Raw genomic sequence first — 57,671 nt, forward strand, 5'->3', positions numbered from 1 at the left:
CGCATAGAACGCCGTACTCGTGGCCACTCCAACCGCAGCCCGAGTGCCAATCTGCCCCGCAACCGCCTGCGCCGTAGCATCGGCGGAATCGATCAGCCGCAGCGGATAGTCCAGCCTCCGCAGCGTCTCTTCGATCAGCGGCTTCAGCAGCGGATAGTGCGTACACCCAAGCAGCAGGGAAGTCGCCTGCGGAGCCTCCGCCATTGCCTCCGCAAGATAAATCCGCAGCACCTCCGCCGTAACCGCGATCGTCTCTGGAGTAGCCTCGAGCCACCCCTCCTCTACCAGCGGCACAAGCAGGGGACAAGCCTTCTCTGTCGCTGCCAAGCCCCGCGCCTCAAGCGCCCGTGTATAAGCTCCAGACTGCACCGTTGCCGTCGTCGCCAGCACAAGCACATGCCCTGCTGCGCCCACAGCCTGAGCCGCAGCGGCCCCAGGAGCAATCACGCCCGTCACTGGAATAGGTAGATCAGCTTTCAGATCCTCAAGCGCCAGCGCCGTCGCCGTATTGCAGGCGACGACCAGGTGTTCCGCCCCTTGTTCCAGCAGAAATCGCCCACTCGAGAGCGCATACCGCGCAATCGTCTCCCGCGACTTCGACCCGTACGGCAACCGCGCCGTGTCCCCCAGGTACAGGTACCGCGCACCCGGAATCAGCGGAAGCAGCGCCCGCAGCACCGTCAGCCCGCCAAAGCCCGAATCGAACACGCCAATGGTGAGAGGTGAGTTCAAGCGTCTACTTCTCGTCGCCCGTCGGAGGACGGTTCGCGGTATCGACCGCCGGATACGCTCGCAGCAGGCTCGCATGCCCCGCAAGCGTCTCCCGAGGCTTCCCATCCACCAGAAACCGTATCTGTTCGATCTCCGGAAGCGTCGCATGCAGCGTCCCAATCATCGACTGCACCGTAAGCGTCTCCACAACGACCCCCGACGGATGATGATCGGCAAACGAACCCTTCAGGTTGATCACCGCAGTCAGCCCCCCCCGTGTTTGTGAGAGCGAATCCTGCCTGCTCCCCTGCGCGCCAGACGCGGCAGCCGGAGTAAACAGATACACATCATCGACTGCCCCTCCGCTCTGCAGAGGATGAGCCGACCCAGGCTGCGCGTACAGCGAAATAAGATTCTCAAGCAAAGCTCGCGCCTTCAGACCGGGATCCTCCGGAAGAGCGATCTGCCGCGATGTCGGCGTAAGAGAGACATCCGCATCGTTCGCCATCGACAAAGTCACATTTGCCAGCTCGGAAGGCGTAGGAGCGGCCAGCGGAGTCAGATCTCCATGATTGGCAAACTTCTCCCGGGCCTGTTCGCATCCGCGCAGGAGGAACAGGAACATGAACAGGATGCACCCAAGCAGGCACCAGAACAGCACGCGCTGATAGCGAGGGATCATCGCGCCCCTCCCGGCTTAATCGGCGCGATCGAAGGCACGGACCTCAAGGGCGCGCCCGGCGGAGTCGGCGGAGCAGGCGCCGCAACCGGCGGCTTGATCTTAGGCCGGGGAGCGGCCTTCGGCGCGGACGGATCAGCCGACGGATCCACAACCGGCTTCGGCGGATCGAACGTCGTCCGCCACGCCACCAGCGCCCCCGTAATCGCATCCGCAAGCTGTTGCTGATACCCCTCGTCATTCACCGGCGTACCCGACTTCGGCCCAAACTCGATGAGCACCGCCGGACACGTCAGCGAATCGATCGGAGGCACCGAAGACTGCAACGTCACCGGCTTGAACGACGCCGAAGCCAGCGCACTCGTCAGCCCTTCCAGCAAACTCAAACTCTGCGATACGTAGGTAGCCTGTGCCGTCTCCCATTGCAGAACAGAGTGCGGCTCCGGATCCGCCTGCAACGATGAAGTTGCCAGGTAAGCTCCCGACCCGGACGAGGTCGCATGAATCAGAAGGCATGCAATCGGCCTCGAGTGATTCGCAATGTCCGCCCTTTGGTCCGAGGTCATAGAGGCATCGCCATCCCGAGCCGAAACCACCGTCAGCCCCTTCGCCTGCAAGAGCGACCGCAGCCTCTGTTCGAACGCCAGCGTCACATCCTTCTCTTGAAGCTTGCCGCTCAGGCGAGCCCCGTTGTCCGTCCCACCATGTGCCGGGTCGAGAAACACCACATTCCGGTTGTACATCGGCAGGCTTGCGATCCCCTGAGCACCAAGCGGGATCGCTGAGAGTGCGGAAAAAGCAAGGGCAGCAGGAAAGAGCCGTCGAGTAGGAGGGGCTTGGCAGGTCACAGGATCAGTTCGATGCGGTTCGTCGTCCATTGTAGAGGACCGGCCAGCCATCCGCGTAAGTTGCTCTCGGGGTTTGCCTTCCAGCTAGTGCGAACTCCAGGTCTTCTCAATAGAATTGCAAAGCGTCTCCAGCGTGCAATCCGCGCACCGTGGCTTCCGCGCAATACAAATCTGCCGCCCATGATGGATCAGTTCATGCGAGAAAGCGATCCACCGGTCCTTCGGCAGGATCTTCTCCAGATCCTTCTCGATCTTCTCCGGCGTGCTCTCTTTTGTCAGCTCCAGCCGCCGCGAGAGCCGCAGCACATGCGTATCAACCACCACCCCCGAAGCGATCCCGAACCACGACCCCAGCACCACATTCGCCGTCTTCCGCGCGACGCCGGGGATGCGCAGCATCTCCTCCATCGTCTGCGGAATCTCCCCGCCATACTCGCCCGAGACAAGCTTCGCCGCACCCAGGATCGACTTCGCCTTGTTCCGATAGAACCCCGTCGTTCGGATCAGCTCCTCTAACTCCGGCAGCGTCGCCTTCGCCATCGCCGCTGGGGTCGGAAATGCCCGAAACAGATCGGGCGTCACAATGTTCACCCGCACATCCGTACACTGCGCCGAAAGAATCGTGGCAACCGTAAGCTCCCACGCATTGTGGTGATTCAGCGCACACACCACTCCCGGATACGTCTTCCGCAGCGCATCGAGAATCGCCGCCACCCGCTCCGGCGAGGTCGGCCTAGCGGTCCGCCCAGGCCGCTTCTTTGGAGCCACCGGCTCCGTCGCCGCAATCGCCCGCGCAGCCGCCCCCTCCGGTGACTTCGGAACCGGCCGAAGCGGAGTGATTACTTTCTTCGCGCTTTTAGCAGCCTTCTTCCCCGGAGCCACGGTTAGCCCAGCCGGTCCAGCATCTCCGCCGGCTGCAGCCTCACGCACGAGAAGATCGGCGTATCCTGCAGCGTGTACAGGCTGATCTCCGTCTCCCGAAGCTGCTGCACGAGATCAAGAAAGTCCTCGGGAAAGTTCGTCTCGAACGCCACCACGAACTCCTGGTCGTCGATCCCGAACGAGTAAGTGGTATTCAGCTTCACCCGCGGATACAGCAGCCCAATCCGGATGTGCTCATCCATCAACCTCTTCCGCTCCGCCGCCGACAGCAGGTACCACGGCCGCGTCTTCCAGAACGGATAGATGAAGATGTACTTCTGCCCGCCCGGCCGGATCGCGCCACGCCCCTCGCCTTCACTCTCATCCGGCCGATCGATCTGGTACTGCGATCTCTTGGTCATCGCCAGGAAGTTATGCGGCGAGGACAGATATCCGCCGAGCGGCGTGCCCATCAGCTCAGAACGCATCTTGTTCAGCTCATCGACCGCATATCCGATCGACCACACGCAGAAATCCACGTCGCCCCGCGTCCCGATCGTCGAATACGTCAGCGAAAGAAACTCGCCGGGCTTATTCCAGCGCTTCAACACCTCGACGAAAGCAGCTTTGTGCGCTGCCTTCTCCTCCGCCGGCAGACGACGCCACTCCGGCATCACCTTATAGAAGCTGAAGCACACGATCTGCCGCTTCACTGCCGGCTTTGAAGGATCATGCGGGGCCGCGCCGTAGCTGCTCGCCGGGCGACCGGGGGCGGGAGGGGTAGCGACGGCGGAGGCGGTTGCGACGGGGTTAATTTCTGCCATGATGCTGAATCTCCTGAGTCAGTATCATGCTAGCAAAGGCGCGACCCGATATACTGGGCTCACATGTCTGAAAAACTTGTTGCGGTCCTCATAGGCCTGATCTCCGCCGGCGGCTACTTCAGCGTCATGCTCCTCATGGCGCTCCAGTCCGCCTGCATCCCCATCCCGTCCGAGGTCATCATGCCCCTCGCGGGCTACGCCCTCGCCCACAGCCAGGCCGATCTCATTCTTCTCGCGACGCTCGCCTCCCTGGCAAGCAACATCGGCTCCATCCCCGCTTACTGGATCGGCGCGAAGGGTGGCCGTCCCATGGTCGAGCGCTTCGGTGGCTACGTCCTCCTCAGCCGCCGCGACCTCGATCTCTGCGAGCACTTCTTCTCCAAGTACGGCTCCATCACCGTCCTCATCGGGCGCATGCTTCCCATCGTCCGCACCTTCATCGCCCTGCCCGCCGGCATCGCGAAGATGAACCAGTTCCGCTTCCACCTCTACACCTTCATCGGTTCCTGGCCCTGGTGCTACGCCCTCGCCTACGTCGGCATGCGGCTCGGCGCGCAGTGGGACACGAACCCGAAGTTCAAGGCCGTCTTCCAGAAGTTCCACCTCGGCGTCGAAGTCCTGTTGGTCATCGGCATCATCTGGTTCATCTCCTCCCACTGGAAGAACCGCATCCGCGCCGGCGAACCCGCCTAGCTCTGGCCTTTGCCGTTCTGGTTGTCATTCCCGAAGGGAATCTGCGTTTGCCTTGTCTCTCGCTAGACCCGTCAAAACCCAGCGGGTGCCCCACCTTCGGCACAGTTCCATCGTGCCTAAGGTGGGAGCCGATACCGCCCAGCGCGTCAAACCAGACCTAATACCCCCGAACCCACTCCACCAGCGATCTCACCGCCACCCCGCTAGGCCCCTTGGCGATCCACGGCTTAGCGTCATCCAGCCACGCACACCCCGCAATATCCAGGTGGATCCAGGGTGTATCCCCGACAAACTCCTTCAGGAACATAGCCGCGGTAATCGCCCCGCCATACCGCGACCCCCCGGTATTCATAATGTCGGCGATAGCGCTCTTGATCTGGTCCCGGTAATCATCGGTGCAGGGAAGCCGCCAGAACTTCTCCCCGGTCGTCCCAACCCCACTCATAAACGCTTGCCAAGCAGCTTCGTCGTTCGAGAACACCCCGACATTGATCTTGCCCAGCGCAATCGCCACCGCCCCCGTCAAAGTAGCCGCGTTGATCAAATGCGTACACCCAAGCGTCTTGGCGTAGTGCAGTCCATCCGCCAACACAAGCCGCCCCTCGGCATCGGTATTGATGATCTCGATCGTCTTGCCTGACATCGCGGTGAGGACATCTCCCGGCTTATACGCCTTCCCATCCGGCATGTTTTCCGCCGAGCAGATCACGCTGATCACCTTCACCTTCGGCTTAAGCGCCGCGATCGCTTTCATCGCCCCGATCATGGCTCCCGCCCCCGCCATGTCGTACTTCATCTTCTCCATGCCGTCGCCTGGCTTGATCGAGATCCCGCCCGTATCGAACGTAATGCCTTTCCCGACAAGCCCGAGCACCGGCGATCCTTCGCCCGGTGCCTCGGAAGGCTCATACGTCATCACGATCAGCGCCGGAGGCTCCGCCGACCCCTGTGACACCGCCCAGAAAGCCCCCATCTTCAACTCGTGCAGCTTCTCTGTCGAGTAAACCTCACACGTCAGCCCAGCCTCGGCACACATCGCTGTAGCGCGCTTTCCGAACTCCGTCGGAGTCAGCACGTTGCCCGGCTCGTTCACCAGCCACCGGGTAAAGTTCTGCCCCGAGGCAATCGCCAACCCCTCGCTGAAGCCCGTCGTCAGAGCAGCATCCTCCGCCGCAGCCAGCACGGTGACCGAGCTTACGCTCTGATCCTTTCGGTCACTCTTATAGGTGTCATAGTCCGGATCCGCCAGCTCCGCCCCTTCGGCCAGCACCCGTGCCACCAGCCCGCCCGCAAGCGAGGTCTCCGCCGGAAACGCAACCGCCACATCCCGCAGCCCACGAGGCTTGCAGAAACGAACCGCCGTCCCGCCACCCTTGCGAACCTCATCGAGCGTGAGCTTCGCAGCCTTACCCAGCCCGATCACCAGGAGCCGCTCAGCCTTCACTCCGGCCGGCGCATGCAGCAAAACCGTCTCGCACACTCCAGCCTTGAACTCACCGGAAGCGAGCACCTTAGCAGCCGCGCCCTTGATCGCCTCTGAACCCGTTAGCAGCGTGACTGACGCAGCAGCATCCTTGCCCGTAGCCGAATCGACGGCAAAAACTGCAAGCAGCGGCGTCTCAAACGCGGCTGCATCCTCAAAGAGAAGCTTCGTGATCATCCCTCTATCGTAACCCGCCACCCGCGGAACGACCGAGCTAACGCCTCTGGCTGCGAGCGACAGCGGCCTTGGCTTCCGAGTCCGCCTCACGCTTCCTCTCGGTCGCGCGCTTGTCCCATTCCTGCTTGCCTTTAGCCAGCGCAAGTTCGCATTTCACCCGCCCGTTCCGGAAATAAAGTCGCACCGGGATGAGCGTAAATCCCTTCTGCTTCGTCATACCTTCGAGCTTCCGGACCTCTTGTTTATGCAGCAAAAGCTTCCGGGTGCGAAGCGCTTCATGATTCATCGCATTGCCATGAGAGAACGGTCCGATGTGCGCATTCAGTAGAAAGCACTCCCCGTCTTTCAACAGCCCATACGCGTCCTTCAGGTTGGCCTTGCCCTCCCGGATGGACTTCACCTCGGTCCCGCGGAGCGAAATCCCCGCCTCGAACTTGTCGGTCAAAAAGTAGTTGAAGCTGGCCGACCGGTTGAACGCCGCATCCCGTTTGCCCGCCGCCACGGGGTCGCGATCCTTCTCCTTCACCACGGGTTTAGGCTGGTTCGCAACGGTCGGATTGGAAAGGGAGCGCGGCATCAGGATCCTTCAACGGCACGGGAAGCAGTCACCGGGCCAACCCTTATGTTAACACGCGAGACAACCGGGCCTATGCAGCGTAAGACCACGAGAACGCCCCAGTTAGACCCACGAGACGCCACCACCGAGCGTCCGCCGAACACGAAGAAGACCATGATGAAGCAAGCCAGGCCAGAAGACGCACGAATGGTATACTCAGCCGAATCGAAGACCACACGAGACGCTGTCCCCGGAGGCAAAGTGAACCTCCCAGCCGACCTTGCCGATGTGGTCTCTGGATCGGTCAGGCAGTTCTCGCATCACGAGCAGAATCGCAAGTACAGCAATGACAAGATGCTTCGGGCAGGATATCTTCTTCTGCGGCTACGCTTCACTCCGCACGGTGTAAAGGACGCAAACAGAACAAGCATGGGTCGCGGAGTTATCTCGTCTTTCCTCTCTGAAGTACTGCCCTCCAAGCGGCGCGTCGCGCTGCTCGCCCTCGTGTCGGCGGGCGTCATCGCCGTCCCGAGTCCCAAGGCCGAAGCCCAGTCAGCTCGCACCTGGAACAAGCGCGCCCAGAACGCCGAGCTCCACGAGGACTACGACACCGCCTACGAGGACTACCGCCAGGCCGCCCTCAAAGCCCCCGCCGACCTTCGTTACAAGACCCGCTACGAGCGTATGCGCTTCCTCGCCGGAGTCTCCCACGTCGACCGTGGCCGCGTCCTCAAGCAGAGCGGAGATATCCCCGCCGCGCTCAACGAGTTCGCCCGCGCCCTCGCCGTCGACCCCTCGAACCAGACCGCGACGCAGGAAATCAACCTCATCCAGCATCCGGACAACATGCCGCCTCCGCCCGGCGCACCCCCCACCCCAGAGTCCGCCGCGCTCGAGCAGACGCCCTACCAGGCGGAGACCCTCCGAACCATCAACTCCGTCGCCGGCCCCGTCCAGCTCCAGCCCGTATCGAACGACCCCATCACCCTCCACGCTGTCGAAGACACCAAGGTCATCTACCAGACCATCGGCAAGCTCGCCGGCCTGAACGTCCTCTTCGACCCCGACTACCAGTCCAAGCGCATCCCCGTCGATCTCCAGTCCGTCACCCTCTTCGACGCCTTCCGCATCGTCGGAACCCTCGCCGGAACCTTCTTCAAGCCCGTCACCGCGAACACCATCTTCGTCGCCCAGAACAACCGCACCAAGCGCACCGATCTCGACGAGCTCTCCGTCCAGACCTTCTATCTCACCAACATCGGCCAGGCCCAGGACCTCAACGAGATCCTCACCACCGTCCGCAACATGCTCGACCCGACCGTCAAGATCTACTCGGTCGCCTCGCAGAACGCCATCATCCTCCGCGCCACGCCCGACCAGCTCCTGCTCGCCCAGAAGATCATCAACGATCTCGACCGCGCCCGCTCCGAGGTCGTCGTCGACGTCGCCGTCCTCCAGGTCAACCGCGACCGCGTCCGCAACCTTGGCATCACCCTCCCCCAGTCCTTTACCCTGACCCCGCAAGCCGCAACGTCCTCCACCAGCTCCACGAGCAGCAGCACCTCCACCAGCACCACGAGCACCACCTCCACCTTCACCCTCAACAGTCTCGCGAACCTCAACGCCACGAACTTCGCCGTCGGCCTCACCGGTGGAACCCTCAACGCGCTGCTTACCGACTCCGACACCCGCATCCTGCAGAACCCTCGCATCCGCGCCACCGACGGCCAACGCGCCACTCTCAAGATCGGCTCCCGTATCCCCATCGCCACGGGCTCGTACAGCTCGGGCGTCAGCACCGGAACCGTCTCCCTCGGCGTACAGACCCAGTTCACCTACCTCGACGTCGGCGTCAACATCGATCTCACTCCCACCGTCCACTACGACCACGAGATCACTCTCAAGCTCAAGATCGAAGTCTCCTCGCAGAGCGGAACCGTCACCATCTCGAGCGTCAGCGAGCCAATCATCGCCCAGAACGTCATCGAGCAGACTATCCAGCTCAAGGAAGGCGAGCCCAGCATCATCGCCGGCATCCTCACCAAGCAGGACAACCGCACCAACAGCGGAACCCCCGGCCTCGCCGAAATCCCCTTCCTCAAGTATTTCTTCGGAACCCAGGGCACGGAAAAGCAACAGAACGAAGTCGTCTTCCTTCTCATCCCCCATCTCGTCCGCGAGTCGGTCCTCACCAGGGTAAACACCAGCCCCATCGACACCGGCACAAGCACAAGCTACGAGCTTCGCCGCAGCCCGGCAACCTTCGAGTCCGCCGGAGCCGCCGGAGCCGAGGCCACCGCCAACCTCCTCGCCGGCAGGCCCGTCGCCCGCGCCACCGGGCCTACGACCACCGCCGCCAACGCCGCCGCCGCCATGGCCCAGCAGCTCGCCCAGCAGGCCGAAAAGCCACTCCCGCCGACAGCCGCCGCGGCCGCAGCCCAGAATGGCGTTCCGCTCAACCCCGGAGCCGCCTCCGGCCCAGTCAGCCTCGGCGTCGTCCCGGCCAGCCCCAACCAGGCGGTCGGCGCTACCTTCCAGGTCGCCGTCTCGGCCACCAACGCCCACGACCTCTACGCCGTTCCGCTCCAGATGCAGTTCGATCCCAAGGTCCTCCAGCTCGTCAACGTCGACGCCGGAGACTTCCTCGGGCGCGACGGGCAGGCAGTCGCGATCGTCCACCGTGACGAGGGCAACGGTCTCGTCACCATCTCCACCTCCCGTCCGCCAAGCGCCAAGGGCGTCGACGGCCAGGGCAACATCTGCACCCTCACCTTCAAGGCCATCGCCGCCGGGGACTCGCAGCTTACGCTCACCAAGGTCGGCGCCAAGAACAGCGCGCAGGCAAGCCTGCCCGCCGTAGGATCGCAGGCCACGGTACACGTAAAATGATCTCGCTTCGGCTCCAATCCGCGCCGGCTCCCCTCGCCATCGCGGGGCGTAGCCGGAACGTCAGCCTCGCCAACTCCCAAGCCGGCCTCACCCTGGTCGAACTGATCATCGTCGTCGCCATCGTTGGAATCCTCGCCGGTGCCGCTATCCCCATCGCCCGCTTCCAGGTCAAACGCACCAAGGAAAAAGAACTCCGCCGCGACCTCTGGGAGATGCGTGACGCCATCGACCACTACAAGGACGCCGCCGACAAGAGCGCTTTCCAGACCAAGCTCGACTCCTTCAACTACCCCCCCGACCTCGATACCCTCGTCAACGGCGTCGATGCCGGAACCAAGAAGGTCCGCTTCCTCCGCCGCATCCCCAAGGACCCCATGACCGGTCAGGCCGAATGGGCCACCCGCTCCATGCAGGACGATCCCGACTCCGACGGCGGCGGCCAGAACGTCTTCGACGTCCACTCCAAGAGCGACGGAACCGCACTCGACGGGACAAAATACAACACATGGTGAAGCTCCCTTCAACCCGTCCCGCACCCCAGTCCCGCACCGACGAAAGCGGCTTCACCCTCATCGAGCTGATGATCGTGATGGTCATCATCGGCATCCTCGCCGCCTTCGCCATCCCCGCCTACGTCTCGAACGTCCGCGCCGCCCGCGAAGCCGTCCTCCGCGAGGACCTCCACGCCATGCGCACGGCCATCGACTCCTACACCGTCGACAAGCAGAAGGCCCCGCAATCCCTCGACGACCTCGTCACCGGCGGCTACCTCAAGGTCATGCCCAAGGACCCCATCACCCAGCGCAGCGACACCTGGGTCCCCGCCCAGGACGACAACCTCTCCAGCATCGACCAGACCGAAGCCGGCATCAGCGACGTCTACAGCGGAGCCCAGCAAACCGCCAGCGACGGAACCAGCTACAACACCTGGTAGATGCCGCACGGCACCACTCCGCCACAAACCGATCCAACAGGAGCGCCGTTGTACATCCGTTGTCACGTCGATGCCATCTTTTCGTCGGTCTCCTATGGCGGAAGCGCGCCGACCAGATAGTCGCCCTCGAAGGCATGGATCTCGTGGCGAAACCCGGCAGTACCAGACCTTCGAAGCCTTCCCATTGACGATGCCCGCATAAAAGCATTCCGAGACGCTCAGTGTCGCCCTAGGCTCGGAATCGGTTGCGGAAGGAGGCTTTGCTATCGTGTCACCCTGGGCTCCCGCTCCTGCCGGATAAGAAAGGGATACACCGCGCGAAGATCTGCTGACTCAAGGCATCGTTCATGTTGCTTGACTGCTAGTGGCGTGAAATGTATGTCTTTCAGTTCGGAACGGGTCGCCAGAGCCTTGCCAAGTTCTACTGCGCGTTTTTGAGCAAGGTCCGGATTATTTCCTTCTCCACCTTTGCGAAACGGAGTGCAGTCAGTTGATCCGAGCAGTAGAACGATATCGTGCGGCGTCAGATGCATCTTTGCCAAGCTATCTCCTAAGATGCGAGGCTGGTCTTTGTCGCTATCCCTCAGCAGTTCGTGCCCCTTTACATACTGTCTGACTGGTGACAATTCCTCAGGTCGCAGGGCCGTCGTCTCCACTCCCGGGGCTGATCCCCTACTCGGTGCCGGGTAAGCGGTTATTGCAAATGCCCACAGCAACACGAGAACGGAATATCCAAGTGAAGAGGAAGAGCTGAGAAAGCCCTTCTCCCGTTCCTTATCAGACTTCTTTCCTTTGCCGTCCTTCGCTCCATCCTCATCTTCCTTGTCTTGATTCTCTTCCTCCCGCGGCTCCTTCTCCGCCTTACCCATCATCAACTCGGCCACACGGGTCTTTTCCCCAGCAATTTTCAAGCTCCTCCAGATCGCAAGGCAAAACAAAACCGTCAGGGCAAAAGAGATCCCAAGGTATCCGCCTAGCACCCACCAATACATCTTGTCGCTCAGCTTCGCATACTGGTCTGCGTGCTTCACCACCTCAGCAGCCAGCCCTGCTGCGCCTGCGATTGGAACGGCCTCTGAATGCTTCTTGCCGACGAATGCCAGCGCTGCGAACCCAGCCAGAAATACGAGGACCAGGCTCCAGGGCACGCCCCGGTCATGTTGCTGCACCAAGTTCGCGAGCGCCTCAACATCCTTCGTGAGCGCCTCAACATCGGGACTTGCGGGCTTGCCCGCTCCTGTCCCATTGCCCTCGCCGGTATCAGGCCCCTTCATCCTCAGGCAAAGGAGGCAGTCTTTCAGTTCCTGCTCAGCCTGGCTTTTCCCTAAGCTGTCCGGAGGCTGCGCTGCTGTTGAACCTCCGCGCCCTGCTAATGCAACCACCCGCAAATCCTTCTGCAGTTCCTCGACTGAGGAGCGTAATCCATCCTCAGCTTTCTTGGCTTCCGAAACCTCAGCCCTCGTCACACTGAGCGCTGCCCGGTCGAGCTGTGCGGCCCTCCAGGACCCAGTCCCTACAAAGAGAACCGCCATACCCAAAATGAAGGCCGATTCGGTCGTCGCCAGCCTTCGCCCCCTAATTCTCTGTTCTTGCTTGTCTTGCTCAGCTCCCAGTCCCCAGTTGGATTCCAGCAGGACGAAGAGTCCGATCACGAGGATGACGTAAGCCCACCACCAGTGAGCGGACACTCCAAACTCAGGCGCACGCAATGCTGTAGCGCATGCCGCCGTTAGGAAAGCACACCCGGCAACACGCGAAAGCCGCGTGCCCTCCTCCAAAAACCGCTGAGATAGGCTGGCAATACTCTCCCAGATACTCTGAAATAGGTCCATTCGCACACCTCCAAGTTAGTCGCACGCACGCAGCCTCACCGAGGTCAGTGGGAATACGCTCATCTTCTCTGTGGGGGACCCAGGATAGTGATCAAACGGAGCACGCACGACGGCGTGTCTCGCAAGGTAAGGAGTTACGAGGAAACCAGCCTAGCATGTCTCTTGAGATACGTCTCCAAACCACCTCCCCTCCATCTTCTCCCGCCGCCCCCCCGAGACATTTTCCAAAAAAAAGCGTCTTATAAAGCGTGGAGCTGTGTCCGTTCTCGCGGTGCTGCCTCCAGGAGACCGCCATGCGCACCGTCACTCACCTCGGCCTTGCAGCCCTGCTTACCCTCTCTGTAAGTGCGTACGCGCAGACGAACCCGAACAATACGCCCAGCTCCAAGTCCCCCAACAGCTCCCCCGTCCCGACGGACAACAAGGCCCCCACCGCCGACGAGCTCAAGGCCGCCAAGGATAAAGTCGCCGCCAAGACCGACTCCCTCCCGTCCCCCGGCGAAGACCTCAAGACCAACATCAAGCCCGGCAGCGAGGACGACGTCAGCGCCATCGGCACCCGCAACATCGGAGGCCGCGGCTTTGGCAACTGGTACTCGACCGATTGGGAGGTCCGCACCGGCAAGCAGTATTCAATGGAAGTCGAAAAGTCCGCCCATCTCGTCACCGACCCCGTCATCGTCGAGTACATCAACCGCGTCGGCCAGAACATCGTCAAGAACTCCGACGCCAAGGTCCCCTTCACCATCAAGGTCATCGACTCCGACGAGATCAACGCCTTCGCCCTCCCCGGCGGCTTCTTCTACGTCAACTCCGGCCTGATCCTCGCCGCGGATGAAGAGTCCGAACTCGCCGGCGTCATGGCCCACGAGATCTCCCACGTCGTCGCCCACCACGCCGCCCGCCAGATGACCAAGATGAACATGGCCCAGATCGCCTCGGTGCCCCTCATCATCTTTACCCAGGGCTCCTGGACCGGCTACGGCATCTACGAAGCCACCCAGCTCGCAATCCCCGTCGCCTTTCTGAAGTTCTCCCGCATGGACGAAGCCGAAGCCGACTACCTCGGCCTCCAGTACATGTATCGCGCCGGCTACGACCCCCAGTCCTTCATCACCTTCTTCGAAAAGATCGACGCTCTCGAGAAGCACAAGCCCGGCGCCGTTGCCAAGCTCTTCTCCGATCACCCGCAGACCCCCGACCGCATCCAGCGCTCTGAGGAAGAGATCGCGACTATCATGCCGCCGAAGCCTGACTACATGGTCACCACAAGTGAGTTCGACGATGTGAAGTCCCGCCTCCTGCGTCTCGAGAACAAGCGCAAGCTCAACAACCCCAAGGACGCCAACAAGCCCACCCTCCGCCGCGCAGGCGCCAGCGACCCCAACACCAACTCAGGCAGCAGCACCTCGAGTACCGACGACAACCGCCCCACCCTCGGCCGTCGGAACTAACCTCAGACTTCGCTTCTTGGTTGTCATTCCCGAAGGGAATCTGCGTCTGCCGTTGCCGTTGTCCTTCGCCGAACAGCCCCGACGCACGGTGCCCCGACTTCGCCGACAGCCTCACCGTCGGCTAAGGTGGGAGCTCGTACCGCTGGGGATGGCCCATAACCCGGTTCGGGACCCCATACAATCACGAAATGCAAATCCCCATGCGGCCTGCCCGCGAACAAGATCTCCCTGCCATCGTTACCCTCATGAACGCCGCCTTCCGGGGCGGCGGCGAACATCGTGGCTGGAGCACCGAAGCCGACTATATCTCCGGAACCCGCACCAGCGAATCCCTGCTCAGGGAAGAGATTGCCAGCCAAGCCCAGTTCTTCGTCGTCGACGCGGACGCCCCTTCCAGGATCCGGGGATGCGTCAGCCTCAAGCAGCTCTCACCCGAAAAATGGTACCTCGGCTCCCTCACCGTCGACCCCGCGCAACAGAACTCAGGCTTCGGCCGTGAACTCCTGGCTGCGGCAGAGGACTACCTCGTTTCGCAGGGTGCCTCAGTAATCGAGATGACAGTGGTCCAACTCCGCCACGCCCTTATCTCCTGGTACGAGCGCCGAGGCTACCACCTCACGGGCGCAACTCGCCCGTTTCCCTACGGCGACTCCCGTATCGGAACTCCCCTCCGGGATGACCTCTCCTTCGTCGTCCTTGAGAAGCTCTTGGAAACCGTTCGTTAACCACCTTTACCGCACAACGGCCCACATCCTACCGCCACTTTCCAACGAAGAGACCCGGCTCCAAACCCAAAGCCAACCCCATAAACCCGCGCGCCGCCCAACGAAACACCCAGAACTCACCACAGACCCCAAAAATTGCAGATGAACCCAGAAGCATCATTGGGAACCCGCCGAATTGGTCCGGCCAAAAAGCAGTGCCCCAGCCCGAAGGCTGGGGCATCACTGGAACCGGACACGCTAAACAGTCGTCAGCGCCAAACCAATTCCTTTCTCTTCCCCCTCACCCGCAATCGGACGATAAAAGAGCTGGTTGTTGTCCATGTAGACCTCAAGGAACGCCGGCCGCTGCACTAACCCACCTGAAATCAACGCTTCAGATAACGGATCCTCGATATACCGCTGTAGTGCCCGACGCAGAGGACGCGCACCATACGTCCGGTCCGCCACCGTCTTCGCCAGGATCCAGCTCTTCGCATCGTCCGTCACCGAGATCGTGATGGCTTTGTGGACCAGGTTCACGTTCAGCGACTGCACCAGCAACTCGAGAATCTGCATCAGGTCCGAATCCGACAGCGACGTAAAGACGATCACCTCGTCGAGACGATTCAGGAACTCGGGATTGAAGGTCCGTTTGACCTCGCTCATCACCATCTCCTGCATCTTCTCGAGCACGATCTCGTCCTTGCTCGACTGGAACCCAAGCCCCTCACGCTTCATCAGGTGCTTCGCCCCGATGTTCGAGGTCATCACGATGATCGTGTTCTTGAAGTCGACCGTGTTTCCGAGCCCATCCGTAAGCTGTCCGTCTTCAAACACTTGCAGCAATAAGTTAAAGACGTCTGGATGAGCTTTCTCGACTTCATCGAGAAGCACGACAGAGTAAGGATTCCGCTTCACGCGTTCCGTAAGCTGACCGCCCTCCTCGTAACCGACGTAGCCCGGAGGCGAGCCGATCAGCTTCGAGACCGAATGCTTTTCCATGAACTCCGACATGTCGAACCGGATCATCGACTTCTCGGACCCGAACAGGAACTGCGCCAGCGTGCGCGCCATCTCTGTCTTTCCAACGCCAGTCGGCCCAAGGAACAGGAAGCTTCCGATCGGACGAGCTGGATTCTTGAGGCCAGCTCGAGACCGCCGAATCGCCCGCGAGAGGGCGGAAATCGCCTTATCCTGGGAAATAACCCGCTTATGCAGCTCTTCCTCGACCCGAAGAAGCTTCTGCGTCTCTTCTTCCTTGATCGAGTTGATCGGAACCCCAGTCCAGCGGCTTACCACATCCTCGATATCTTCCTTGGTTACAATCCCCGCGGAAGAGTCGTCGAGGTGGTATTTATCCCGCAACGACCGCAAATTCTCCCGTTCTTTGCGCTCTTCGTCCGAATAAAACCGCGCCTTCTCGAACTCATGATTCGCAATCGCGTTCTCCATCCGGTGGACGATGAACTTGATCCGCTTCTGGACCTCGGTAAGCTCTTCGGGAAGGGAAGTCTGCCGCAGCTTCACTCGCGCTCCCGCCTCATCGATCAGATCGATGGCCTTGTCCGGCAGGAACCGGTCCGGAATGTACCGCGAAGAATGCGACACGGAGTAGTTGATCGCCTCATCCGTATAGCTCACCGCGTGGAACTTCTCGTACTTGTCCTTGATCCCCATGATGATCTTGATCGCATCCTCCTCGTTCGGAGGTGGAACCTTGACCGCCTGGAAACGCCGTTCGAGCGACCTATCTTTCTCAATCGACTTGCGATACTCCGCCGGAGTCGTAGCCCCAATGCACTGGATCTCGCCGCGCGAAAGCGCCGGCTTCAGGATATTGGCAGCATCGAGCGAACCCTCAGCCGAACCAGCCCCGACCAGCGTATGCAGCTCGTCGATGAATACGATGGAGTTCTGGTTCTCCATCAGCTCCTTCATGATCGTCTTCAGCCGCTCTTCGAACTGCCCGCGATACTTCGTTCCAGCCACGATCAGCGAGAGATCGAGCGCAAGCACCCGCTTATCCGCAAGGAAGGAAGGAACTTCGCCGTCGGCGATCTTCTGTGCCAGCCCCTCGACGATAGCGGTCTTACCAACGCCCGGCTCGCCAATGAGCACAGGATTATTCTTCGTCCGCCGGCAAAGAATCTGGATGACACGGTCGACTTCCTGGTCGCGTCCAACCAGCGGATCCAACTGCTGATCCATGGCCGACTGCGTCAGGTCGCGCGAAAACTCCGCCAGCATGCTCTGCTCGCCGCGCTGTCCCTTGCCTGTAGTCGCCGAGGCGGGAGCCTTCTCCTGCGTCGTGCGCTGCAGCTCTTCCCGGATCGCCGGAAGTCTCAGCCCACGCTCCTGCAGGATCTCCGCCGCAAAGCACTTCTCCTCGCGCAGAAGCCCTAGCAAAAGGTGTTCGGTACCAATATGTTTGTGCGAAAGCCGCTCTGCCTCTTCCGCCGCGTAGGCGAGCACACGCTTGCACTCATTCGAGAGTGGAAGATCGACTGAGGTCGATACCTTCTCACGAATAGTGGTATGACCTTCAATCTGCTTCCGTATGGATTCAACCGACTGATGCGACCGCAAAAAACGGTTCGTAAGAGCCTTGTCCTCCCGCAGCAATCCGAGCAGGAGATGCTCGGTCTCGATGTAAGGCGACCCAAATTGACTCGCTTCATACCGCGCAAAGAAGATTACGCGGCGCGCCTTTTCCGTATAGCGTTCGAACATGTTCCCCCTTCAGCCTTTTCGCCCTTTCAGGCTCTAAGCCCGGCCACTGTACAGGCCGTGAGGTCCATACAGCGCCGTTGGTCCCCAAACCATCCCCGTGCCAACCGCTCACGGAAACCATCAGGCTGCCACCGGCAAACGGAGCATCCAATCACTGCAGTTAGTGTAGACGCCAAGTCAATTCTCAAGGCGAAGACGATGCAAAAGTTATGCCTAAACTAACCCATAAGTGTTAGACGCTTCTGTTGAAAATCGGTCGCAAACCCAAAACTCCTCAGCCTTCGAGCTTCCCGTCCTTCAACCGGAGCATACGATCGCATCGTTCCGCAAACTCCTGGTTGTGCGTGACCAGAACGCTAGTCAGCCCATGATCCCGGTGAAGCCTCTGAATCAACCCGAAAACACTCTCTGCCGTCTTCCCGTCCAGATCCCCGGTAGGCTCATCCGCCAGCAGGATCTGCGGCTCCCCAACAAGAGCCCGCGCCAGGCTCACCCTCTGCTGCTCCCCACCGCTCAGCTCGCCTGAACGGTTCTCCAGCCGATCCCCGAGTCCCACCTCGCCAAGCCAAAGCCGCGCCCTGTCGAGAGCCGCCGCGCGCCCCATCCCCCGCGCCAGCAGAGGCATCGCCACGTTTTCCAGCGCCGAAAACTCCGGAAGCAGATAGTGGAACTGCCACACATACCCCACATCGTTATTCCGGAACTTCGCCGCCTCCGCCGCCGAGAACCGGCTCACCCGCCGATCTCCGCACCACACCTCGCCCTCCGTCGGCCGATCGAGTGCCGCCAGCAGGTGCAGCAGGGTGCTCTTGCCCGTGCCGCTCTCCCCCACGATCGCGACCATCTCGCCCGACCGGATCACCAACTCCAGATCCCGAAACAGCACGATCTCGCTCCCCGTCGCTCCAACCTTGGGATAGATCTTCGTCAGCCCCTCCGCTCGCATCACGACGCGCGCAGCCGCCACTCCATACAAAGGCTCCAGGTTCCCGAATCGCTCGCTCCCCTCCACAAGTTCACTCATTCCTCGACCGAGACCTTCCCGCCGTCGTCCTCGATCGCGTCCTCCGGCTTCGCCGCCGCTTTATGCTCCGCACGAAACGCAATCGCCATCCTGTTCCAAAGATTGATGCTCCCAATAGCCATCGTCAGATTCGTCAGATCAACCTCGGAGAAGTGCTCCCGCGCCGTCGCATATGCCTCGTCCGAAGCATGTCCATCCTGAATGTTCGTCACCACCTCGGTCCACGCAAACGCCGCCCGCTCCCGCTGGGTATAGGCATCCGACTCCCGCCACCTCGCAACGTCCGCGATCCGCCCTTCCGTCTCGTTATGCTTCTTCGCCTCATGCTGATGCATCCCGATGCAGTACTCGCACCCATTCATCAGCGAAGCCCGTAGTCGCACCAGCGCAAGTATCTCCGGCTCAAGCCCCGTCCCGGTATTCAGATGGTGCTCGACGGCCCGCATCGCCGCGATTCCCTCCGGCGCAAGCTCCGTGTACTTCAACCTCTGTGCCATAAGCCCTCAAAAACTACTCGTACCGCAAAGCCTCAGCTGGAAGCACCTTAGCCGCCGAGCGCGACGGATAAAGTGTAGCCAACAAACTCACCCCCAGGCTCACAGCCGCCACGATCACCGCGTCCAAAACCTTCGGCGCAAACGGCAGGTAGTCGATCGAGTACACCGAAGCATCCAGCCGGATAAACCGGTAGTGCCCCCCCGCCCAACTCGCCCCGTACCCCACTACCAGCCCAATCACCGTCCCCACCACGCTGATCAGCAGTCCCTGAAACAGGAAGATCCGCCTCACCTGCCGCTCCGTCACCCCAAAGCTCATCAGCACCGCGATATCTCGTGTCTTCTCCATCACCATCATGGTCAGCGCGATCAAGATATTCAACGCCGCCACGCACACAATCAGCGCCAGCACGATAAACGTGACCACCTGCTCCAGCTTGAGCGCCCGAAAGAGTTCTCGATTCTGCTCCATCCAGTTCGTTGTCTGAAAACCCGCCCCCGCCGCCGCCTCGATCGTCTTTCCAATCTCCGCCGCCTGGTAAAGATCCTTCACCTTGAAGCTGATGATCGAAATCAGATCCGGCTCGGAAAACAATCTCTGCGCATCCTTCAACCGCATGTAGCAGTAACTCGAGTCGTACTGGTAGAACCCCGAAGCGAAGATCCCCACCACCCGAAACCGTTCATACCTCGGCACGATCCCCAGCGGCGTCAGCTCTCCCTGCGGACTCGTTACCAGCACCGTATCCCCAACCCCCGCCCCGATCGACTCCCCAAGATCCTTCCCGATCACGATCGGCGCAATCGCCCGCGCATTCGGATCGGTGCTATCGGCCACCGCATCCGGCTCCAGTTCCCGCGCGCTTCCATCCCTCACGGCCCCCAGCAGATCGCTCACGGTCCTCTCGTCCGCCGGCAGAATGCCCTTGATCAAAGCCCCGCCACTTCTAGCTCCACGCGAAATCAACACCTGCCCATACAGCCCAGGAGCCGCCGCCACCACACCCTTCACCCCACGCAGCCGCGCCAGCAGAGGCTGCCAGTCCCGCATGCCATCTCCCGCCACCTTCATCAGGTCCACATGCGCCGTCGACCCCACCAGCCGGTCCTGCAGATCCCGCCGCATGCCATTCGTGATCGCCAGCGCAATGATCAGCGACGCCACCCCCGCCGCCACTCCAAGCACCGAGATCCCCGTCACCACCCCGACGACGGCCTGCCGCCGCTTCGCCCGCAGGTACCGCGCCGCTATAAAGAGTTCGAATCGCACCGTGTCCCCAGCCTACAATGTTCGACTTGCCACTTAGTGAAGCGCAACGTGCGGCAGGTTCCAGCCTCGCGTCACCGCCACCATCCGAAGCGCGAAGCACAGCACGCCGCCCAGGATCATCGCCCACGACTTCGACCGTCCGAACTTCAGCCCCAGCACCACCACCGTCGCCCCGGCCAGCGCGGCTACCGCATAGATATCCGCTCGCAGCACGTTCGGAACCCGCGCCAGCATCAGGTCCCGCAGCGTCCCACCCCCCACCCCGGTCAGCACCCCCATCAGCGTCGCGAGCAGGCCCGGGATCCTGTACTCGAGCGCCTTGGTCGCTCCAGCCACGGCACACAGCGCAAGACCAGCCGCGTCCAGCCCGATCATCAGGTGGATGGGTGCCTCAACGAACAGCGGGCTGAAGCAGATCACCGCGCCGCCGCCCGCGAGCGCCGTAGCCCCGTAGCGCCAGTCGCAAATCGCCTTTGGAGGAACCGCCCCGATCAGCAGATCGCGGATCAGGCCGCCGCCAAGCGCGGTCGCGAACGCCAGCACCAGCACCCCGAACACATCCAGTTGTGCCCGCACCGCGGCCAGCGCACCCTCGACCGCGAACACGAACACCCCCGTCAAATCGAAGACCAGCAGCGCCCGGTCTGTCACGTCCGCCGGCCACCAGTCCCTCATCTTCAATGCACAACCACCTTTTCCGACGCCACATTCTCAAACCGGTCATACACCCGAATCGCAAGCACATGCTCCGCCGGATCCGTAACACCCGCCGAAGAACCCCCAGCCAGTAGGTCCACCGGAACCGTGAACCGGTAGCTCTCCTTCAGACCATCCGACAACTTACCCACCGGCTCGACATACTGCCACGGACCCGCATCGAGCGAATACTCCGCATGTCCGATAGGCGACGTCGCATCCACCGCTTCGAACGAAGCCTCGATCGTCACCCTGCCCCCAATCGGCCGCGCACCCGCCGCCGACACCGCAGCCTTCAGCACCGACACCACCGGAGCAGTCGTATCCACGACAAACACCCCGCTCACCCGCTCGCCCGTCATCGTCTCCTGGTCCGTGTGCGATGGCCCATCGCTCGCTACCACCTTCAGCACATACGGCCCATCGGGAAGAGTCACGGCGTCAAAGCTATAGAAGCGATCCGAGATCTTGTCCTTGATCAGCCTGAAATTCTTCTCTCCCACACCCCGGCACCACACCGCGAACATCATGTCGTCTCCGTTGTCGTCGTGGGCGCTCCACCGCACCGTCAGTGCAGTCCGGTCCTTCTGACCCGTCAGTGGACCCGTTCCTGCATCTCCCGTCGGAAGCGTGAATCCGGTTGCCATCCCGGTCGGCACGGGGGCAGGGAAGGCCACCTGCACGGTCGTGGACGCCGTCGCACCCGTCCCCGGAGCGATCCGCGCTCCCATCTGCACCGCAACATCGTCCACCACCGGCGCGACATTCCTTGGCAGATAGTTCAACCCGACCGCCTCGACTCCACTCTGCCTATTTCCCAAGTCGACCTTCCACTGCGCGTAGCGACCGTCCGGAACCTTACCCGCTCCTCCATCGAGCTTTATCCAGTCACTCCAACCCTCCACCGGGCTCGGAACATTGCCGACGCGGACAAACATCCCATAACCCGTCCCCTCAGCCCGAACCTCGGCACGCCCCCAATGCGTAAATCCACCCGCGTCGAAGACTTCGCTCGTGTACGTTGCCGTCTTTGCCACCCCACCCAGCCGGTAAAGCTTCCCACTGTTGCTCGTCCCGATCAGTAACCCGCCTCCAGCGACTGTCGCCAGCGCCGTTCCCTGCGAAGCCTCGAGATGGGCAATGTCCGCGTATCGTCCTGCCATCGCAAGATCCACCCGGTAGACGCGTCCGCGATTCCCCGTCGTCGCAATCAAGGCTCCGTCCCGAACCGCCAACCCATACACAACATCCTCCTTCAGGCTCAGCAGACGGGAAGGCGTGCCGTCGGCAGCAATCCGGTACAGCTCGCTCCCATCCGGAACGAGCGCACTTCCACTCACCGCGCCCGTAGAACTGGGCTGGACGAACGTCACCGTCACGCCCACCGCGCCCGTCACCGGCAATGGAGGCAGCGAAGTCCCCGTCTTGCTCCCGACGGCCGACACGTAGACATTCCCCGCCTCATCCTCGGCCAGCGCGGTCACCTCGCGCTGCGCCGCCGCATACATGGCAAAGGGCTTCGCTCCAGTCTGTCGCGGGTCCACCCGGTAGACGACTCCGCCGCCATCTGTTCCCGCCCACAGCATTCCTGTCCTGCTCATCAGCAGGCACCGGATATGCTGATCCGCCGTCTTGAACAGCAGCTCGGCCTTCCCACCGGTCACACGATACACCGCCGCAGGCGCCCCCGCCGCGACATAGACTTCGTCCCCTTTACCCACTGCAAGGTCCCAGAGATACTTCGACTTCTCCGCGGTAGCTGCCGGATCGAAGACCACCAGCGGTGGTCCGCCTTCCTTCGTCACCCGGTAAACCTTGCCATCCGGCGAGGTCGCGACATACACCGCCCCATCGCCGCCCACCCGCACCGACTGAACCCCAAGCTCCTTACCCTCGAAGATCTTCGTGGCTTTGCCGTCCACTCCAACCCGCATCACTGTCGCTGAACCGGAGACCGTTCCGCCCGTACCGAGATAAGCGTTTCCAGCCGCATCGCCAGCTACCGACCACACGTAATTGCCTGTCGTCGTGTAGATCAGAGACGTCGCCGGAGCGCTCTCCAGGCGCCCGTCGTTCCGGATCGCCACGCCATTCGTCGATCCGCGCTCGAGTTCCTCATACCGCCCAACCGTCCAGAGCTTCGTCCCTTGCGCCAGCGCGCTTCCGGAAGCCAAACCAAGTCCCACTAACCCTGCCGCAAGCACCGCGCACCGTCGCATCATCGTGACCCCGAGTCTAAACCCTGCCAAAATCTTGCTTCTCCCACAATAAAGACGGGCGAAGCCGAAGCCCCGCCCGCCCATCCTGCATCCCCGAAAGAATGTGTCTTTGCCGTTGCCTTTGCCCTTTGGGTTGCCGTTGCCCTTTGGTTGTCATTCCCGAAGGGAATCTGCGTTTGCCTTCCCGCCTAGTTCGTCAAAACCGCGCGATACCGCACCTGGTTTTTCTTCACCTTCGCGACTGCCTCGTTCGCAGCCGACATCGGGAATCGCTCCGTGATCGCCTTGATCCCATGCCGAGCCGCTACATCCAGCATCTCGTGCAGGTCGCGTGGGCTTCCCGTCGGGCTGCCGGAGATAGCCTTCTGTTGGAGAATCAGCGAGAAGGCCGAGATCGGCATCGGTGAAGGAGCCGCGCCTACCACGCACAACATGCCCTTCGGGCGAAGCGAAGCGATCAACCCGGCCCAATCCTGGTCCGCGCTCACCGTGCAGAGAAGGAAGTCGAAGCTTCCCGCTACCTTCTTCAGCGCGCCTGTATCCCGCGTATTGACGAAGTGGTGTGCTCCCAGCTTCTTCGCCTCCGCTTCCTTATCCTTCGAGGTCGAGAAGGCCGTCACCTCCGCGCCGAACGCACGCGCGAATTGCAACCCGATATGTCCGAGCCCGCCGATCCCGACAACGCCGACACGCGAAGAAGGCCGAACGCCGTGGTTCCGCAAGGGGCTATAAACCGTGATGCCGCCGCAGAGAAGCGGTGCCACGTTCTCGCTATCGAGCACAGCCGGAACCGGAATCGCAAACCGGCTGTTGACCCGCACATAGTCCGCGTAACCACCATGCCGCCCAACGCACGTCGGCTGGCTCTTCAGGCAGAGATGCTCCTCGCCCTGCCGGCACCACTCGCAAATCCCGCAGCTATCCGCCTGCCAGCCCACCCCGACCCGCTCACCCACGGTGCGGTCCTTGACACTCGAACCCACCGCTGTGATCGTCCCGACGATCTCGTGGCCCGGAATAAACGGGTATTTGCTGATACCCCAGTCGTTATCGATCAGGTGGATATCGCTGTGGCACACGCCACAGTGCGAGATTTTGATCGCAACGTCATTCGGCTTTAAATCACCGGCGTCGACCTTGAAGGGAAGCAGATGCGCGCCAGCCGCGTGGACGGCTAACCCATTGATATCATTCATGAAAGTCCCTGTTCCTTGGAGTCGCGCGATCTACCCGGCTGCGCGCCTGCATTCCTGATGCTACAACAGGAGAAGCCGAACTTCTCCCTTTCTTCGCTACCCATCTGGCAGAAATACGACAGAAGTATCAGCGAACCATCAGCGTCAGCACCTTCGATCCCGAAATAGCTTCCGGAACCTCCACCGAACCCGCCTCCGTAGCGCTCTCGCCCGTCAGTCGCATTTCGAGGCCATCCTTGAGCGGCTCCAATACGTTCGCCATCGAAAGCGGCACCGAGGCCATCGTGCTCGCAGGAAGCACCGCCTGCGCCGAATGTTCGAGCACCGTGACATACAGTCGATCGTTCGCATGCGACCGGTTGATCTGCGCCACCGTATCCGCCAACCCAAGCGGGTGCGGTGTCGTCGCGGTCGGCTGCAGCAGCCGGTCAAGCGTAGCCCCATCGCTGACCATCACCCTCAAGGGACCCGCCGTGGTTCCGGCCGGAACCTGCACCTGCATTCGCACCACACGCGTCTCCGCTTGGAAGGGCCGCACTGTTGTCTCCACTTCGACGGTCTCTCCCGCGCGAGCCTCCGTCCGTCCAAGCCTCGCGGTCTCGATCACCGCCGTCCGCCGCATCGGAACCGCTTCCACTTTTAGCCGGAGGCCCGTGATCACCGGCTGCTCCACCGCATTCTGATACACCCGGCTGAACCTCTCGCCCACGAACAGCGCCGCATTGATCGCCGCCGGGTTGAACTCGTTCTGCGCCATCTCCCCATCCATCGAGACCGGTGGCAACGCCTTCCCATCCATACCCGATACCGTCAGCTCACCCGACATGCGATAGCTGATCTCCGCCGCCGAGCTGTTCGTCCCCTGCAGCGCCTGGTATACCGAAACCAGCATCGTCGACGGCGTCAACTGCTTGTTATCCAGCACCTCGAAGTGTAATGTCCTGCTCTTGATCGAAGCCCCACCCGATCCCGCCACCTCGACCGTCACCGGAATCATCCGCGCCTTTGCCCCAAAGCGCCCAAGGATCGCCGAAGCCCGATCCTGCGTGAACGCCCCAACCGTCTCGGTCGCGTTCACAATCTTGAAGGCGTTCATCGGAGATGCCAGCGTCGCCAGCACATTCGCCTTCGTCATCGGGATATCGACCTGCCCATACTGTGTCAGCGGATGCCCACACGCCAGCAGTTGATTCGCATCCACATACGTCACCGTGCACGTCCCCGCAGCTGATAAATCCCCCCTTACCAGCACCGCGCTGACTGCCGACCCCGGCACCAGGGGCTCAGGCTGCTTGGCATCGCCATCCACCCCGCCCAATCCCGCCACCGGCGTCAGCCCCATCGCCTTGAACCGGTCCCCAAACCGGTCGATCGCCTCCTGCGAGAAGCCGCTGAACACCAGTGGTGTCTCCATCGGCTGCACCTGCATCCCGCCCGCATTCACCGGAGCCTTTGTTCCCGCCTCAGCCCCCGCACCCTGCCCATCCCGCACCTCGAACATCTGCTCGATCGGCGTGATCCCGGCAATCGGCTCCTTGCTGAACTGCCCGATCCGGTAGCTCACCGCCCCCAGCAGCCGCCCATCGACATATACCGGGCTGCCGCTCATCCCAGCCACAACGCCCGTATACTCTGGCTTCGTCCCCTTCAGCCTCGCCAGGATCATGTCCTGCCCCGGCCCGATCGCATCCTTGAGCACACCAAGAAGTTCAACGTCCATCGGCTCCGGGTTCACGCCTTCGAACACCGTGTACGCCACACCCATCATGCCGCGCTTCACATCCGCCAGCGGAAACACCGACATCCCCGCCGGAACCCCCGTCGGCCGCACCTCACCGTGCGGTGCCTGCGCTGAGACCGGCGAAGCACCCGCCCAACCGAAACAGCCGAGCGCGCAGCCCACCAGTAGCTCATGAAGCCAGGAATGTTTAATCACGTCTAAAAGATTAGCCCGTTTCCAGTCGTTCGACGCGTTGCCCCCGCTTATCTCTTGCCCCACCCGCAAACCGGAGTAAAGTTTCAGATGATGACCCCGACGACCCCGAAGATTCCCGACACCTCCAGGACCCCTCAGGCAGATACCCACCGCGATTCGAGCCTCTTCCCCGGCGCCGTCCATCTTCTCTCCGCGATCGGCCTCGGCCTCCTTCTCGCCGTCTCACCCATCCCCCGCGCCGGTGCGCAGCAGGGCGCTCCTCAAGCAACGGACCCCCAGAAGACAGCCCCTCCCAGCGCAGAACCCGAGCAGGGACCAACCACCGACGACGGCGGCATCGTCCTCCGCAAGAAAAAAGAACCCACCGAAGAACCCGAGCCGCCACCTGCTCCCGCCGAGCCCAAGGTCAAGAACCCCGACAACGCCACCTACTCCCTCCGCGTCGACGTGCCCATCGTCAACCTCGACGTCAACGTCATCCTCGACAAAACCCACCAGTTCATCCCCGGCCTGAAATCCGGAAACTTCCTCGTCCAGGAAGACGGCGTCGAGCAAAAGGTCGACAGCGTCCGCATCGTGCAGACCCCCATCACCGCCGTCATGCTCCTCGAATTCGCCGCCAACTCCTATTACTTCATCCGCGACATGCAGAACGCGTCCGAGAGCTTCTACCGGTCGCTCCGCCCCGAAGACTACATCGCCGTCATCACCTACGACCTCCGCACCCACATCGTCACCGACTTCACCAACAACAAGCAGACCGTCGGCCAGGCCATCCAGTCCCTCCAGATCCCCGGCTTCTCCGACACCAACATGTTCGACGCCCTCTACGAGACCCTCGACCGCGTCTCCCGCATCGAGGGCCGCAAGTACATCATCCTCATCGGAACCGGCCGCGACACCTTCTCCAAGCTCACCCTCGATAAGATCCTCGCCAAGGTCAAGGCCTCCCAGAACGTCACCATCTTCGCCATCGGCACCGGAGCCCTCGTTCGCGAACTCGCCGACTCCCGAGGTCGCATGGGAGGCATCCAGCGCATGGACTATCTCCAGGCCGAAAACCAGATGCGCACCTTCGCCAACATGACCGGCGGCCTCTACTTCAACCCGCTCTTCCAGGGCGCGCTCCCCGACATCTTCGCCCAGATCAACGACTCCATCCGCAACCAGTACCTCCTCACCTACAAGCCCACCAACAACAAGAACGACGGCACCTACCGCAAGATCAAGGTCACCCTCGTCGACCGCGAAGGCAAGCCCCTCCGCATGGCTGATGAAAAGGGTAAGCCCCTCAAGTACTCCGTTATCGCCCGCGATGGCTACAAGGCCAAGCAGGTCGTCGAATAGGGCGTTCGTACCTCCATTGACGCAGGTCGTCTACAACCTCCGGGTGTCGAAATGGTTCACGTGGCGACGTAGTCTGTGCGCATGACCCCCACGCTTCGTCAGCAAATAGACTTCGCCGTAGATAGCGCCGAGCAGAAACTCCAGACCAGGAAAGATCAGCCACAGCCCAATTCTCATCTCATCGAGAGCGAAGAGAGGGAGTTGAACGTTCTGAGGAAGAAGCAGACGCTGCTGGTCAAATAAGGCAAAGCAACCGGCACCGGAAGGGCTCACGGTAGGATCAGACAAGAGCCTCCGAAGCTCCCGCCTTCTTCCCATGCGCATCGCAAGCCTCCAGCCCTCGGTCACCCTCATCCTCGCGTCCCTTGGCCGTCTCGACGACCTTTGCGCTCACACGAAGTACTGCCTCGAAGCCCTCCCCGGACTCTCCGGCCATGCGGTCCTCAAGGACGCGTGGTCCGCCGACACCGCCGAACTCGAAGCCCTGCGCCCCGACCTCGTCATCGCCAGCATTCCTTACCGCCTCGAATCGCTGGCAGCGATCCTCAAGGCAGGCCTCCCCGTCCTCACCCTCGCACCCCACACCCTCGCCGATGTGGCCAACGACATCCGCCTCATCGCCTCCATCGTCCACGCCGATCCTGAGCCCCTCGTACACGCCTTCGAAGCCGCAATCGCCGATGTCCGCGCCCGCACCGCATCGTTGCCGAAGCCGCTCGTCTACTGCGAAGAGTGGGGCAAGCCCCTTATCCATTCCCAACACTGGGCGGCTGAACTCATCGAAGCCGCCGGCGGCCGTTTTCTCGGAGTCCCCGGCTTACACACCACGCCCGAAATCATCGCCGACGCGAAGCCCGACGTGCTTCTTTTCGCCTGGTGCGGAGCAGGGAATCGCGTGCCGCTCACCCGCGTTATCGATCAGCGCAACTGGCATTCCCTTGAAGCTGTGCGCCAGCGCCGCGTCTTCTGTATCCCGGACCGTCTCATCAACACACCCGCCCCAACGCTTCTCGAAGGCCTCGCGGATATAGCCCATTCATTGCACCCCGGTATCTTCTCAGCCGCTCCGGATTCCCAGATGATCCGGCTCGCGGACGCTGCAATCGCGGCAGGGCAGTAGTTCGCTTACCTACCTCGCCCGAGGCATCACGAGGTCGACATCTCGACCCGTCATCTGCTTGGTGAGCACAACGATCTGCCCGATATGCTGCTGCACATGTCCAACGACCTGGTAGATCGCCTCGAGCACAGTCACATCGATGTCCTGTGGATGAATCACCTGTGTCAGCCGCTCCGGCGCTACCGACGAGATCACGCTGCGCGCCTCCGCCATCGTCTCGGCAAACAGGCCGAGTAATTCCTCACGGGTCTTACCCCCGGTCGCCTGAAACTCCGCATCCCGCACCCGCACATCTGGAACGCCCGCTATTCCGTGCATGATCCATTGCCGGGCATTCCCGCACAGGTGCAGCACCAGGTTTCCGATGGCATTCTCGTGCGGTCCATGCTTCTCCCATATCTGCTCGTCGTTCAACCGGCCGAGACAGCCGGCTAGATGTTCCTGCATCGCGCTCAGCTTCCGGGTCGAATGGTCGAGGAATAACGCGCTAACCGAATCGCTCATTCGGGAATTTTAGCTTGATTATTTTGCGCTGATCTTACTTCTTCCTATACGCGTTCACAAAAGTATGTGTAGTCTGCCGACATACGAGGGCCGCAGGCTGCATCGCCCATGAAGACAGAGCAGAGAGAACAGACCAATCCCGGATTAGGGACAGGATATCTGCCTACGCTCGATGGATGGAGAGCAATCGCCATCCTCAGCGTCATCCTCTCCCACGACCGCATCGCTCACCTTGGGCGCTTCTCGAGTTCATGGTTCCGGGAGAGCGGCGGGAATCGCGGCGTCGAACTCTTCTTCGCCATCAGCGGTCTTCTGATCTGCTCGCGCCTCCTCCAGGAGGAGCGTCTGCGAGGAACGATCAGCCTGCGCGGCTTCTACATTCGTCGTCTCTGTCGCATCCAGCCGGCGGCCCTTCTCTTTCTCGCTATCGTCTCAATCCTCACGCTCCGGACAGTACTCACCCTTGCCCCCGGAGATCTTATCGCGTCGTTCCTGTTGGTCCGTAACTATCTTCCTCTCCACGCGGTCAACGACTCCTGGTACACCGGGCACTTCTGGTCTCTGTCCGTGGAAGAGCACTTCTATCTCCTCCTTCCCGCGTTCCTTTTGACGGTGGTGCGCTTCCGCCTCCTTATTCTGGGTTTGCTTGCTGTCGCCACCGAGTTATGGCGCGTCTTCGTCTATGGCCACCCTGCGCTGCAGTTCGGCCCGGTCTACACCTTCCATACGGACGTCGCCGTGGGAGCGATTCTCCTTGGTGCCTTCGCGGCTGTGCTGGTGGAACGTCCCGTATGGCGAGCCCGTTGCCTCCTCTGGCTTCGGCCTTCCGTGGCCATCGGCCTCTCCGCGCTCGTGTGGCTTCGTCTCGCCCTCCATCACAGTCGCATCGATCACGCAGCGCTGATCTTCACCCTGCCCATCCTGATCGTGAGCACCATGCTTCACCCCGAAAGCCTCCCGGGCCGCCTTCTCGAGTCCCGCCCCGTGCGTTTCGTCGGGCGCATCTCGTACAGCCTCTATCTCTGGCAGATGCTCTTCTTCACCTTCTACTACGCCCTGCAGCCTCCCGATTCCCGCATCCTCGCACTCGTCCAGCAGACGCCTCTTCGCTACGTTCTGGTCCTCGTCTTCGCCCTCGTCTCCTACTATCTCGTCGAGCGTCCCATGATCCGGCTTGGGCATCGCCTTGCCCGTCCCGCCCTGCCGGGCAGGGAAGTCCCCGGGTTGACTCCGCTCCCCTTCTTCTCGGAGCCGTCGTCCGGCCTGCTGACGGAAGAGACCGCCGGGAGGGCCGCATGACTTTCTGCCTTCACGCCTTCCCGGCCGTAGACCCCCCGCCGCCCCGTTCGCGTCCTTTCGCCTGGATGCGGTTCGCGCCCTGCCAGTCGTTTCTGCTTCGTCTCGTCGAGAGTCATCTGGCGAACGTCCAGCGTGTGCGCGGACTGCTCGAGAAGCTCCCGGCCTACCCTCGCCATCAGGTTCAGGACCTCTGGTTCGTCGAAGACCCTGCCAGTGACCTCGTCCTTCGTTACGGCATCGAGCCGGACACTCCCGTCCAGTACTTTATTCGGGTGGAAGATCAGCTCGACGACTTCCAGGCCCTTCACCTCGTGGCATCCGCCCCGATCGCTGAGCTGTGTGCCTCCATCCCGCGCGTGCCACCACCACCTCCAGGTTTCACCCCTCTCGCGGTAATAATCCTGCGAAAGCGTCTCGCAATGGAGGCCTCAAACGCGGATGGCAAGGACCCGAACGGCCAGTCCGTTGTCCACATTAGCCACACAACGCCCCACATCCTACCGTCACTTTCCAACCGGGAAGTAGGAGCATTTGCACAAAGCCACACCCTCAAAAGCCGATGCCACCCGGACATACAGCGAAGAGTCACCACAAAGCCCTGAAATCGCAGGTAAACCCCCAAGTTCTCCTTTAGACCCCTCCAATTGGTCCCACCAATACTTCAGTCATCAGCCGTGAAAGAGGGAGCGCGTAGAATCGTCTTCGGCGTCCCGGGTCGGCAAGCTGGACCTGCCGCCCGGAAAGGCACCACCATGAAGGCACTCGTCAAGAGCCGCGCCGAGCGCGGACTCTGGCTCGAAGAGGTTCCCGAGCCCGAAATTGGTATCAACGACGTCAAGATCCGCGTTCTCAAGACCGGAATCTGTGGCACAGACCTCCACATCTACGAGTGGGACGCCTGGGCCTCCAAGACCATCCCAATCGGCCTGACCATCGGCCACGAGTTTGTCGGCGAAGTCGTCGAGTTCGGCTCGAACGTCCCCGACCTCCACGTCGGCCAGATCGTCTCCGGCGAGGGCCACGTCGTCTGCGGACGATGCCGCAACTGCCTCGCCGGCCGCCGCCACCTCTGCGCCTTCACCGCCGGGGTCGGCGTCTCCCGCAACGGCTGCTTCGCCGAATACGTCGTCCTGCCCATGTCGAATATCTGGCAGCACGCCCACGGCATCCCCCTCGACATCGCCTCCATCTTTGACCCCTTTGGCAACGCCGTCCACACCGCTCTGGCCTTTCCGGTTCTCGGCGAAGATGTACTCGTTACCGGCGCAGGTCCCATCGGCATCATGGCCGCCGCAGTCGCAAGACACGCCGGAGCCCGCCACGTCGTCATCTCGGACCCGAACGAATACCGCCGCAATCTAGCCGAGAAGGTCGGCGTCACCCGCGCGATCAACCCGATCACGACAACCCTGAAAAGCACCGAAAAAGACCTGAATATGCACGAGGGATTCGACGTTGGCCTCGAAATGTCAGGAAATCCGCAGGCTTTCCGCGACATGATCGCCCATATGAGCCACGGCGCGAAGATTGCCATGCTCGGCATCCCGGCCGACCCCATCGCCATCGACTGGAACCAGGTCATCTTCAACCAGCTCACCCTCCGTGGCATCTACGGTCGCGAGATGTACGAGACCTGGTACAAGATGACGGTCATGCTCGAGTCTGGCCTCGACATCTCCGGAGTCATCACTCATCGGCTCAACTGGCGCGACTACGAAGAAGGCTTCGCCGCCATGCGTTCCGGCAACTCCGGCAAGGTCATCCTCGATTGGGCCGACGTGTCGTAAGCTGAAGAAATCAGGACGCGTAGTACCGTCCATCCCGTATCGTCAACTCCACGTTCGTCTGGAAGAGCTCCGAAAGCGTCTCCGCCTTCAGGAGCTCTTCCTTTGGTCCGTCCCCGACGATCCGGCCATCCTTCATTAGCAGGATTCGGCCGATCTCCGGGATGATATCCGGTAAGTGGTGCGTAATCAACAGGATCGTCGTGCCCTGCCTTGCCAGCACCCTCATCAGCTCATGCAGATCCTTCTGCGCCGCAAGATCGAGCGCATTGGATGGCTCATCCAGTAGAAGCGTTCCCGCCGACCCGGCCAGAGCACGCCCAATCATCACGCGTCTCTGTTGCCCTGCCGACATAGCTCCCACATATTTGCCCGCGATACTGGTCGCCCCAACGAGCTCGAGAACCTCGTCCGCCCGCGCCGCCATCTCCGGAGTGACTTTGAGATTCGGCCAAAGCGTCGAACTCGAGAAGAATCCCGTCAACACCGCATCTCGCCCGGTCGTCGACAGCATGGGTTTTCCCGGCAACTCCGCTGAAACCACGCCCAATCTCTTCTTCAACTCCGTAAGGTCCCACCGCTCCCGCCCGAAGATCGTAACGCTCGTCCCCTCCTGAACCAGCGGGTAGCACTCACACGTCAACGTCTTGATAAGCGTCGACTTCCCACACCCATTCGGACCAAGAAGCGCAATGTGCTCCCCCGGATACACCGAGAGGTTCAGATCATGAAGTACAGTGGTCGGACCACGCGCAACGTTCACGCGCCGCAAATCAACAAAAGGCGTCCCCTCAACTCCCACCAGCAGCATCCTCCAAGAATAGCCGAGAGACGCCGAGGGAAGCTAAGCCTTGCTTGCCGTTTTGCCACAATGGGAAAGCTCTGAATGTGTTTCTTCTCGTGCTGATGGACGCGGGTGTGAAAACATACTGTCAAAGAGATAAAGTAGGTACCTTGTGAAGGAACATCATTTAGTTACTATTGACTGGTGACCTTTAGCATCCTATCGAGCGGAGAGTGGGTTGCGAGTCGGATTACCTAGGCCAAAATCAGAGATGGTCTTTCCCGGTGCCTTAATGCAACAACGTATTTTGGCGATGCCGCATGTCACATTTCCGCGCCCCCGCAGCATCCCATCGGTCTGGTCTTTACTCGTGAACACCGCAAGCGGCCTAGTCTGCATTGGCGCTGCCATTACATTGCTGGGCTGGATCCAATCGCGGGATACCTTGGCTCAGATCGCCTCCGGTCATGGCCCTATGCGCTGGACGACTGCCTTGTCTATCCTTTTGCTCGGTCTGGCGATGCTTCTTAAGCGGAATCCGGAAACCGGAGGGGCTGCGGTAACTATCGCGGATATTCTTACTCTTCTCGCCGTAACCCTAGCCGGCATTAGCATGATTGAGTATGTAACCGGCCCACTGCCCCTGTACGAGCAATGGAACATGGCCAATATCGCCTCTGCCAGGCCGGGAAGCATTCCGGGCAGGATGTCCGTCGGCACAATTCTAGGCGTCACAATGTTGTCCGTCTGCCTCTTCGCACTTGATCGTGTTCCAAAACTCTGCACAGCTCTTCTGTCGTTTGGCATCATGCTCGCGCTCGCAGCTGTCTGTGGTTTTCTTTACAAAGCCCGCCAACTTGCGGGGGGCCGAATCCTGGACGCGATGTCGGTGCAGACCGCAATCTCCCTTCTCGCTCTCTACTCCGCAGCCTTTGCTTCACGACCTCTTCGCGAACCGATGCTCTCCCTCTTCGCTCCTGAACTCGGAGCGGAAGCTCGCATGGAACTCCTGATCGGCACTTGGGCGCTTCCGATTCTCATCGGTCTCATGGTCAAGCTCGGCTATCAGCGCGAGTGGTACGAAGTCCCGTTTGCGCTCGGACTCTTCGCTGTCGCTGTCGTCTCACTGCAGACCTTCCTCATCTGGCGCAGCGACTTTGCCCTTACCCGCCTGACGCGAAATAAACAGAAGCTCGAAGAGGTACTCCGAAAGAACGAAAAGCTTGCTGTCGCAGGTCGCCTCGCTGCCAGTATCTCTCACGAGATCAACAATCCGCTGGAGGCGATATCAAACTTGTTGTTTCTGATCCGGACGAGCGATGGACTCGAGGAACAGCACCGCTACGCCGATATGGCTACCGAAGAGCTGCGGCGAGTTTCGCAGATTACCACACAGACGCTGAGCTTCTATCGCGAGAGTACTCGCCCGGAACTGGCCGAAATCGTTCCGATCCTGGAATCCTCCGTTCAGTTGCTTCGGGGAAAGATCAAGTCTCTCGGCCTCCAGGTTGTGGAGGAATACACCGAACCGATTCCGCAGTTGGTTTGCTCTCCAGGCGAACTGCGCCAAGTTGTCGTGAATCTGATTTCAAACGCTCTCGACGCAACACCGCGCGACGGTCGCATCGTTGTCCGCGCGAGCCGTTCTCGCTCTTGGACGCGTGCGGGCACGAATGTGGTCCGGATCGCCATCGCCGATAGCGGAAGCGGCATGCCGCCCGAAGTACTGGCCCGCGTCTTTGAACCCTTTTACACGACCAAGGAGAAGACCGGAAATGGTCTTGGCCTGTGGGTCGCTGCCGACCTGGTCGAAAAGCAAGGCGGATGGATGAAGGTAAGAAGTATCACGTATGGGAGACACAAAGGTACGACCTTCGCGATCGTTTTGCCTCTAATCGAGGCCGGCTCTGATTTCTCTACGCCGTAGACTCCCGTCGGGTTTAGCGTAGGCTGGCACCAGATTCTGACGTTTTTTGTAGAAGTAAGGCTGCAGGAAGCTATATTCCTCGGCGGCCGGTCAAGTCGGTGGTTTGGAGCCGTGGTATCGCACAAAAGTAGCATCCGGTGATACCAAAGACCTCCGAGGAAGTTTCGAATCATCTTTATACTGATCCGAGCGAGGCTGCTGAGATGGCAGAGCAGCACGGGTCGACCGTTGTCTTGAAAGATTTTCTTACGCGCCGCATTCCACCGGTCCTTCGACTGGCTCGACTCGCTGTGTGCCTCGCCTGCCTCGCTGTTACCGCGCAACTTTTGAACCGGCAGAGCGTTGCCATGACCGGCGTTTCGCTCGTCTGGCTTTCAAACGGCTTTCTGATCGGCGTTCTCCTTGCATCGCGGCGTCCGCAGTGGCCCGCCTTTATTCTGCTTGGTCTATTTGTCGACGTCATGGTGAATATGGTCCTCGGCGATCCGCCTGGGCCAGCCCTCTATTTCGGGTTGTGCAATATGGTCGAGGTGGCACTCGGCGCCTTACTCATGTATCGCTTCGTCGCGGAGGATCCTGATCTGACTCAAGTAAGGCAGCTAGGCAGCCTTATGTTCGGCGCTCTATTCGCGTCATCTGTGGCCTCGGCTCTAGCGTCTACCTATATCAGCTTCCACGGCGGTCGCCCTTTCACACATTCCTTTCGGTTCTGGTTCGCCGCCGACGTGCTCGGAATCGCAACTATGACCCCGCTCTACATCTCATTCCACTTCCGGAAGCAGTTTTCGCGCAGATCCCCGCCAGAAACCATTCTGCTGTTTACCCTGCTCTGTGTCGTTGCACTCGGAGTATTTCGCATGACGAATTACCCGATGCTCTGGTTTGTCCTTCTCTTTCTCCTTCTGCTCGGCGTCCGTCTTGGCTTTACTGCTTCAGCTGCTGGCCTCCTGGCGGTTACCTTTATCGGAGGCTACCTCACCACCGAAGGTTTCGGTCCCCTTGGCCGGACCTTCATCGGTCCTCTCGAAGCACCTGTGCTCATATTTCAGACATTCGTTGCACTCTCGATGGTTGCGCTCTATACGACCGAAGCTGCCATGTCGGTCAATCAGCGTGTGATGAGCAAACTGTCCGCAAGCGAGAGCCGATTCCGCTCTCTCGCGGAGGCATCTCGGGACGTCATTGTGTTGACCGATATCCAGGGACGCCGTAAATATGTCTCGCCCGCTGTTACGGAGATGCTCGGCTGGCTGCCGGACGAACTCGTTGGACGGAACGATCTATCGACCGTCCATTCCGACGACGTCCCAAAGATGATCGAGATGGTAAGGGCGCTCCGAAATGGGGACCAGCCTTCACCCCTCGCGTACCAGGCGCTGAAGAAGGACGGCGAGTATCGCTGGCTTGAAAGCAACTCGCGCCTGCTCCTCGACGACGACACTGGCGAACCGAGCGGTTTTGTCTTTGTCGTTCGGGACATCTCGGATAGGCGTGCCGCCGAGGAAAAGATGCAGGAAGCTTTCCGTGCAGTGGAGCTACAGGCCATGCGCGACGGCCTCACTGGGGTTGCCAATCGCCGGCTTCTCGACCAGACCCTCCGATCGAACTGGCAGCGGGGAGCCCGGGACCACACTCCGCTTTCCCTTCTGCTCATCGACGTCGACCAGTTCAAGGCTTACAACGATCTCTACGGACATCTCGCCGGCGATGAGTGCCTGCGTAGAATAGCGGAGGCCATCCAGACGGTCCTCCGCCGTCCGCAGGATCTTCTCGCTCGCTACGGCGGCGAGGAGTTTGTTGCAGTCCTTCCAAGCACATCGGGCCCGGGAGCCGAACTGATCTCGGAGATCTTCCGGAAGACCATTGAAGATCTGGCAATCGCCCACGACGTGAGCCCCCACGGCGTAGTCACCGTGAGCCTCGGCTGTGCCACCGTGATCCCTAGTATCGATAAAGGTGAGAACAGCCTGATCCAGTCCGCTGACGCCGCTCTCTATCGCGCCAAGACGACCGGGCGCAATCGCACCCGCGTCGCTGGCGACGAGTTTGTCATCAACTAACTTTCACTATTAGCGCATGTTGTCGAGCAGCGAGCCTACAATTCCCCCGACTACTCCGCCTTCGACCCGATCCCTTTGCCGCTCCGCCGAAGGCATGTACTCCTGTAGTTGGTGTGCCAGCTTCGAGATCGGTAGTGTCTGAAGCCATACCCGTCCCGGTCCGGTTAGTGCGGCGAGAAAAAGTCCGTCGCCTCCGAAGATCATGTTTTTTATGCCTGGCACCCGTGTTATCTGGAAGGACACCGACGACTGAAACGCTCCAACGTGGCCCGGATGCACTCGCAGAGTCTCGCCTGGCCGAAGGTCTTTGATAATCAACTCACCCGACAACTCGAGCCAGGCTGTCCCATACCCCGAGATCTTTTGTAGCAAAAATCCATCCCCGCCGAAGATTCCCGCTCCAAGAGACTGTTGAAAGCCAACACCAATCTGGATCTGGTCCGTAGCGCATAGAAAGCCATGACGATGCACCAGGAATTCGTGACCCGGCGATACTTCGATCGGCACGATGTGTCCCGGCACCTTCGTCGCGAATGCAACCTCGCCCGGAGCGCCAATCGCCCGGTACTCTGTCATGAAGATCGTGCCTCCGCCGGCCACGCGCTTGATAACCCCGAAGAACCCGCCGCCTCCACCCATCTGGGTGTGCGTCGTCATCTGGATCGACTGCGTCATCCATGAAAGCTCCCCAGCCTCCGAGATAAGGGCATCATTGCCCGACAACGCGACCTCAAGGACGGGCATAGTGGTTCCGACAATCCGGCTCTGCATGGCTACTCCTGGGCGGTCCAGCCGCCTCATCCATCCATACGCACGCAACTGTCCTGCGGTTCCAGCCTGCGCAACCGAAGTATAACCGCCCTAACGGCTCGCGCGAGGCTCCCCGGACCAGACGGGAGACGTCAGCTCTACTCGCCACACGGGACCGCCTTCATAGAATTGTGCCTCGACCTTGACGATTGCCGGAGCCTCGCTCTGCATTACCCAGACGTGAGCATCTTCTGGCTGCTTCCCGATCAGCGGAGCCACCATACCTGTCAACCCGCCAAGCTCCGGATGCAGCCTATAGTTGACCGCCTTCCGCTTCACGCCAGCGGCAGTGAAGGCATCTTCTCCTTCCGGTGTGATCGAAAGATGAATCAGCCGTCCCTTGCCGGTTGGCGCAACATACGCAATCTTCGTCTCGGGGGTCGTCGGCAGGATATTCGCAACGACCGCGAACTGCAGCCCGTTGTATGTATCCGGAGGTAGATCGATATGCTCGACCGAGGTCTTTCCCGCGTCGTCCCGCATCGTCACAGTGCCATTGTGTTGGATCAGTACGTCCATTGGCTTTGGGTAAGCAGGTCCCTTCTGCACATGGCGATCGCTGATCAGCCGAAGGATCTTATGCTGGCTGAACACCGTCGTCTCATCGTCGAGCGATCCATCGCGAAAGTGAAACGTAAGACGGCTTGTCACACGGTCCCCATCCGAGACCTGGATCAGGTCGCCCGAGGCCAGGGTCTCCCCATTCATCGATCGCAATGTCAGAAACGCATGATGGGTCCCTTCCAGGTGTCGTGCCGGAACAACCTCGCCCGGTAACACTTGGGCACAAAGAACGAGGAGCGGGAGGAAAGAGATCGGAAGTGGTTTGATGAAAGGCTCCGCGGAGAGGGATCGATCAGGTTCTACAGGTCAAACGCGAAAGCGCCAGCAAGGTTGTGGTCTAACTCTTCCCCGTATGATGCGATCCAAACGTAACCCGCCCGAGCACTTCCATGATTCGCACCGCCGCCTTCATCGAAGCTCGCAGATCACCAGAGACCTTGCTCGTCCCGCCGATCCTTTTCCGATAGTCCACCGGAATCTCGCGAATCCTCAGGCCCTTCTGGATCGCCCGGATCTGCATCTCGAGGTTCCACCCGTAGGTAAGCTCCGCCATCCCGAGGCTCTCGAGCGATGTTCTCCGGATCGCCCGAAACGGCCCCATGTCCGTATACCGAAACCCGGATGTCAGTTTCACCAGAGTGCCTACCAGATGCCCCGCGAAGACCTGCGACCCAAGCATCGACCCTGGCTCCCGTTTGCCCTTCAGCCGGGTTCCCAGCACAAAATCCGCCTCATCCCGCTCTATCGGAGCCAGCAAGGCAGGCAGGCCAGCGATCACGTCTGACCCATCCCCGTCCATATAGACCAGAATGTCCGACCCCGGGAGAGCCGCGTTTGATCCCGCCAGGCAGGCGGCACCGTATCCTCGGGGCGATGAGATTACCCGGGCCCCGGCCTTTGCCGCGATCTCTCCGGTCCCATCCGTCGAACCGTTATCCACCACGATGCATTCGGCGATGAGATCCCATGGCATCTCCCCGACAACATGTCCGATGGACTCATGCTCATTCAGCGCCGGAATAATGATCGAAACTTGTGCCATCGAGGAAGCTTATAGACTCCATCGCAGGCCGCAGTTTGAGCAAGCCGGCGGAGGCGCGCTCGTCAGCAGCCCCTCGCGAAACCTCTGGTATTCCTCGCCGTTCCAGATGTCGCGCAGGCTGCTCTGCGTCGCATCCCCAAGGGTGAAGGCTCCATATCCCTTCATTGAAAACGGCGCTATACAGCATGGAAGCACGCGCCCGTTCGCCGTGATGTACATCAGCGACCACGGACGACGGCAAAGGCTCCACGGAGCGTCGTTCTGCTGCATCCGGATCGACTCACCCGGATCCACCGCGCCCGAAGCTGAGAACATTACGCCTAACTCCGCAGCCACATCCTCCGCTTCCTTGATCAGGGCTTCTTCCGCCGCAGTCGTATGTTCAAACAGGGCCGACTCCGCCCTTGCCAGTCCATTTGAACCCTCGTCGAAGAAGACCAGCCTCTGGAGATAGACTTCGGTGACCCCAACCTCATGCGCCAGCCGCACAAAGTTCGGAAGCTGGTCGACCGTCTCCCGCAGACCGGTCAGCCAGAGCGAGACCCGGGGCTTCGGCGCATTCATCTGCTTTTGCAGCGTCGTGAAGTTCTTCACGTTCTTCACGATCTTGTCGAAGAAGTCCTTCCCGCGCACCATCTGATACACCTCGGACTCCGCAGCGTCGAGCGACACGCGCAACTCATCGAGGCCGGCCTCGATGAGCGCCCGCCCATTCGTGTCGTTCAGCAGCGTGCCGTTCGTGTTGAACAGCACATAGATTCCGCGATCCTTCAGGTACTTCACCCTCTGCGCGATATCCTTCACCAGCATCGGCTCGCCTATGCCGTGTAATACCACGCGGGCAATCTTCGGATATTGGTCGATCAGCGACGTAAACATATCCCAGGGCATATCCGCCTCGGGCTCGAGCTCCTCATACGTCCTGGGACAAGTCACGCATAGCAGGTTGCACCGGTTCGTCGTCTCAAGATAAAGACACACCGGCTCCTGCTCCGCCACGCCGGTCAGCTCAGACTGCGACCCAGGTTTCTGAAAATACTTCCGCATCGCATTCTTCTCCTCCTCCGCTTTTTGCGCAGCAGGGGAGAGCGTCTCGCTCGTGTTCTCGTCCGACAGATCGGAGGGAGGAAGAATTGGAAGAAGTGTGCTCATAGGGAGGGCTCCGGGTGCATCGGGAAATCCTGGATCGTGTTGTTCGGATCCTGCATCGCGTCTTTCAAGGCGCCATGATCAGCCCTGACGGGTGTAGCCAGAAAGTTCGCTCTGTACGTAGGCCACGCTTTCAGCCCAAGATGAACAAAAGACGCGAGCAACGTCACGCCGTAGAGACGTTGGTTGAGTAGGAACATCTTTGGTCCGGGGTCCGCCAGCCACGTCGTATAGCCGTAGAAGAACCCCATAAGATAGGTTGCCATGGGAACGGTCGGCTGGAGACAGAAAAATGGAAACAGCCATGCGATGTACCACGCATAATGCGGTGAGAACAGAAACATGAGTGCCGCTGCGAGAGCAAAAGCCGGTCCGAGAAAGGAAGCCTCACCCGAGACGAAGTCGGCTGAGGTAATGCGGAAAGCGCCACTCCCTCCGGAATGGATCGCCTGCGACGAGGGCTCCGGCTGCCTACAGCAAGTGTTCCAGGCCCAAAGCGAGATCAGCGCAAACACCGCCGCTGCAAAGATCATGAAGGCCAGCGGCGGCAGATTATGCAGCCCGGGCAATCCCTGGCCCCACTCAAGCAGAAAATATCGCGCTCCCGTCTCGATCCCTTCTTCCTTTGCATACCCGCCAAGGAAGCCGAACACCAGCATCCCTACGCTCGAGTAGCATGCATACCCTAAGACGATCACCGCAGTCATCGTCACCGGCATCTTCCAATCGCCGCGCCGGTAGAGCGCAGGAAACAGGACGAGCGGGTACATCTTTGTGATCACCGCCAGCCCAAGAAACAGTCCCGTCAGCATCGGCCGCATGCGGAACCGGAACAGTATCGCGAGAACGATCAACGTGCAGGCCACGGCATCCAGGTGACCGTTCCCGCCGATCTCCCAGATGAGCAGTGGAGACCACCAGTAGAGGAGTACTTGTTCGCGCCGGTACCCAAGGTGCTTCAGGATCTTGACGAGTCCCCACACTGTTAGCCCTTCGCAGAGCACCATGAAGGTCTTCATACAGGTTGCGGACGCGCCGAAGAACGTGACGAGATAGAAGTAAGCCTGCGCTGCCGGAGGATAGATGGTGTGTGCGTATTCTCGCCTATTGATCAACGCATACACATCGCTGTTAGGTTCCCGCAGCGGCATTAGCGCGACATCACCCGGAACATAGCGGAAAGGATTGATGTGCGCGTGCTGTACAACTCCGTCCCAGACATATCGGTAGATATCCGAGGAAAAGATCGGATCGCCAAAGATCGCCACGAGTCGGCAACCCGCGCCCACAGCCAGGATGATGGGGAACGTAAACCGGTCGACAGGACGCGTCATTGCCAGCCAGCAGGAGGCAAGAAACAAGACGGCCATCGAAGACGAGCAGCCTGAGTATCCGATCCAGAAGTTATCGAACTCGAACCACGTCTGCCGCGTGAAGCTGAAGAGTGCGATGCCGACCAGCAGGAGCGCAATGTTTGTGTGCCACGGGCGTGCGTGGGACCAGTGCTTTGGGGCTGGGGTTGCTGTCACCGCACCGGCTCCTCAAGCTCTGCCGCGATTGTCTGCTGTGCCGCGAGATCGTCCGCGCTTCGCAAATCCCTCAGGAACTCGCGGGTATGCGAAGCCGCATATCCCGGGATTGATGTAAACGCCGGAGGCGTGTCTTCGAGCAGTTCCAAGCCAAGGATGGCAAGCGTTGCGCCATCGTCGACGTCGTACCAAGTAGGCAACAAGACAAGTTCGAGTCCGGCTCCTTTGACGCGTTCGCACGTCTCCTCACAGACGGTCGAGGTCGACCACGTGATCCTCTCGAACGGCTCGGGATGAGCCTTCTTCAACCCAATCAGGTAATATCCGCCATCGTGCGACGGGCCGAGCACAACTCTGTCTCCAGGCTTTGCTAACTCTGCCACAGCCTGCTCGAACGCCGCCGCGGGAACTGTGGGTGAATCCGAATCGATCAGGCAGACCGCGCCATATCCGCAGGCGAGGATGTCTTCGGCGGCGGCAAGCAGCCTCTCTCCGAACGCATCACCCCGCTGCGCGATAAGCGCGAACGAAGGCGGGAGAATGCCTTCAAACAGGCTCTCGTCGCCAACTGGCGTGTAGGAGATCAATCCTGCGGCTGCACCCTGAGCCGCAACCGTAGCGATGTTCTCCGTGGTGTCCTTGAGGAAGCAGACGTTCAGTGCCGCGGACTGCGCGAGCGTCAGCGGAGGCGAGAGGCGCGTCTTCACCTTGCCTGGTCTGGGAGCTTTGGCCATGACGGCCAGGGCGCACTGAGCTTTCCGCTCGCTCGTTGCGGTCGAGTGATCGTCATCAGATTTCAGGATCGTGTAAGGCATGAACTCCTAGGCGACGCTGTGTTCGCGGACTCTGTCAGCGGTTTCGGAGCCTGCATTCGGGCTCTTCTGGCATACGGCGTACTGATACCAGCCGTCGTATTGCAGATCGACGGATTCCCAGGGCTGTGAGTGGATGAGGGAGGAGAACTCGGGGCGGGGCATTACGTATGCCTGGAGTGGTTCGCGGTAGCTTGCTCCAGGGCTTGAGGTGAGCTTCGAGAGAAGCCACATGCAACTTAGCGGAATGCGGGTGCGGAAGCCAGAGGTTGGTTCGGCGATAAAACATCGGCCACCGGGACGGAGTACGCGATGGATCTCGGAGAGGACTGCTTCGCGTCCAGGAACGATGAGGAAGAGGCGCGAAACTACGATCGCGTCGACGTTGCCGATCGAGGCTGGAAGGGCGCAGGCATCGCCTACGCGGAAGTCGGCGTTTACCAGACGGCGCTTCGCGGCTCTCAGCTTCGCTCTCAGGAGCAAAGGCTCCGAGAGGTCAATTCCTGTTGTCTGGACCTGGGGGAACTCGGTTGCGAGTCGGCAGGAGTAGAAGCCTGGTCCGCAGCCTAGTTCGACAACGTGTGTTCCTGGTGCTGGTTCGGCGGAAGGGAAGAGCGATCCTGCGATTTCGTCCGTGTGGTCTCGGAAGAGGTACTCGCGACACAGGGCGTAGAACCATGCGCACCGTTCAAAGAGACTGTCTGGCTGCGGTTGTGCGAACTCCTCGCCGGACATCTCGGTATCGACTGTGCTCATGAGTCCCTTGTTTAATTGTGCTGCTCGCACTCATGATAGCGGACGTCGTTCGCTGGAGAGTGCCTTTTTTCTCCTGAGGGGTGTTCCTCTACGGATAACCAGAAACTCTTTTTGATGCCATGCGATATCTAAAATTTGGGCGCGAGAGACGTGGCCTGCAGCTTTACGAGCTCGTCCTGGCGGAGCTTCGGAGGGCCGAGGACAGCGATCTTTGGCAGGGGGCCGCGGACCATTGTCACCTCGTCGCAGGCGTAGAGGCGCGGGCAGTTCTGGCAATCCTTGTAGATCTTGTCGGGAATCGAGGTCCGGTCGGCTACGCGGAAGCCGAAGTGGAAGAAAAAGTCGGGGATGCGGGTGAAGAGGCAGACCGCGACGACGCCCTGCTCTTCGGCTTCTTCGAGTAATGCGCGGAGGAGACGGCCGCCTGCTCCCTGGCCCTTTGCCTCGGGCTTTACGACGATGGAGCGGACTTCGGCCAGATGTGGTCCGTAGAGATGCAGGGCTCCGCAGCCGAGAAAGACTCCGGATTCGGACTCGGCGACGGCGAAGTCGCGGACGTTTTCGCAGATTTCGGCGTAGTTGCGACGCAAGAGCGTACCGTCGTGCGAGAGGGAGTTGACCAGTTCGAAGATGTTCACCGCATCCTGGAGCTTCGCCTTGCGCACGGTCGCGCCGCCGACGCGGGGCCGCGACGACGAGGTCGAGTCACTCACGGGCTGCAGTTGCGTGAACGATGCCATCGGACTAGTTTATTCCTTCCAGCCGCGCCCTTGCAGCCTGAACCGCCTCAGTTACCCGATTTCGGGCGGTACCGCCGATTACGTCGTGGCAGTCGAGGGTCGCCTCGAGGGTGATGGAGGCATAGAAGTCCTCGCCGAACTCATCTCCGAAGGCCTTCAGCTCGTCGAGTGTGAGTTGTCCGAGTTCGCGACCGGTTTCCAGACCGAAGCGAACGGCGTTTCCGATCTTCTCGTGCGCCTTGCGGAAGGGGACGCCTTTGTTCGAGAGATAGGTTGCGGCGGCCATGGCGTTCAGATAGCCGGAGTCGGCTGCCGTCTTCATGCGGTCGGCGCGGAATTTCAGGGCACGGGTGAAGTCGGGAAGAACGGAGAGCATGCCGGCGAGCGTGTCGGCAGCGTCGAAGACGGGTTCCTGGCCTTCCTGGAGGTCCTTGTTGTAAGCGAGGGGCAGGCCCTTGATGAGCATCGCTAATGCGGTCGCGGAGCCGACCAAGCGAGCGGACTTTCCGCGGATCAACTCGGTCAGATCGGGGTTCTTCTTCTGGGGCATGGCGCTTGAGCCGGTGGAGAAGGCTTCGGGTAGGTCGAGGAAGCCGAACTCGGCGGTGGCGTGAAGGGTCAGCTCTTCGGCGAAGCGGGAGATGTGGAGACCGAGAACGGTTGCGGCTTGCGTGAACTCGAGGGCGAAGTCGCGGTCGGAGGTGGCGTCCATGCTGTTGGGCGTTGGTGCGTCGAAGCCTAGTTCGCGGGCCGCGATGGTGCGGTCGAGGGCGAGGGTTGCTCCTGCGATGGCTCCGGAACCAAGCGGGCAGAGATTCATGCGCTTGCGGGCGTCGCGGAAGCGGCTTGCGTCGCGTTCGAGCATGCTGACGTAGGCGAGAAGCCAGTGGGCGATGAGGACGGGTTCGGCGCGCTGGAGGTGCGTGTAGGACGGCATGACGGATTCGCCGGACTGCTCGGCGAGGGCTACGAGGGCTGAGATCCAGTGGTGCAGGCCTTCGAGGGTTGCGTCGATCGCGTCGCGGACGAAGAGGCGCATGTCGGTTGCGATCTGCTCGTTGCGGCTGCGTCCGGTATGGAGTTTCAGGGCGAGATTGCCGACGAACTTCGTGAGCTGGAGTTCGGTGAAGTGGTGGATGTCTTCGGCTTCCGGAGCGGAGGCGACCACCTTCGGGCCGTCGAGTTCGATTTCGGCGAGGACGCGGTCGAGGCCTTCGAGCATCGTTTGCAGTTCGGTGGAGTCGAGGATGCCGGCGGCAGCGATCGCGTGGGCGTGCGCTTTCGAGGCGGCTACCTCCTGAGGGAGAAGACGCCAGTCGAAGGGGAACGAGCGCTGCCACTCTTCGAAGCGCTTGTTCAGCGGTTCGCCGAAGCGACCGGACCACATCTTTGTTGCATTCTCTTGCGACATCTTCTTAGCTCCAGTTGCTGCGCCATGCGAGGGATACCCCCCTCCCCACTGACGGGGTGTAAGTTGTTTCTTTTCATGCGGTTGCGTGGGTTCTTGTGCTGTAAATATAAGATAACAAAGGGGTTACATGCTAAATATCAGTAAGAAAAAGGGTTATGGGTAAAAGACGCGATTGCCTTTCAACATGACAACCATGGGGCAAGTGCAAGGCCTCCTTGCCTTGGCGTTTCTTATTCCTCTGCTTTAATTGTAGAGGACTCACCATAACTAAAAGGACACCGACTTTTCCGTTTTGAATCAATGGGATAGGCCATTTTGGGGCTTGACAAAATTTTTGGGTGAACTCGTTGTTTGAGAGACAACTGCAAACGCAGATTCCCTTCGGGAATGACAGCAAGAAAGGCAAGGGCAAAGGCAAGGGCGAAGGCAGACGCAGATTCCCTTCGGGAATGACAACAAGAAAGGCAAAGGCACGAGCGAAGGGCGAAGGCAGACGCGGGTTCCTTTGGGAATGACAACACGAGACGTGAGGGCAACGATATGACTCTAGCTGGGTAGGAGTTCTTCCCAGGTTGGGTTTACGGATTCGATGAGAGCAATCTTCTGCGCGCGGGTCCAGTGCTTAAGTTCTTTCTCGCGAGCGATTGCGTTGACGACATATTGGTAGAACTCGTAATACACGACGCGCCCTACCTTGTATCGGGCGGTGTGGGTTCCTGGCTCTCGTTCGCGATGTTGTGCAGCTCGGCTCCGGAGGTTGGTGGTGACGCCGATGTAGAGGGTGTGCGAGCGGTTGGAGAGGATGTAGACCCAGAAGTGATACTCTCGGCTCGCCATGGCTGGAGAGTATCACCTGGGTGGACGGGTTCGTGGCGAAAGGAAAGGCAAAACAAACGCAGATTCCCTTCGGGAATGACAACAAGAAAGACAAGGGCAAAGGCGAAGGCAGACGCGGGTTCCCTTCGGGAATGACAGCAAGAAAGGCCAAAGCAACGACATGAGCCGAGGAGCGTTAGTTTTCTTTTGTGGCGCTATTGAGCTGGGGCATCTCGGTGCCTTTGCTTAGGGTGAGGAGGCCGGTCTGGGCGTAGGTTAAGAGCTTGGCGCGGGTGTCGGTGATGTCGAGGTTGCGCATGGTGAGCTGGCCGATGCGGTCGCGGGGGGAGAAGGTGGATTCGCCCTTTTCCATGGTGAGGCGCTCGGGCTGGAAGGTGAGGTTGGGTGAGTCGGTGTTGAGGATGGAGTAGTCGTTGCCGCGACGGAGTTCGAGGGTGACGGAGCCGGTTACGGGCTTGGCGACCCAGCGCTGGGCGGCTTCGCGGAGCATGATGGCCTGGGGGTCGAACCAGCGGCCCTGGTAGACGAGACGGCCCAGCTTGCGTCCGCTGTCGCGGTACTGCTCGATGGTGTCCTCGTTGTGGATGCCGGTGATGAGGCGCTCGTAGGCGATGAACAGGAGGGCGAGGCCGGGGGACTCGTAGATGCCGCGGCTCTTGGCTTCGATGATGCGGTTTTCAATCTGGTCGCTCATGCCGAGGCCGTGACGGCCACCGATGCGGTTGGCTTCTAACATCAGTTCGACGGGGTCGGGGTATTCCGTTCCGTTGAGGGCGACGGGGAAGCCTTCTTCGAAGCGAATGGTGATTTCTTCGCGCTTGACCTCGACGTCATCCTTCCAAAAGGCAGTGCCCATGATGGGGACGACGATCTTCATGCTGCTGGTGAGGAGTTCGAGGTCCTTGGCTTCGTGGGTTGCGCCGAGGATGTTGGAGTCGGTGGAGTAGGCTTTTTCGGCGGACATCTTGTAGCCGAAGCCTGCCTTCGTCATGAAGGCGGACATCTCGGCGCGACCGCCTAGCTCGTCGATGAAGGCGGCGTCGAGCCAGGGCTTGTAGACCTTGAGGTCGGGGTTGACGAGGAGGCCGTAGCGGTAGAAGCGCTCGATGTCGTTGCCCTTGAAGGTTGAGCCGTCTCCCCAGATGTTGACGTCGTCTTCCTTCATGGCGGTGACGAGCATGGTGCCGGTGACGGCGCGGCCGATGGGGGTGGTGTTGAAGTAGGTGACGCCGGCGGTGGTGATGTGGAAGGCGCCGGACTGGAGGGCGGCGATGCCTTCTCGGACGAGAGGGCCGCGGCAGTCGATGAGTCGGGCTTTTTCGGCTCCGTACTCGATGGCCTTGCGGGGGATCTCGTCGTAGTCGGCTTCGTCGGGCTGGCCGAGGTTGGCGGTGTAGGCGTAGGGGATGGCACCCTTCTGCTTCATCCAGTGGAGGGCGGCGGAGGTGTCGAGGCCGCCGGAGAAGGCTATGCCTACTTTTTGGTTGAGGGGTAGGGATTCTAGGATTACGGACATAGAACAAGGACCTCTTGATTCAGTGAAAGGATCGACGAATAACGGCTATTTCCCGGGGCGCAGCCCCTCAGGGCTTAGTTGACGCATGATGGTCCGGCAGCGTGGTGAACTTCTCCCACATCAAGGCAACGTGTTCGGATGGTAACCACCCGGCAGGTATCCGGTTTTCTGGTGGCGCTTCAGTAGGTGGCTGGAATAAGAGATCGACAGCCTCTGCAAGCGGTCGGTTCCCACTGTCAAGAGATCCGTTTATTTCCTTCCGGAAAAATGCGTTGTAACCCTCGGTTTTCGCAATGGTAGCCGGAGATTGCTTCAGTAGACGGTTATGAAGGACGGTGTCTAACCATGCGAGAATCAGGTCTGTCGCGTCTTCGTTGCAAAAGTGATTGGCATCGTTCTGTGTGGCGAACAGCCAAGGTGCGCCTAACTGCCAGTACCTGGAAAAGTGAGCATATGCCACTTCCGTTCCAACTATCTTGTCCTGGGCTCCGACCAGGATAAGCTCGGGAACCTTCAAGGCCTGTCCCGACAGATTGATTGTGTCCAGGTTCAGAGGCGGAACTTGACCGGCGTGGGAGAGGATTACCGCTGCAATCCGGTCTGGCGCAAAAGTAGGAAACCTACCTGCCAGCGCACCCGCTCCGGAGAAGCCAAGGAGGATAAGTGGGGCAGTTCTTAGTTCCGGATGGTTTGCCTGCTGTGACAGTTGGTCTATCGCCGTGAATAAGGCTCTGCCCAAACCCTTTTCCGGTTCGACATCTATTTCCTCATGATCCTTCGACGCGCAACCATTGGGCATAAACATTGCAAGGTCATGTTTTGTCGCGAAGGCCGCAAGCTCGGCTTCCTCATAGAAATGTTGAAGCTCAGGTCCTCGCTCGAACACTACGAATAAAGCGCTGATTGTCTTAGTTTCCGACGGAACTTTCATATCGTATTCGCACGGCTTCGCGATGTCCTCTCCAGCTTTGGGAGCAACCGTCGTGTGAAACGATTTGACCGTACCTTGAGCTAACCCTTGACTGGAGACGATCGTTATTACGCACCAAATCATGATTACAGGACGTGCAACTCGCCACATAAGGCGGAGCCGGTTGGCCGCAAACAATTCACCCTCCTTCTGCGAAATAAATAACAGCGGGCCTAACTACACGGTGGCGCGTTTGCGGGCCTGGATGCCGCGGTCGCGGGAGTTGGAGATACGCTTGGCTCCGCCTAGCAACATCAGGAGGATTGCCTTCTGGGCGTGCATGCGGTTTTCGGCCTGGTCGAAGACTACGGACTGGGGGCCGTCGAGGACGGCGTCGGTTACTTCGGCGTTGCGGTGGGCCGGTAGGCAGTGCATGAAGGCGGCGTGGGGTTGCGCGTGGGACATGAGGGCTTCGTTGACCTGGTAGGGCTTGAAGATGGGGGCGCGCTTGGTGGCTTCGTGCTCGAAGCCCATGCTGGTGCAGACGTCGGTGTAGACGGCGTCGGCCCCGGTGACGGCCTTGATGGGGTCGTTGGTGAGGGTGATGCTTCCGCCGGTCTGCTCGGCGATCTCGATGGCCTTGTGGATGATGTCGAGCTTGGGGGCGAAGCCCTTGGGGGTGGCGATGGTGCAGTGGGTGCCGAGCTGGGCGGCAGTGAGCATGAGGGAGTGGCAGACGTTGTTGCCGTCGCCGACGTAGGTGAAGTGAAGGCCCTGGGCGGAGCCGAAGCGCTCTTCGAGGGTGAAGAAGTCGGCGATGGCCTGGCAGGGGTGCTCGAGGTCGGAGAGGGCGTTGATGACGGGAATGCGCGAGACGGCGGCCATCTCGGTGATGGTGTCGTGGGAGTAGGTGCGGAGGACCATGACGGCCATCCAGCGCTCGAGGTTGCGGGCCATGTCGGCGAGGGACTCGCGTTCGCCGAGGGGGGACTGGGTCTGGTCGACGAAGATGGCGTTGCCGCCGAGGGTGTTGATGGCGGCTTCGAAGGTGACGCGGGTGCGGAGGCTGGCCTTCTCGAAGAACATGACCATCTGGCGCGCGTCGAGGGCGTGGCGGAAGTCTTCGGGGTGGTTCTTGACGGCGTGGGCGAGCTCCATGATGGCGGCCATCTCCTGCACGGAGAGGTCGGCGATGGAGCAGAGGTCGCGGCCGTTGAGGCGTTTGGTGGCCTCGGAGAAGGCTACGTCGGACTGGATGCCGAGGGTGGCGGTGGCTTTGGGGGCGGTCTCTTCCGCGCCTTCAGGCTTGTTGATGGTTACGGTCTTGCTACCCATGGGTGTGTCCTCCTACCGGCTTCTGTCCGGCAAGCGATGTCATGTCTGTCAGGATTTCGTCCAACGCCTTGATCGCGATGTCGACGTGCTCGCGGGTGAGGATGTAGGGCGGTAGAAAACGGAGGACCGTATCGCTTGTCCGGTTGAGGATGATGCGATGCTCCATCATGCGATTTGCGATGTGTCTTGCAGCTTCGTCGGATTCGATCTCGACGCCGATCATGAGGCCGAGGCCGCGGACTTCGCGGATGGCATCGTGTTTGGACGCGAGACGCTCGAGTTCGTTGCGGAAGTAAGTGCCGGTCTCGGTGATGTGATCGAGGAGCGCGGTCTTCTGCATGGTGTCGATGACGGCGATGGCTACGGCACAGGCTAGGGGGCCTCCGCCGAAGGTGGTGCCGTGCATGCCGGGGGTGAAGGCGCGGGCGGCTTCGTCGGTGGCGAGCATGGCTCCCATGGGGATGCCGCCGGCGAGGGGCTTGGCGACGGTGGTGATGTCTGGCAGGATGCCGAAGTGCTGATAGCCGAACCACTTTCCGGTGCGTCCGAAGCCGCACTGGATCTCGTCGGCGAGGAGGAGGGCGCCGGTGGAGTCGCAGAGCTCGCGGGCGGCGGCGAAGAACTCTTTGGACACGGGGTGGATGCCGCCCTCGCCCTGGATGGGCTCGATGCAGATGGCGCAGATGTCGGAGGAGAACTTTTCGCGGAGATCGGCGATGTCGTTGAAGCGGACGAACTCGACGCCGGGCATGACGGGGGCGAAGGGCTCGCGGTACTTGTACTTGTGGGTAGTCGCGACGGAGCCGATGGTGCGGCCGTGGAAGCTGTGCTCGAGGGCCAGGAAGCGGGTGCCGATGTTTTTGCCCTCCGAGCGAAGTAACTCGGCGTGGGCGCGGGCGAGCTTGAGCGCGGCCTCCCAGGCTTCGGTGCCGCTGTTGCAGAAGAAGACGCGATCGAGGCCGCTCCTCTCGGTGAGGCGCATGGCGAGGTCGGCCGTGCCCTCGTGGTAGAAGAGGTTCGAGGTGTGCAGGAGCTTGCGGCTCTGGGTCTCGATGGCAGCGGTGATGGCGGGATGGTTGTAGCCGAGGGCTGAGACGCCGATGCCGGAGAGAAGGTCGAGGTAGTCGACTCCGTTTTCGTCACGAAGATAGACGCCTTCGCCTGAGACGAAGAGGTAGGGGTTGCGTTCGTAGGTCTGGAGCAAGAGTTTCCGCTCCAAAGTCTGAACCGCCTGGAGCTTGCGCTCCGGGGCCTGGATCGATTCGAGATTCATGCGACCATAACCTCCGTTCCATCATTGACGCGGGACGACAGAAGATCGGGCAGGACAGATGCCGACTCTGCCGGTAGGATGCGCACGCGCTTGACGCCGTGGGTGAGGGCGTCGCGGCAGGCGTTGAGCTTGGGCAGCATGCCGCCGGAGACGACGGCGGCTTTTTCCATTTCGGGGATTTGCGCGAGGGTGAGCCAGCGCATGACCTTGCCGTCGGCGCCTTTGACGCCGGGGACGTCGGTGAGGAAGACGAGGGCGTCGGCCCTGGTGGCGACGGCGCAGGCGGAGGCCATCTCGTCGGCGTTGATGTTGTAATACTCGCCGTCGAAGCCCAGGGCGATGGAGGAGATGACGGGCACGGCTCCCATGGCCCAGATGGCGTCGAGCCAGCGTGGGTCGGTGGCGGCGATTTCGCCGACGAAGCCGAGGTCGGGGGTGGTCTTCTTTTTGCGGGCGCGGAAGACGTGGCCGTCACCGCCGGAGAGGCCCATGGCAGACTGGCCGTGGGTGCCGAGGGCGGCTACTAACGACTTGTTGACGCGGCCGGCGAGGACCATGAGAGCGGCATCGCGGGTTTCGGCATCGGTGACGCGGAGGCCGGAGATGAACTCACTCTTCTTACCCATCTGGGCGAGGGTCTTGGTGAGCTGCACGCCGCCTCCGTGGACGACGGCGACCTGATTGCCATCCTTGACGAGGTCGGCGATGGCCTGTCCGCAGGCGTGCAGGAGCGTGGGATTTTCGAGGGCCGCTCCGCCCAACTTGACGACGTATTTCATAGGAGTCCCTCCGACTCGTTCCAGCCAACCATGAGGTTCATGTTCTGTACTGCCTGTCCCGCCGCACCCTTCAAGAGGTTATCAAGGCAGGAGACGATGACGAGACGCTTGCCATCCTTTGCCAGTTGAAAACCGATGTCGCAGAAGTTGGTGCGGACGATGTGTTGGATTTGTGGCAGGCCGGGAGTGGCATGGATGCGAACCATGCTGCGGCCTGCGTAAAAGGTACGGAAAGCGGTCTCGATCTGTTCCGGCGTGCCTGGGGTTGCGAGGCGGGCGTAGATGGTCGAGAGGATGCCTCTGGGAATAGGCAAGAGGTGCGGGGTGAACTGGATCTGGTCTTCGGTGAGATGGAGTTGCTCGAGCAGTTCGCCGGTGTGGCGATGACTGAAGACTCCGTAGGCCGAGAGGTTGTCGGCGGCGTACATGAAATGCGTCTTGGCGGTGGCGGCTTTGCCTGCCCCGCTGACGCCGGACTTCGAGTCGCAGATGATCCCGTGGGTGAGGTCGAGCAGGCCTGCCTTTACGAGGGGGGCCAGAGCGAGGATGACGGAGGTGGAGTAGCAGCCGGGGTTGGCGACGAGGCGTGCGCCGGCGATGGCTTCGGCGTGGAGTTCGGGTGCGCCGAAGACGGCTTCGGTCTGGATCTTCGCGGCTTCTTCGGGGTTGGCGTCGGTGAGCTTGTAGACGTCGCGGTTCTTTGCTTCCTGCAAGCGCCAGGCTCCGCTGAGGTCGACAACGCGGATGTTGCGGGCGAGAGCTTCCGGGACCCACTCGCGGGATTGCTCGTGGGGGGTGGCGAGGAAGAGGAGATTGATGCCCTTTTCGGTGAGGAGATCCCAGGAGAAGGGGTGGATCGGGTCGCCGAGACCGTCGGCGGTTGCGAGCTGGGGCTGCAGGTCGCCGAGGTGGAGGTTGGTTTCGGAGCGGCCGAGGAGCAGGGGATTCGTTGTCAGCTTCGGATGGTGAAGCAGGAGACGTACGAGTTCGCCGCCGGAGTAGCCGCTGACGCCCATGACGGCGACACGTGGTTCCTTTTCCAGCAGTTGGTTGGACTGGGTTGCGGTGGTGATGGTGTCAGCCAATGAATCCTTCAATCCTTCCCCGGAGAGCGCTTGCCCGTTTCTCATCGGGGCAGATGATCAGTACGGTATCGTCGCCGGCGATCGTGCCGACGACCTCGGGCCAGTCTTCATAATCGATGCCGGCAGCGATGGGTTGGGCTCCTCCGGTGGTGGTGACGACGACGACGAGGTTCTGGGCCTGGCGGGCCTCGAGGCCGAAGCCTTTGAGGACCTCATAAATATCCGGTGAGGCGTCCTCGCCGGAGGTTGCGACGCTGGGCAGGCGGTACCCGTTCGAACCCTTCGAAAGATGCAATTCGCGGATGTCCCGTGAGAGCGTGGCCTGGGTGACGTGATGGCCGAGAGCGGCGAGTTTCCTGCGCAGATCGTCCTGATTGGCGATATTGCCTGCGCTGAGGATCTCCCGGATTGCCGAATGCCGCTGCTGCTTCATGGTAGAGTCTGTCGAGTTCCCCCACGAGCCAGATCCGAAGAGCAGGTCCCTGTCGCGAGTGCATAAAAATACATAACCATGTATAAATATACACGAACCCTCCGTCAAGTCGATGGGGGGACGATCCCAACACAAGGGCTTCGAAGACGCAATACGTCTATCGAAGTATAGTGAAGCATGGACTGGTTAACAGCAGATGATCGGGTAGATTCCGCCGTCGTGGACGCGGTGCGTCCGACGGGTGTACGTACGCTTCTGGACCCACGGTTCGACCATGATTCGTGCGGCGTTGGTTTTGTGGCTTCGGTGGATGCGGTGGCCACGCATACGATTCTGCAGCAGGCGGCTACGGCGCTTGCACGTCTTGCGCATCGCGGCGCGGTGGCGGCGGATGGGAAGAGCAGCGACGGCGTTGGACTGATGACGTCGATCCCGTCCGATTACTTGTTGAAGGCATGCGGAAAGACGCTGGAAGACGGCCACCTGCTTGGCGTGGGGATGTTGTTTCTGCCCGCGGATGCGAAGGGCGAAGAAGAGCTTCTGGAGCGATGTCTCGTCTCGCAGGATCTGAAGGTGCTTTGTTGGCGCGATGTGCCGACGAACCCGGGGAGCCTGGGTGAGATCGCGCTCTCGACGATGCCGGTGATCCGGCAGGTACTGATCGTGGATGCTCCTGGTGGGGAAGCCTCGACGATGGAACACAGGCTGTACCTTGCGCGGAAGCAGTTTGAGCGGATGCATGAGAACGGTGAGGTGACCGGATATCTCTGTTCGCTTTCGTGTAAGACGCTTGTCTATAAGGCCATGTGTTCCGGGACGCTGCTTCCGGAGTTTTACCCTGATCTTGCTTCTCCCGAGTACATCACCCCCTTCACAGTTTTCCATCAGCGCTATGCGACGAATACGTCGCCGACGTGGCATCGCGCGCAGCCGGGCCGGATGATGGCGCACAATGGCGAGATCAATACAGTTTGGGGTAACCGGGCGCGTATGGCGGCTCGGGATGCGACGCTTCCTGTCGAGTGCAAGCCTGTGCTGACGAAGGGTGGCACAGATTCGACGAGCCTCGATGAGGCCGTTGAGCTGCTCTCGCGCAACGGACGGACGACTGCCGAGGCGATCCGGATGCTTCTGCCTCCGGCGACGATTGGGCATCAGCCTTCTACGTTCCTGCGGTACAACACGGATTGCGCGGAGCCGTGGGATGGTCCGGCGGCGATTGCATTCAGCGATGGGCGGCTTGTGGGTGCGGCGCTCGACCGGAATGGGCTGCGTCCCTGCCGGTTCGCGATCACGAGCGATGGGCTTGTGGTGGCTGGTTCCGAGGCCGGGCTGGTGGATCTGGATCCGGAGAAGGTGACACATAGTGGGAGGCTTGGGCCGGGGCAGATGATCGTCGTCGATCTCGCTGAGCACAAGGTGTACGAGGATGAGGCGCTGCTGGCGCTGTTCGATGCGGGCACGGTCTATACGGATATGTCGGTCGAGACGCCGCTTGAGGCGGTTGCGGCTGCCGAGACGGATGCGGCTACGCTTCTGACCCTGCAGCGTGGGTTCGGATATACGCGGGAAGACGTCAAGATGATCCTGCAGCCGATGGCCGCGGAGGGTAAGGACGCCGTCTGGTCGATGGGCGACGATACGCCGCTGGCCTTCCTGGCACGCGCTCCGCGGCCGATTTATGCCTATTTTCGGCAGCGCTTTGCGCAGGTAACGAACCCCGCGATCGATCCATTACGCGAGGCTTGTGTTGTGTCGCTGCATACGCGGCTTGGACCGTGGCCCCATCTGCTGGATAAGAATGCGCCCATTCCGGGGCTTTCGCTTTCTTCTCCGTTCCTTTCGACTGGGCAGGTGAATGCGTTGCGTGAGGGGAAGTATGGGCACGTTGAGGATCTGAAGCTGGCGGAGCTGGCCTGCACGATTCCTGCGGGGACTACGCTGGTGGCGGCGCTCGATGCGATCTGCGATCGGGCGGTGGAGCTGGTGCGGAACGGGGCGAAGATTCTTCTGCTTTCCGACCGTTTGGCTACTTCCGAGGCGGTTCCTGTGCCGATGGCGATGGCTACCGGTGCGGTTCACCAGGCGCTTGTGGCGGCTGGGCTGCGGACGCTTGCGGGGCTTGCGGTCGAGGCGGGGGATTGCCGCGATATTCACCATGCGGCGGTGCTGATCGGGTATGGAGCGGGCGCGGTTTGTCCGTGGCTTGCGCTCGAGACGGGCATGGCTCTGACGCCTGCGGGCGGGGACCGTGCGGCGAGCGAGTACAAGATGCTGAAGTCGCTCGACGCCGGGCTGGCGAAGGTGATGTCGAAGATGGGGATTTCGGTTGTCGACAGCTATCGCGGGGCGCATCTTTTCGACATTCTTGGGCTGCACCAGAGCGTTGTGGACCGGTGCTTTGTGAATACGCCTGCTCCGCTTTCGGGGATCGGGTTCGAGGAGCTTGAGTCGCATCTGCGGGCTACGTGGCAGCCTGCTCCGGTTGCTGCGGCTGCTCCGGCTTCGACGGAACTGCCTGATTATGGATGGGTTCGGTTCCGGAAGACCGAGATGGCGGAGCCGCATGCGTGGCAGCCGGCGACGGTGAAGTCGCTGCAGTCGGTGGTTGGAAGCGCGCGTGGCGTGGCGTTCCCGACGGACCAGGCTGGGGCTTTTGCGATTTACACGAAGGGTGTGGAGAGCCGGGAGCCTTCGGTGCTGCGCGATCTGCTGGAGATTCGTCCGGCGGGGACGGAGCTTTCGCTCGATGAGATCGAGCCTTTGACTGCGATTACGAAGCGGTTTGTTGCGAGCGCTATGTCGCTTGGATCGCTTAGTCCCGAGGCTCATCAGACGATTACCGCCGCGATGAATATGCTTGGCGGGCGGTCGAATACGGGTGAAGGCGGCGAGGACCGGGATGTGTACCGGATGCGTCCGGCGCTAGTTCCTGCGGGTTCGGGCGATGGAGCTTCTCGGACGGCTTCACAGGCTGGCGGGGTTGCGGTGGCGGAGCGGCCGGTTGAGGCTCCTGCGGTGCATGTGTCGCTGAACAACAAGATTAAGCAGGTGGCTTCCGGCCGGTTCGGCGTTACGGCTGAGTACCTGGCGCACGCGGAAGAGATCGAGATCAAGGTGGCGCAGGGGGCGAAGCCTGGCGAAGGCGGGCAGCTTCCGGGGCATAAAGTCAGTGGATTGATAGCGCGGCTGCGACATGCTCAACCAGGGGTTTCACTTATTTCTCCTCCGCCACACCACGATATCTATTCGATTGAGGATCTGGCGCAGTTGATCTACGACCTGAAGCGGGTGAATCCGCGCGCGGCTGTCGGGGTGAAGCTGGTGTCGAGCAGGGGTGTGGGGACGGTTGCGGCGGGTGTCGCGAAGGCCTATGCGGACTTTATCGTGATCGCCGGAAATACCGGCGGGACGGGGGCGGCGGCGCTTTCGAGCATCAAGTATGCCGGGAATCCCTGGGAGCTTGGGCTTTCGGAGGCGCAGCAGGTGCTGATGCATAACGGCATGCGCAGCCGGGTGCGGCTCAGGACGGATGGCGGGCTGGCGACGGCGCATGATGTGCTGGTTGCGGCTTTGCTGGGCGCGGATGAGTATGCGTTCGGGACGTCGGTGCTCGTGGTGCTTGGGTGCGACATGGCTCGGCAGTGCCACT

50 protein-coding genes (2 of these 50 cut by a window edge) are annotated in these 57,671 nt (G+C 60.9%); 15 read left to right on the forward strand and 35 right to left on the reverse strand.

The genetic code is table 11. The features are described 5' to 3' along the window. The 5 genes from murI to GRAN_RS12135 form a co-directional block, all read right to left on the reverse strand. Positions 1-732, reverse strand: partial view of a glutamate racemase gene (murI, locus tag GRAN_RS12115; RefSeq protein ID WP_241654528.1) — the 5' portion only. The gene continues 90 nt to the left of window position 1, outside the view; 732 of the gene's 822 nt are visible here — the first part of the coding sequence; the start codon lies at positions 730-732; the stop codon falls past the left edge of the window. A gap of 4 nt (positions 733-736) precedes the next feature. Further along, complete coding sequence (locus GRAN_RS12120) at positions 737-1,393, reverse strand: GerMN domain-containing protein (protein WP_128913311.1); 657 nt, start codon at positions 1,391-1,393, stop codon at positions 737-739. After that, a complete protein-coding gene (locus GRAN_RS12125) occupies positions 1,390-2,133 on the reverse strand; it encodes an N-acetylmuramoyl-L-alanine amidase family protein (RefSeq protein WP_161570950.1) in 744 nt (247 codons plus the stop codon). The genes GRAN_RS12120 and GRAN_RS12125 overlap by 4 nt, the downstream gene beginning before the upstream one ends. 189 nt (positions 2,134-2,322) lie before the next feature. Beyond that, entirely contained in the window at positions 2,323-3,168 is an 846-nt protein-coding gene (nth, locus tag GRAN_RS12130) for an endonuclease III (RefSeq protein WP_421800809.1), read from the reverse strand. Next, a complete protein-coding gene (locus GRAN_RS12135) occupies positions 3,123-3,923 on the reverse strand; it encodes a chlorite dismutase family protein (protein ID WP_128913313.1) in 801 nt (266 codons plus the stop codon). Before GRAN_RS12135 ends, nth begins: the two co-directional genes overlap by 46 nt. Positions 3,924-3,986: 63 nt before the next feature. Here GRAN_RS12135 and GRAN_RS12140 point away from each other — a divergent pair, with 63 nt between their 5' ends. Then, on the forward strand, positions 3,987-4,616 hold the full coding sequence (locus tag GRAN_RS12140) for a DedA family protein (protein ID WP_128913314.1): 630 nt from the start codon (positions 3,987-3,989) through the stop codon (positions 4,614-4,616). Positions 4,617-4,773: 157 nt separating this feature from the next. On the opposite strand, the gene GRAN_RS12145 is transcribed toward GRAN_RS12140, so the two are convergent. Continuing rightward, positions 4,774-6,276 (reverse strand): leucyl aminopeptidase, encoded by a 1,503-nt coding sequence (locus GRAN_RS12145; protein ID WP_128913315.1) that lies wholly within the window; start codon positions 6,274-6,276, stop codon positions 4,774-4,776. Positions 6,277-6,313: 37 nt separating this feature from the next. Continuing rightward, entirely contained in the window at positions 6,314-6,853 is a 540-nt protein-coding gene (gene smpB, locus GRAN_RS12150; RefSeq protein WP_128913316.1) for an SsrA-binding protein SmpB, read from the reverse strand. Positions 6,854-7,039: 186 nt separating this feature from the next. Between smpB and GRAN_RS12155 the strand changes: the two genes are divergently transcribed. Genes GRAN_RS12155 through GRAN_RS12165 form a run of 3 tightly spaced genes read left to right on the forward strand, consistent with a single transcriptional unit; the run spans position 7,040 to position 10,655 of the window. Further along, a complete protein-coding gene (locus GRAN_RS12155; protein WP_241654529.1) occupies positions 7,040-9,721 on the forward strand; it encodes a cohesin domain-containing protein in 2,682 nt (893 codons plus the stop codon). Further along, the gene (locus tag GRAN_RS12160) at positions 9,718-10,233 is read left to right on the forward strand and encodes a type II secretion system protein (protein ID WP_128913317.1); all 516 of its coding nucleotides are present in this window, start codon (positions 9,718-9,720) and stop codon (positions 10,231-10,233) included. Before GRAN_RS12155 ends, GRAN_RS12160 begins: the two co-directional genes overlap by 4 nt. Continuing rightward, the gene (locus GRAN_RS12165) at positions 10,227-10,655 is read left to right on the forward strand and encodes a type II secretion system protein (protein WP_128913318.1); all 429 of its coding nucleotides are present in this window, start codon (positions 10,227-10,229) and stop codon (positions 10,653-10,655) included. Before GRAN_RS12160 ends, GRAN_RS12165 begins: the two co-directional genes overlap by 7 nt. 263 nt (positions 10,656-10,918) lie before the next feature. On the opposite strand, the gene GRAN_RS12170 is transcribed toward GRAN_RS12165, so the two are convergent. Beyond that, entirely contained in the window at positions 10,919-12,487 is a 1,569-nt protein-coding gene (locus GRAN_RS12170) for a hypothetical protein (protein ID WP_128913319.1), read from the reverse strand. Positions 12,488-12,780: 293 nt separating this feature from the next. On the opposite strand from GRAN_RS12170, the gene GRAN_RS12175 reads away from it, so the two are divergent. After that, entirely contained in the window at positions 12,781-13,941 is a 1,161-nt protein-coding gene (locus GRAN_RS12175) for a M48 family metallopeptidase (protein ID WP_128913320.1), read from the forward strand. 188 nt (positions 13,942-14,129) lie between these two features. Next, positions 14,130-14,666: a GNAT family N-acetyltransferase gene (locus tag GRAN_RS12180; RefSeq protein WP_128913321.1), complete on the forward strand. Its 537-nt coding sequence runs from the start codon at positions 14,130-14,132 to the stop codon at positions 14,664-14,666. 237 nt (positions 14,667-14,903) lie between these two features. Here GRAN_RS12180 and GRAN_RS12185 read toward each other — a convergent pair whose 3' ends face one another. The 8 genes from GRAN_RS12185 to GRAN_RS12220 all read right to left on the reverse strand — a co-directional run bounded on the left by GRAN_RS12185 (position 14,904) and on the right by GRAN_RS12220 (position 26,180). After that, entirely contained in the window at positions 14,904-17,375 is a 2,472-nt protein-coding gene (locus GRAN_RS12185) for an ATP-dependent Clp protease ATP-binding subunit (RefSeq protein ID WP_128913322.1), read from the reverse strand. Positions 17,376-17,649: 274 nt separating this feature from the next. Further along, positions 17,650-18,399 (reverse strand): ABC transporter ATP-binding protein, encoded by a 750-nt coding sequence (locus GRAN_RS12190; protein WP_128913323.1) that lies wholly within the window; start codon positions 18,397-18,399, stop codon positions 17,650-17,652. After that, positions 18,396-18,896, reverse strand: coding sequence for a carboxymuconolactone decarboxylase family protein (locus GRAN_RS12195; RefSeq protein ID WP_128913324.1), 501 nt, complete (start codon positions 18,894-18,896; stop codon positions 18,396-18,398). Before GRAN_RS12195 ends, GRAN_RS12190 begins: the two co-directional genes overlap by 4 nt. A 13-nt stretch (positions 18,897-18,909) precedes the next feature. Then, the gene (locus GRAN_RS12200) at positions 18,910-20,166 is read right to left on the reverse strand and encodes an FtsX-like permease family protein (RefSeq protein ID WP_128913325.1); all 1,257 of its coding nucleotides are present in this window, start codon (positions 20,164-20,166) and stop codon (positions 18,910-18,912) included. Positions 20,167-20,199: 33 nt separating this feature from the next. Further along, the gene (locus tag GRAN_RS12205; RefSeq protein ID WP_128914160.1) at positions 20,200-20,841 is read right to left on the reverse strand and encodes a trimeric intracellular cation channel family protein; all 642 of its coding nucleotides are present in this window, start codon (positions 20,839-20,841) and stop codon (positions 20,200-20,202) included. 2 nt (positions 20,842-20,843) lie between these two features. Then, complete coding sequence (locus tag GRAN_RS12210; RefSeq protein ID WP_241654530.1) at positions 20,844-23,084, reverse strand: ligand-binding sensor domain-containing protein; 2,241 nt, start codon at positions 23,082-23,084, stop codon at positions 20,844-20,846. A gap of 185 nt (positions 23,085-23,269) precedes the next feature. Continuing rightward, positions 23,270-24,277, reverse strand: a complete 1,008-nt coding sequence (locus tag GRAN_RS12215) for an NAD(P)-dependent alcohol dehydrogenase (RefSeq protein WP_128913326.1) — start codon at positions 24,275-24,277, stop codon at positions 23,270-23,272. 127 nt (positions 24,278-24,404) lie between these two features. Further along, positions 24,405-26,180: a SpoIVB peptidase S55 domain-containing protein gene (locus GRAN_RS12220; protein WP_241654531.1), complete on the reverse strand. Its 1,776-nt coding sequence runs from the start codon at positions 26,178-26,180 to the stop codon at positions 24,405-24,407. Between the two features lie 120 nt (positions 26,181-26,300). Between GRAN_RS12220 and GRAN_RS12225 the strand changes: the two genes are divergently transcribed. From GRAN_RS12225 to GRAN_RS12230, 3 genes are all read left to right on the forward strand, one after another. Continuing rightward, on the forward strand, positions 26,301-27,560 hold the full coding sequence (locus GRAN_RS12225; protein ID WP_241654532.1) for a VWA domain-containing protein: 1,260 nt from the start codon (positions 26,301-26,303) through the stop codon (positions 27,558-27,560). An 81-nt stretch (positions 27,561-27,641) separates the two neighbouring features. Then, on the forward strand, positions 27,642-27,803 hold the full coding sequence (locus tag GRAN_RS25510; RefSeq protein WP_161570951.1) for a hypothetical protein: 162 nt from the start codon (positions 27,642-27,644) through the stop codon (positions 27,801-27,803). Between the two features lie 73 nt (positions 27,804-27,876). Beyond that, positions 27,877-28,680 (forward strand): ABC transporter substrate-binding protein, encoded by an 804-nt coding sequence (locus GRAN_RS12230; protein WP_128913327.1) that lies wholly within the window; start codon positions 27,877-27,879, stop codon positions 28,678-28,680. A 9-nt stretch (positions 28,681-28,689) separates the two neighbouring features. On the opposite strand, the gene GRAN_RS12235 is transcribed toward GRAN_RS12230, so the two are convergent. Further along, positions 28,690-29,184, reverse strand: coding sequence for a DinB family protein (locus GRAN_RS12235; protein WP_128913328.1), 495 nt, complete (start codon positions 29,182-29,184; stop codon positions 28,690-28,692). A 108-nt stretch (positions 29,185-29,292) separates the two neighbouring features. On the opposite strand from GRAN_RS12235, the gene GRAN_RS12240 reads away from it, so the two are divergent. The 3 genes from GRAN_RS12240 (at position 29,293) to tdh (ending at position 32,270) form a co-directional block, all read left to right on the forward strand. Continuing rightward, complete coding sequence (locus tag GRAN_RS12240; RefSeq protein WP_128913329.1) at positions 29,293-30,483, forward strand: acyltransferase family protein; 1,191 nt, start codon at positions 29,293-29,295, stop codon at positions 30,481-30,483. Beyond that, positions 30,480-31,085, forward strand: a complete 606-nt coding sequence (locus GRAN_RS12245; RefSeq protein ID WP_128913330.1) for a hypothetical protein — start codon at positions 30,480-30,482, stop codon at positions 31,083-31,085. The genes GRAN_RS12240 and GRAN_RS12245 overlap by 4 nt, the downstream gene beginning before the upstream one ends. A 150-nt stretch (positions 31,086-31,235) precedes the next feature. Continuing rightward, the gene (tdh, locus tag GRAN_RS12250) at positions 31,236-32,270 is read left to right on the forward strand and encodes an L-threonine 3-dehydrogenase (RefSeq protein WP_128913331.1); all 1,035 of its coding nucleotides are present in this window, start codon (positions 31,236-31,238) and stop codon (positions 32,268-32,270) included. Between the two features lie 10 nt (positions 32,271-32,280). On the opposite strand, the gene GRAN_RS12255 is transcribed toward tdh, so the two are convergent. Then, entirely contained in the window at positions 32,281-33,069 is a 789-nt protein-coding gene (locus tag GRAN_RS12255; RefSeq protein WP_241654534.1) for an ABC transporter ATP-binding protein, read from the reverse strand. Positions 33,070-33,544: 475 nt separating this feature from the next. Here GRAN_RS12255 and GRAN_RS12260 point away from each other — a divergent pair, with 475 nt between their 5' ends. Both GRAN_RS12260 and GRAN_RS12265 read left to right on the forward strand, forming a co-directional pair. Beyond that, on the forward strand, positions 33,545-34,978 hold the full coding sequence (locus tag GRAN_RS12260; RefSeq protein WP_161570952.1) for a sensor histidine kinase: 1,434 nt from the start codon (positions 33,545-33,547) through the stop codon (positions 34,976-34,978). Between the two features lie 203 nt (positions 34,979-35,181). Next, positions 35,182-37,038 carry a bifunctional diguanylate cyclase/phosphodiesterase gene (locus GRAN_RS12265; protein WP_128913334.1) on the forward strand — a complete coding sequence of 619 codons (1,857 nt, stop codon included), beginning with the start codon at positions 35,182-35,184 and terminating at the stop codon, positions 37,036-37,038. A 9-nt stretch (positions 37,039-37,047) separates the two neighbouring features. Here GRAN_RS12265 and GRAN_RS12270 read toward each other — a convergent pair whose 3' ends face one another. The 17 genes from GRAN_RS12270 to GRAN_RS12350 form a co-directional block, all read right to left on the reverse strand. Next, positions 37,048-37,809 (reverse strand): TIGR00266 family protein, encoded by a 762-nt coding sequence (locus tag GRAN_RS12270; protein ID WP_128913335.1) that lies wholly within the window; start codon positions 37,807-37,809, stop codon positions 37,048-37,050. Between the two features lie 90 nt (positions 37,810-37,899). Further along, positions 37,900-38,556, reverse strand: coding sequence for a hypothetical protein (locus GRAN_RS12275; RefSeq protein WP_128913336.1), 657 nt, complete (start codon positions 38,554-38,556; stop codon positions 37,900-37,902). Between the two features lie 193 nt (positions 38,557-38,749). Continuing rightward, the gene (locus tag GRAN_RS12280; RefSeq protein WP_128913337.1) at positions 38,750-39,454 is read right to left on the reverse strand and encodes a glycosyltransferase family 2 protein; all 705 of its coding nucleotides are present in this window, start codon (positions 39,452-39,454) and stop codon (positions 38,750-38,752) included. Positions 39,455-39,463: 9 nt separating this feature from the next. Next, positions 39,464-40,606, reverse strand: a complete 1,143-nt coding sequence (locus GRAN_RS12285) for a radical SAM protein (RefSeq protein ID WP_128913338.1) — start codon at positions 40,604-40,606, stop codon at positions 39,464-39,466. Next, on the reverse strand, positions 40,603-42,132 hold the full coding sequence (locus GRAN_RS12290) for a glycosyltransferase family 87 protein (protein WP_128913339.1): 1,530 nt from the start codon (positions 42,130-42,132) through the stop codon (positions 40,603-40,605). Before GRAN_RS12290 ends, GRAN_RS12285 begins: the two co-directional genes overlap by 4 nt. Next, complete coding sequence (locus tag GRAN_RS12295) at positions 42,129-42,947, reverse strand: TIGR04282 family arsenosugar biosynthesis glycosyltransferase (RefSeq protein ID WP_128913340.1); 819 nt, start codon at positions 42,945-42,947, stop codon at positions 42,129-42,131. The genes GRAN_RS12290 and GRAN_RS12295 overlap by 4 nt, the downstream gene beginning before the upstream one ends. A 6-nt stretch (positions 42,948-42,953) precedes the next feature. Beyond that, positions 42,954-43,700, reverse strand: coding sequence for a class I SAM-dependent methyltransferase (locus tag GRAN_RS12300; RefSeq protein ID WP_128913341.1), 747 nt, complete (start codon positions 43,698-43,700; stop codon positions 42,954-42,956). A 128-nt stretch (positions 43,701-43,828) separates the two neighbouring features. After that, positions 43,829-44,440 (reverse strand): GNAT family N-acetyltransferase, encoded by a 612-nt coding sequence (locus GRAN_RS12305; RefSeq protein ID WP_128913342.1) that lies wholly within the window; start codon positions 44,438-44,440, stop codon positions 43,829-43,831. A 4-nt stretch (positions 44,441-44,444) separates the two neighbouring features. Next, a complete protein-coding gene (gene argH / locus GRAN_RS12310; RefSeq protein ID WP_128913343.1) occupies positions 44,445-45,851 on the reverse strand; it encodes an argininosuccinate lyase in 1,407 nt (468 codons plus the stop codon). A 546-nt stretch (positions 45,852-46,397) separates the two neighbouring features. Further along, positions 46,398-46,688, reverse strand: a complete 291-nt coding sequence (locus tag GRAN_RS12315; RefSeq protein ID WP_128913344.1) for a GIY-YIG nuclease family protein — start codon at positions 46,686-46,688, stop codon at positions 46,398-46,400. Between the two features lie 175 nt (positions 46,689-46,863). After that, positions 46,864-48,204, reverse strand: coding sequence for an argininosuccinate synthase (gene argG / locus GRAN_RS12320; protein ID WP_128913345.1), 1,341 nt, complete (start codon positions 48,202-48,204; stop codon positions 46,864-46,866). Between the two features lie 67 nt (positions 48,205-48,271). Next, on the reverse strand, positions 48,272-49,312 hold the full coding sequence (locus tag GRAN_RS12325) for a dienelactone hydrolase family protein (RefSeq protein WP_128913346.1): 1,041 nt from the start codon (positions 49,310-49,312) through the stop codon (positions 48,272-48,274). A 39-nt stretch (positions 49,313-49,351) separates the two neighbouring features. Further along, a complete protein-coding gene (gene argF / locus GRAN_RS12330) occupies positions 49,352-50,449 on the reverse strand; it encodes an ornithine carbamoyltransferase (RefSeq protein ID WP_128913347.1) in 1,098 nt (365 codons plus the stop codon). Beyond that, complete coding sequence (locus GRAN_RS12335) at positions 50,442-51,722, reverse strand: aspartate aminotransferase family protein (RefSeq protein WP_128913348.1); 1,281 nt, start codon at positions 51,720-51,722, stop codon at positions 50,442-50,444. Before GRAN_RS12335 ends, argF begins: the two co-directional genes overlap by 8 nt. Then, a complete protein-coding gene (argB, locus tag GRAN_RS12340; RefSeq protein ID WP_128913349.1) occupies positions 51,719-52,501 on the reverse strand; it encodes an acetylglutamate kinase in 783 nt (260 codons plus the stop codon). Before argB ends, GRAN_RS12335 begins: the two co-directional genes overlap by 4 nt. Continuing rightward, on the reverse strand, positions 52,498-53,517 hold the full coding sequence (gene argC / locus GRAN_RS12345; protein ID WP_241654781.1) for an N-acetyl-gamma-glutamyl-phosphate reductase: 1,020 nt from the start codon (positions 53,515-53,517) through the stop codon (positions 52,498-52,500). The genes argB and argC overlap by 4 nt, the downstream gene beginning before the upstream one ends. Before the next feature lie 61 nt (positions 53,518-53,578). Then, positions 53,579-54,019 (reverse strand): arginine repressor, encoded by a 441-nt coding sequence (locus tag GRAN_RS12350; RefSeq protein ID WP_128913351.1) that lies wholly within the window; start codon positions 54,017-54,019, stop codon positions 53,579-53,581. 177 nt (positions 54,020-54,196) lie between these two features. Between GRAN_RS12350 and GRAN_RS12355 the strand changes: the two genes are divergently transcribed. Further along, positions 54,197-57,671 carry the 5' portion of a glutamate synthase-related protein gene (locus GRAN_RS12355; RefSeq protein ID WP_128913352.1) on the forward strand. 1,064 nt of this gene lie beyond the right edge of the window, so the window shows 3,475 of its 4,539 coding nt (coding positions 1-3,475); its start codon is at positions 54,197-54,199; the stop codon falls past the right edge of the window.

The sequence above is a fragment of the Granulicella sibirica genome (genome assembly GCF_004115155.1).
In the GTDB taxonomy this organism is placed as follows: domain Bacteria; phylum Acidobacteriota; class Terriglobia; order Terriglobales; family Acidobacteriaceae; genus Edaphobacter; species Edaphobacter sibiricus.

Excerpts from the sequence above, each read along its gene's own strand:
- GRAN_RS12160 (WP_128913317.1), top strand. The coding sequence starts at position 9,718 with ATGATCTCGCTTCGGCTCCAATCCGCGCCGGCTCCCCTCGCCATCGCG.
- argF (WP_128913347.1), bottom strand. The coding sequence starts at position 50,449 with ATGGGTAGCAAGACCGTAACCATCAACAAGCCTGAAGGCGCGGAAGAG.
- GRAN_RS12145 (WP_128913315.1), bottom strand. The coding sequence starts at position 6,276 with ATGATCACGAAGCTTCTCTTTGAGGATGCAGCCGCGTTTGAGACGCCG.
- GRAN_RS12215 (WP_128913326.1), bottom strand. The coding sequence starts at position 24,277 with ATGAATGATATCAATGGGTTAGCCGTCCACGCGGCTGGCGCGCATCTG.
- GRAN_RS12240 (WP_128913329.1), top strand. The coding sequence starts at position 29,293 with ATGAAGACAGAGCAGAGAGAACAGACCAATCCCGGATTAGGGACAGGA.
- GRAN_RS12245 (WP_128913330.1), top strand. The coding sequence starts at position 30,480 with ATGACTTTCTGCCTTCACGCCTTCCCGGCCGTAGACCCCCCGCCGCCC.
- GRAN_RS12185 (WP_128913322.1), bottom strand. The coding sequence starts at position 17,375 with ATGTTCGAACGCTATACGGAAAAGGCGCGCCGCGTAATCTTCTTTGCG.
- GRAN_RS12195 (WP_128913324.1), bottom strand. The coding sequence starts at position 18,896 with ATGGCACAGAGGTTGAAGTACACGGAGCTTGCGCCGGAGGGAATCGCG.
- GRAN_RS12275 (WP_128913336.1), bottom strand. The coding sequence starts at position 38,556 with ATGAATGGGGAGACCCTGGCCTCGGGCGACCTGATCCAGGTCTCGGAT.
- GRAN_RS12165 (WP_128913318.1), top strand. The coding sequence starts at position 10,227 with ATGGTGAAGCTCCCTTCAACCCGTCCCGCACCCCAGTCCCGCACCGAC.
- GRAN_RS12175 (WP_128913320.1), top strand. The coding sequence starts at position 12,781 with ATGCGCACCGTCACTCACCTCGGCCTTGCAGCCCTGCTTACCCTCTCT.
- GRAN_RS12285 (WP_128913338.1), bottom strand. The coding sequence starts at position 40,606 with ATGAGCACACTTCTTCCAATTCTTCCTCCCTCCGATCTGTCGGACGAG.
- GRAN_RS12210 (WP_241654530.1), bottom strand. The coding sequence starts at position 23,084 with ATGATGCGACGGTGCGCGGTGCTTGCGGCAGGGTTAGTGGGACTTGGT.
- GRAN_RS12120 (WP_128913311.1), bottom strand. The coding sequence starts at position 1,393 with ATGATCCCTCGCTATCAGCGCGTGCTGTTCTGGTGCCTGCTTGGGTGC.
- GRAN_RS12265 (WP_128913334.1), top strand. The coding sequence starts at position 35,182 with ATGGCAGAGCAGCACGGGTCGACCGTTGTCTTGAAAGATTTTCTTACG.
- GRAN_RS12280 (WP_128913337.1), bottom strand. The coding sequence starts at position 39,454 with ATGGCACAAGTTTCGATCATTATTCCGGCGCTGAATGAGCATGAGTCC.
- GRAN_RS12270 (WP_128913335.1), bottom strand. The coding sequence starts at position 37,809 with ATGCAGAGCCGGATTGTCGGAACCACTATGCCCGTCCTTGAGGTCGCG.
- GRAN_RS12350 (WP_128913351.1), bottom strand. The coding sequence starts at position 54,019 with ATGAAGCAGCAGCGGCATTCGGCAATCCGGGAGATCCTCAGCGCAGGC.
- GRAN_RS12180 (WP_128913321.1), top strand. The coding sequence starts at position 14,130 with ATGCAAATCCCCATGCGGCCTGCCCGCGAACAAGATCTCCCTGCCATC.
- argG (WP_128913345.1), bottom strand. The coding sequence starts at position 48,204 with ATGTCCGTAATCCTAGAATCCCTACCCCTCAACCAAAAAGTAGGCATA.
- GRAN_RS12155 (WP_241654529.1), top strand. The coding sequence starts at position 7,040 with ATGGTATACTCAGCCGAATCGAAGACCACACGAGACGCTGTCCCCGGA.
- GRAN_RS12315 (WP_128913344.1), bottom strand. The coding sequence starts at position 46,688 with ATGGCGAGCCGAGAGTATCACTTCTGGGTCTACATCCTCTCCAACCGC.
- argC (WP_241654781.1), bottom strand. The coding sequence starts at position 53,517 with ATGGGCGTCAGCGGCTACTCCGGCGGCGAACTCGTACGTCTCCTGCTT.
- GRAN_RS12140 (WP_128913314.1), top strand. The coding sequence starts at position 3,987 with ATGTCTGAAAAACTTGTTGCGGTCCTCATAGGCCTGATCTCCGCCGGC.
- GRAN_RS12230 (WP_128913327.1), top strand. The coding sequence starts at position 27,877 with ATGCGCATCGCAAGCCTCCAGCCCTCGGTCACCCTCATCCTCGCGTCC.
- GRAN_RS12300 (WP_128913341.1), bottom strand. The coding sequence starts at position 43,700 with ATGAGCACAGTCGATACCGAGATGTCCGGCGAGGAGTTCGCACAACCG.
- GRAN_RS25510 (WP_161570951.1), top strand. The coding sequence starts at position 27,642 with ATGACCCCCACGCTTCGTCAGCAAATAGACTTCGCCGTAGATAGCGCC.
- GRAN_RS12125 (WP_161570950.1), bottom strand. The coding sequence starts at position 2,133 with ATGTACAACCGGAATGTGGTGTTTCTCGACCCGGCACATGGTGGGACG.
- GRAN_RS12335 (WP_128913348.1), bottom strand. The coding sequence starts at position 51,722 with ATGAATCTCGAATCGATCCAGGCCCCGGAGCGCAAGCTCCAGGCGGTT.
- argB (WP_128913349.1), bottom strand. The coding sequence starts at position 52,501 with ATGAAATACGTCGTCAAGTTGGGCGGAGCGGCCCTCGAAAATCCCACG.
- GRAN_RS12190 (WP_128913323.1), bottom strand. The coding sequence starts at position 18,399 with ATGAGTGAACTTGTGGAGGGGAGCGAGCGATTCGGGAACCTGGAGCCT.
- GRAN_RS12295 (WP_128913340.1), bottom strand. The coding sequence starts at position 42,947 with ATGCCTTACACGATCCTGAAATCTGATGACGATCACTCGACCGCAACG.
- tdh (WP_128913331.1), top strand. The coding sequence starts at position 31,236 with ATGAAGGCACTCGTCAAGAGCCGCGCCGAGCGCGGACTCTGGCTCGAA.
- argH (WP_128913343.1), bottom strand. The coding sequence starts at position 45,851 with ATGTCGCAAGAGAATGCAACAAAGATGTGGTCCGGTCGCTTCGGCGAA.
- GRAN_RS12135 (WP_128913313.1), bottom strand. The coding sequence starts at position 3,923 with ATGGCAGAAATTAACCCCGTCGCAACCGCCTCCGCCGTCGCTACCCCT.
- GRAN_RS12225 (WP_241654532.1), top strand. The coding sequence starts at position 26,301 with ATGATGACCCCGACGACCCCGAAGATTCCCGACACCTCCAGGACCCCT.
- smpB (WP_128913316.1), bottom strand. The coding sequence starts at position 6,853 with ATGCCGCGCTCCCTTTCCAATCCGACCGTTGCGAACCAGCCTAAACCC.
- GRAN_RS12235 (WP_128913328.1), bottom strand. The coding sequence starts at position 29,184 with ATGAGCGATTCGGTTAGCGCGTTATTCCTCGACCATTCGACCCGGAAG.
- GRAN_RS12170 (WP_128913319.1), bottom strand. The coding sequence starts at position 12,487 with ATGGACCTATTTCAGAGTATCTGGGAGAGTATTGCCAGCCTATCTCAG.
- GRAN_RS12205 (WP_128914160.1), bottom strand. The coding sequence starts at position 20,841 with ATGAGGGACTGGTGGCCGGCGGACGTGACAGACCGGGCGCTGCTGGTC.
- GRAN_RS12305 (WP_128913342.1), bottom strand. The coding sequence starts at position 44,440 with ATGGCATCGTTCACGCAACTGCAGCCCGTGAGTGACTCGACCTCGTCG.